Genomic DNA, 56,350 nt, shown 5'->3' with positions numbered 1-56,350 from the left:
AGCGCCTCCGTCGTGATGACGGCAGGCGGCACCTGGCTGTCGTTCCGCACCCCGGACGCCGTCCTCGCGTTCGCCGGTTTCGCCCTCCTCGGCCTCGCCATGGCGGCGCTGGGCGTGACGATCGAGTTCCGCGTCCCCGCCAACCCCGTCGGCCCGCTGCTGGCGTGGATCGGCGCGATCGTGGTCTTCCTGGCCACCCGCGACGTCTACTACCGCGCCTGGCTCGACGACCCGGACGCCGTGCCGCTCGACCCGCGCGTCATCGCGGTGCTGAACGAGAGCGGCTGGTGGTTGCTGGCCGCCGTAGCGTTGCTGTTGCTGCACTTCCCCAACGGCACGCTGCCCGGCCGCTGGAAGGTCCTGCCGCCCGCGATCGTCGTACTCGCGCTGGCCCAGCAGGCGCTGGGCACGATGCCGCAGGAGCCGTTCACCGAACCCGTGCAGGACGTGGCCAAGCCGTGGGGTGAGGTGTCGAACCTCGGCAACGTCCTCAGCTACGTCGTCACCATCGGGCTCGTCCTCGCGGTCATCGCGGCCGGTGTCTCGCTGGCAGCACGGTTCCGCCGGTCCACCGGGGTGGTCAGGGCGCAGCTCAAGTGGCTCGCGTTCGCCGGGCTGGCGGTGACGGCGTATCCGGTGGTGTGCCTGGCCGAGATCGTCGTGACCGGCCGCAGCGGCGTGGTGGCGACGGTGTTCGGCGTCGTCACGATCGTCGCGCTGTTCTGCTCGGTCGGCGTGGCGATGCTGCGGCACGACCTGTACGACGTCGACCGCGTGCTGGCGGACACCATCAGCTACACGATCGTCCTGCTGGTGCTGGTCGGCGCGTACGGGCTGGCGGCGTTGACGCTGGGGCTCGTCGCCGGACGGGACTCCCCCGTCGCCGCGGCCGGTGCCACCGCGGTCTGCGCCGTGCTGCTCACCCCGGCCCGCAGGCACCTGCAGAAAGCCGTGGACCGCAGGCTGTTCCCGCGCACCAGGGCGGCGATCCAGGCGATCGAGGACCTGCAACAGCGCGTGCACACCCAGGCGGCACAACCAGAAGAGCTCGAGACGACCCTCAAGGAAGCACTGCGCGACCCGACGGTCCGGGTGGGCCTGCTGCTCCCGAACACCACGGGCTTCGTGGACGCGCACGGGCGACCGGTGACCGACACCGGGCTCGTGCCGATCACCCTCGGCGGCACCCAGATCGGCGTCCTCGCGGCCGAGGACACGACCGCGCTCAAGGTCGTCGCCGAGAAGGCCGCGAACCTCGTCGAGGTCGCCCGGCTGCGCGGCGAACTGGCGGCCGCGCTCCGCGAGGTCGAGGCGAGCCGGGCCAGGATCGTGCAGGCAGGGGACGCCGAACGGCACCGCCTCGAACGCGACCTGCACGACGGCGCGCAGCAACGGCTGGTGTCGCTCGGCATGGCCATGCGGCTCGCCCAGCGGCAACTGCCGACCGGCGAGGTCGACGTGCACGCGCTGCTCGACCAGGGCGTCGCCGAGCTCGCCACCGCCATCGCCGAACTGCGGCAGATAGCGCACGGCCTGAGGCCCACCAGCCTCGACGACGGCCTGCACGCCGCATTGCAGGCCCTCACGCACAAGCTGCCCGTGCCGGTGGCGTTGGAGATCATGGCGGACCGACTGGCCGACGACGTGGCGATCACCGCCTACTTCGTCGCCGCCGAGGCGATCACCAACGCCGCCAAGCACGCCCAGGCGAGCACCATCACCGTCCGCGTCACGCAGGAGGCAGACGAGGTGAACGTGTACGTCAACGACGACGGCCGCGGCGGAGCCGATCCGCACCGGGGTTCCGGCCTCGCCGGACTGGCCGACCGGGTCGCGGCGATCGGCGGCAGGCTGAACCTCCGCAGCGGGCCCGGCGCCGGCACGACGATCCAGGCGGTGCTGCCGTGCGCATCGTGATCGGCGAGGACTCGGCGTTGTTCCGGGAAGGCCTCGCGAGCCTGCTGGCCGACGCGGGCCACGACGTCGTGGGCAAGGCGGCCGACGCCGACACCCTCGTCAGTGTCGTGGCAGCCGCGCAGCCGGATCTGGCCATTGTGGACGTGAGGATGCCGCCGGAGCTCAAGGACGACGGCGCGAAGGCCGCCAGGAAGATCCGCGCGGCACAGCCGGACGTGGCGATAGTCCTGCTGTCCCAGCACATCGAGACGAAGCACTCGGTGGACCTGGTCAGCCAGGGCGCGTTCGGCTACCTGCTCAAGGACCGCGTGCTCGACGTCGACGAGTTCCTGGAGTCGATCACGCGCGTGGCGGCCGGCGGGTCCGCCCTCGATCCCGAGGTGGTGGGCCGGCTGCTCGGACGGCCCACCACCGGGGCGCTCACCCCGCGCGAACGCGAGGTGCTCGGACTGATGGCCGAGGGGTGCACGAACGTGGCCGTCGCCAGACGGCTCTGGCTCACCGAACGCACGGTCGAGACCCACGTCGGCAGCATCATGGCCAAGCTGGGCCTGGCCGCGAACGTGGAGGAGCACCGCCGGGTGCTGGCCGTCCTGACCTACCTGGCCGAGTACGGCTGATGCCCCTCCACCTCGATCACAGCGCGCAGAGCAACGAGCAGGCCTTCGCGGACGACCAGTCGCTGTACACCCGCGTCGCGTTGACCGGGGTGTACTTCGCCTTCGCCTTGTTCGTCATGGGGAACAGGGCGAGCAACGCGTAGGTCGAGCAGTGGACCACTTTGGACTCACCGGGCTGCAACGTGAACGGCCCGGTCTGGCAGGACGGCTCCACGTCGTCGACCACGTACGCGTCGACGATCGGGATCGGCCCGTTGTTCGTCACGGTCACCCGCCAGTACGCGGTGGCGTTCAGCAGGCCCAGCACACCGACCGGTGCCTGCTTGAGCCACGGCCCGGCCCCGCCCGCCTTGCAGTGCGACGGCGTGTACGAACCGCAGATCTCCTTGTTCACCACCACGTTCGGCATACAAGCCGCACCCGGCGCGACCTGCCGCGTCACCGTGTTGGACGAGAACGAGCCCGTCCCGTCGGTGCCGCCCGCGGTGTTCGCGACGGACGTGACCGCGCAGTCCGCGGAGATCGTGGTGCGGAAGCACACCTGCGGCGCGTCGCCGGAGAACTCGACGGACAGCGACGGCTGGTTGCCGTTGCCGAAGTCCGACGCGTTGTTCAGCACCAGCGACGCGGTGACCGTCAACGGGGACACCGTGACACCGGTCAGATCGACCGTGCCATCAGGCGCGAATCCAGGCACAGCAACGGGATTGCCGCCACCGTCCGTCGCCCGCACGCTCGACGCGCCGAAGTTCACGTTCGCCGGCGTCACCCCGACCAGCCGTGCCTTCGTGTAGCTCGTCGCGTGTTGCTGCCCGTCGCAGTAGAACTGCGAGGGGTTGAGCGACACGGAAGCGCCACTGCGAACGCATGGCGACGCTCCCGTGTCAGGATCCATGGAGAACAGCACGCCCGCGTCACCCAGCCCGATCAGGCAACCGGTGGGCGCGTCGTAGGCGTAGCCGTAATCCCTCGTGTGGCCCCCGTTGACGCCGGGGTGGTAGATGCGCGACGGCACTCCGGCGCACGCGGTGCCGGTGCTCCAGTCGTGGCACAGGGTCGCGCCGATGTACGGGCCGTTCCAGATGCCGAAGTAGCTGCGCACCCGGTCACCGGTGCGGACGACCTCCGGCGTGAACACCCACGTGTTGCTCTCGAGGCCGGTGAAACCGTTGGCCAACGGCGACCCGTCGACGGCGAAGCACGTGGTCACGTTCGTGGCACCGGCCGTGCTCGCGCACGCGCCCGTCTCCTGGCCCGTCGTGCTGTAGGCGGTGAAAGCGTTGTAGGAGTAGTTACCCGTGGGAGCGAGCTGTTTCGGCGCCGGCCAGCCCGCGCACCTGTCCGCGGTGCCGGGGTCGAAGCACGCCATCATCGGCGTGCCGCTGCCGACGGCCAGCGAGGACGACGCGAACAGCTTGCCTCCGGCGACGGCGAGCGCGCCGAGGTAGTAGCCGCCGTGGTTGGTGAACGGCACGATCGGCGCGTAGGGCTGGCCACCGCACGCGGTCTGCGTCGAGGGCGTCCAGCACAGCACCTGGCCGGAGTTCGCGACGCCGTAGAGGTTCCCGCCGATCTGGACGAACCCGGCCATCTCGAACGTCTGCGCGGACCGGTTCATCAACGGCCAGTACCCGCAGTTGCCGGGCGCGGCGAGGTCGAGGCAGCCGACGCCGATCGAGGACGCCGTCACGGCCGAGTAGTAGACGCGGGCGGGGTTCACGGTGTCGCGGACGTACTGCGGGGTGAGCGGGCTCGTGATGTCCCCGGTGTTGCCGGAGCCGAACGGGCCGGGCGTCGTGTTGAGCGGCTTCGGCCACGGCCCGCCGGTGCACAGCGAGCTGGTCGAGACGTCGGTGCACACCAGCTTCGGGTTGGTGAGACCGAGGTGGTGGTAGACGTTCCAGGCCTGCAGGCGCCCTTCCGGCGTGCGGTGCAGGATCGGGATGAACCCGTCACCGCCGGTGGGACTCGCGCTGGCCTGTACCGGCGGGGTCAGCACGTTCGCGAGGGCCTTGCCGCCGTTGCGCACGTTCGGGTGCGTGGCGGTGATCGGGTTGCCCTCCGTGCCGGTCCAGCCCGGCGGGACCTGCAACGACCCGGCCAGCAGGGACTGGCCGGCGCCGATGGGGTCGGTGATGGTGGCCGCGCCGTTGGCGGCGTTGTCGTACGACACGACCCACGAGGCGTTGGCGCCGTGCGCGGCGGGATCGGACACGCCCTGCACGGACTTGGTGAGCGTGGAAACGGGTGGCTGGGCGGCCACGGGCACTGCGGCGGTCAGCGTGCCGCCGGCGAGCACGCAGGCAAGCAGCACTGCCGGCAAACGTCTTCGCACGAGCGGACTCCCTTCAGCGGCGGTTCGGGAACAGACCGCCGACGCTAGGGACCCGCTCGTGCGCCAAACACCCACTCACCCGCGTGCGTGGGATGTCTGCCCCATCAGACCAACGCGCGAGCGCGGAACATGTGAACCCGCAACGGATTCCAATTCATAGCCGAATGAAGTTTCACCTGAACGCCGCTGAAATGCCTATCCGAGAACCGAATGCGCGCGGTGCGGAGTCCACCTGAGATGGACGGCGCGGTCCGGCGGGTCGGCCCGCAGCAACGACAACCGCGGCCGGATGGCGTCCGTCCGTGCCGAGGGCGGCTTGCGGCTGCCCGCCCGGTACTGGACCGGCCACTCGGCCTGATAGCCCTGGTCGGCGGCCGCGTGCAACGTCCAGTGCGGGTCGTAGAGGTGCGTGCGGCCGATCGCGCACAGGTCCGCACGCCCCGCCAGCAGGATCGAGTTGACGTCGTCGTACGAGGCGATCGCCCCGACCGCGATCACGGCCGCGCCGGTGACCTCGTGCCTGATCCGGTCGGCGAACGGGGTCTGGTAGCTCCGCCCGTACGCGGGCCGCTCGGCCGCGGTGACCTGGCCGCTGGAGACGTCGATCGCCTGAGCGCCGTGCGCCACGAACGCGCGAGCGATCTCCACCGCGTCGTGCTCGGTGTTGCCGCCGTCGACCCAGTCGGTCGCGGAGATGCGCACGATCATCGGCCGCTCGGCGGGCCACACGGCGCGGACGGCGTCGAACACCTCCAACGGGTACCGCAGCCGGTTCTCCAGGGAGCCGCCGTACTCGTCCGTGCGCTGGTTCGCGACCAGGGAGAGGAACGACGACAGCAGGTAGCCGTGCGCGCAGTGCAGTTCGAGCAGGTCGAAGCCCGCCTCGGCACCGCGCCGAGCCGCCGCGACGAACTCGCCGGTGATCCGGTCCAGGTCGGCGCGGGTGACCTCGGCCGGCACGGCGGAGCTCGGGCCGTACGGCAGCGCGGACGGGCCGCAGACCTCCCAGTTGCCCTCGGGCAGCGGGTCGTCCATGCCCTCCCACATCAGCCGGGTCGAGCCCTTGCGGCCGGAGTGGCCGAGCTGCAGCCCGATCCGGGCCGTGCCGCGGTCATGGGCGAACGCCACGATCCGCGCCCACGAGTCGCGCTGCTCGTCGTTCCACAGGCCGGTGCAGCCCGGCGTGATCCTGCCCTCCGGCGACACGCAGACCATCTCGGTCATGACCAGACCGGCGCCGCCCATGGCCTTCGAGCCCAGGTGGACGAGGTGGAAGTCGCCGGGCACGCCGTCGTCCGCCGAGTACATGTCCATCGCCGAGACGATCACGCGGTTCTTCAGCTCCAACGGCCCGAGCCGGAACGGCTGGAACATCGCCGGGGCAACACTCGCCAGCCCCTGCGAGGCGGCGAACTCCGCGTCGACCCGGTCGGCGAACTCGGCGTCGCGGGTGCGGAGGTTGTCGTAGGTGATCCGGCGCGAGCGCGTGAGCAGGTTGAAGCAGAACCGCGTCGGCTCCTGCCCGGTGTACATGCCGATGTTCTCGAACCACTCCAGCGACGCCTGGGCGGCCCGCTGGGTGGACTCGACGACGGGTCGCCGTTCGGCCTCGTAGGCCGTGAGGGCGGTTTCGACATCGGCGTGTTCGTGCAGGCACGCGGCAAGGGCGAGCGAGTCCTCCATCGCGAGCTTGGTGCCGGATCCGATCGAGAAGTGCGCGGTGTGCGCGGCGTCGCCGACCAGCACCAGGTTGCCGTCGTGCCACCGGGCGTTCCGGACGGTCGTGAAGCTCAGCCACTTCGAGTTGTTCGCGTACACCTCGTGGCCGTCGAGCTCCTTCGCGAACAGCTCGCGGATCCGGTCGACGGCGCGTTCGTCGGAGGCGCCGGGCGGGAACTCCTCGCCGGTGTCGAAGCCGGCGCGCCGCCACACGTCCTCGTGCATCTCGACGATGAACGTGGACCCCGTGTCGGAGTAGGGATAGCCGTGGACCTGCACGGTCCCCCACGGCGTGTCCTTGATGTAGAACTGGAACGCCTCGAAGACGAGGTCCGTGCCGAGCCACATGTACTTGTTCCGCCTGCGGTCCACAGTGGAGCGGAAGACGTCCTGGAACGCCTGCCGCACCTGCGAGTTGACGCCGTCCGCGCCGACCACGAGGTCGTGCGAGGCGCGCAGCTCCTCGGCGGCGGGCGCGGGTGTGGAGAACCGCACGTCCACGCCGAGAGCGAGGCACCGTTGCTGGAGCAGGTGCAACAGCTCCTTGCGGCTCATCGCGGCGAACCCCTGCCCGCCCACGGTGTGCGTCTCGCCGCGGTAGTGGATGTCGATGTCCGTCCACCGCGCGAACCGGCGGGCCATGGCGTCGGCGAACTCCGGGTCGGCGTTCTCGATCCCGCCCAGCGTCTCGTCCGAAAACACCACGCCGAAGCCGAACGTCACGTCCGGCGCCTCGCGCTCCCAGACCGTGACGACGTGGGTGGGGTCGAGCTGCTTCATCAACGCGGCGAAGTAGAGCCCGCCGGGGCCGCCACCGACTACAGCGATCTTCATGCGGGCACCTCGTCCTCGACGATCTTGCGCAGGGCGAAGCGCTGGAGCTTGCCGCTCGCGTTGCGGGGCAACGAGGTCCGGAACCGCACCTCGCGCGGGTACTTGTACGGCGCGATGGTCCGCTTCACGTGGTCCTGGATCTCGCGCGCCTTCGCGTCGTCGGCCGTCACGCCCTCGCGCAGCACCACGAACGCGCACACGACCGAGCCGCGTTCGTCGTCGGGCTTGGCGATGACGGCCGACTCCAGCACGTCCGGGTGCGCGTCGATGGCCTCCTCGACCTCGGGGCCGCCGATGTTGTAGCCGGAGGAGACGATCATGTGGTCGCTGCGGGCGTGGTAGTGGAAGTAGCCGTCCTCGTCGCGGTGGAAGACGTCGCCGGTGACGTTCCAGCCGCCGACCACGTAGTCCTTCTGCCTCGGGTCGTCGAGATAGCGACAGCCGACCGGGCCGATCACGCCGAGCCGTCCCGGTTCACCCGGCCCGAGCTCCTCGCCGTCGAGACCGAGCACGGTCGCGCGGTAGCCGGGGACGGGTTTGCCGGTGGAGCCCGGCCGGATGTCGTCGCCGGCGGCGGAGATGAAGATGTGCAACAACTCCGTGGCGCCGATGCCGTCGATCACCTTCAGCCCCAACGAGTCGTGCAGCCGCTGCCAGGTCTCCCGCGGGATGTGCTCCCCCGCCGACACCGCGCTGCGCAGCCCGGCGAGCTTCTGCTCCAGGCCGTCGCGCAGGATCGCCTTGTACGCCGTGGGCGCCGTCGCGAGAACCGTGACTCCTTGCTGCTGCACGAAGTCCGCGACCTGGGCCGGTGTGGCGGCCTCGGTCAGCAACGCGCAGGCGCCGGCTCGGAGCGGGAAGACCAGGAGCATGCCGAGGCCAAACGTGAAGGCGAACGGCGCGGTGCAGGCGACGAGGTCGTTCTCGGTGAGCCGGAGGACGTGCCGGCCGAAGGTGTTGTCGATCGACAGGACGTCGCGGTGGAAGTGCACGGTGATCTTGGGCGCCCCGGTGCTGCCGGACGTCGGCGCGAGCAACGCCACGTCGTCCGCGGCGGTGTCCACCGCGACGAACTCCCCCGGCTTGGTCCGCGTGCGGGCCGCGAGGTCGTCGTAGGTGAGGACTTCGAGGTCGGGGAAAGCCTGGACGTCCTCGGCGAACCTGGGGTCGACGAGCGCGATGGACGGCCGGGTGCGTTCGATGATCGGGGCGAGTTCACGCGTCCTGAGCGCCGCCATGGTCGTCACCACCACACCGCCCGCCTTGAGCACGCCGAGCCACGCGGCCGCGGTCCACGGGTTGTTCGGCGAGCGGAGCAGGACCCGTTGTCCCGCAACCAGTCCGAGGTCCTCGGTCAGCACCTCCGCGACCTGGTTGGCGCGGGTCTGCAGTTCACCGTACGTCCAGACCTCGCCCGCCGGGGTGCGCAGCGCGGGACGGTCGGGGCCGAACGCCACCACCGGGACGTCGATCAGCTCGACGGCGGCGTTGAGGCGCTCGGGGTAGGTCAGCTCCGGCGTCGTGAACTCGATCGCCGGCCATAACGCCGAGGGTGGGAGGTGGTCGCGAGCGAACGTGTCCATGGGCGTGAAGTCCTTCCGCGGGCGGCGGGTCAGGAAGCGCGGATCATGCCCTCCTGGGCAACGGTGGCGAGGTGCTGCTGGTCGCGGGTGAAGAAGCGGCCGTAGCCGAGCCCGCGTCCCTGATCGGCGGCGACGGCCTCCTGCACGTAGAGCAGCCAGTCGTCGACGCGGCCCGCGCGGTGGAACCACATGGCGTGGTCGAGGCTCGCGGTGACGAGACCCGGCTGAGCCCACGGCAGGTCGAGCACCCGCAGCACCGGTTCGAGGATCGTGTAGTCGCAGACGTAGGCCAGCGCGGCGAGGTCGCGCTGGGCGTCGGTCAGTCCGTCGACGGGCCGCAGCGGGTCGAACGGCTTGATCCACACGGCCTGGTGCGGCACCTTCGCGCCCTCGACGGCGAGGTAGACCGGGCCGGGCACGTGCCGCATGTCGAAGCTGCGGCCACCGGCCCAGTAGGCCTTCGACTCGTCGGTCATCGTGCCGCCGGTGCGGCCGTCGAGGTAGTCCGCGGAGGCGGGAAGGTCTTCTGGCGACGGCAGGTCGTCGGTGAACTCCGCCTGGAACGTCCCGCCCGGTTCGCCCGCCGCGAAGTTCGCCAGGCAGACGTAGAGGGGCTTGCCGTTCTGGTAGCCGCGGACCTGGCGCGTGCTGTAGCCGCGGCCGTCGCGCAGCAGTTCGACCTCGTAGCGCACCTGGGCGCCGATGTCGGCCGGGCGCAGGAAGTAGCTGTGCATCGAGTGCAGCGTCTTGCCGTCGGTCACCGACCGCATGGCGGCGGCCGCAGCGGCAGCGACCAGGTCACCGCCGTACGCCTTGGGCCACGGGCAGGGCTGGGTGACGGCCGTGAACGCGAGGTCGAAGTGCTCGGCCTCGGCCTTCTCCAGCGTGACGGCCTCGGTGAAGATCGCGGAGGTCGTCATCGGGTCAGCCAGTCGCGCAGGTCCTCGTCCGGCACGTCGTCGAGGTTCACGACGATGTTCTCCGGCGTCCGCGTGGTCATCCACGTCAGCGGGTTGTTGCGGTCGAGGTTGCACTCGATGTGCGGCATGAACGGCGGCACGAACACCCAGTCGCCCTCCGCCATGTCGAGGTAGTCCTCGAACTTCTCGCCGAAGTAGATCCGCGCCCGCCCGGACAGCACGTACCCGCCGGTCTCGGCCTCGCCGTGGTGGTGCGTGACGGACCGGTAGCCGGGCTCGTTCGTGACCTTGCCGAACCACAGCTTCGTCGCCGGGGTGTGCTGGATGCTCACGCCCGAGACGCGGATCGCGCCACCGGAGTTCGCCGTGTCCGGGTTCTCGGCACCGCCGCGCGTCACGACCGGCGCGACCAGACCACTGGGCAGCCGGTACAGCGAGTTGTCGCCTTCGAGCTGGTACTTGCTCAAGTCGGGCTCCATATCTCGTATTCTTCACGACCGTCAGATAGTGTCAATACTCATGAAGCCTTTGGCAGTGAACCCGGCCAGCCTTCCGGCACCGAGCGGCTACTCCCACGGCACCCTGTCCGGCACGACGCTGCACCTCGGCGGCCAGACCGCGCTGGACGCGGACATGAAGATCGTTCCGGGCGGCATCGTCGAGCAGTTCCGCCAGGCGTTCGGCAACGTCCTGACGACGTTGCGCGCAGCGGGTGGTCTGCCGGAAGACCTGGTCAGCATCACGATCTACCTCACCGACATCCCCGACTACCAGGCGCACGGCAAGGAGATCGGCAAGGTGTGGCGCGAGCTCGCCGGACCCGTCTACCCGGCCATGGCGGGCATCGGCTGCACCGCGCTGTGGCAGCCGGAGGCGCTCATCGAGATCCTCGGCGTCGCGGTCATCCCGGAAGAGCGCCTGGTCAGGCCGAACTGAATCGATAGCGCTTTCATGATCGACGCAACGTGAACGCAATATCGGAGGTGCTCGGGTGAAGCTCGCGTCTGTGTCCGTCGGCGGTGTGCGCCGTGCGGGTGTCGTCGACGAGACGGAACGCACCGTCTCGTTGTTGTCCGTCACGGTCGACGACGTCGTGCGCGGGGCGCCGGTGGAAGCCGGCGAGGTCGTGTCGCTGGACGAGGTGCGGCTGGAGTCGCCGCTGAGCCGCTTCAACCGGGACGTGCTGTGCACCGGCTGGAACTACTGGGACCACTTCGAGGAGTCGGCCGGCAAGCGCGAGGGCCAGGACCCGGCGTCCCGCCCGGTGCGGCCGACGTTCTTCACGAAGGGCCCGGACACGGTGATCGGTCCGTCCGACCCGATCGCGTTCGACCCGTCGTTGTCCCAGAAGTGGGACTACGAGGCGGAGATCGCGATGGTCGTCGGCCGCGACGGCCGGTCGATCCCCGAGGAGAAGGCGCTCGACCACGTCTTCGGTTTCGTCGTCGCCAACGACGTCTCGCAGCGCGACCTGCAACGCGCGCACGGCGGCCAGTGGCTCAAGGGCAAGAGCCTCGACGCCACCATGCCGCTCGGCCCGTGGCTGACCACTCTCGACGAGATCGACGATCTCGCGGGAATGCGGGTGCAGTGCGAGGTCAACGGCGTGCTGCTGCAGGACGCAACGAGCGCGCAGATGGCGTTCACGTTCGCCCAGATCATCGCCGAGCTCAGCGAGGGCATGACGCTGCGCGCCGGGGACGTGATCCTGACCGGCACGCCCAGCGGGGTCGGCAACGCGCGTGAGCCGCAGATCTTCCTGAACGACGGCGACGTGGTCGTGACGCGGGTCAGCGGGCTCGGCGAGCTGCGCAACACCGTGACGCTGACCGACCTCGCGAGCCCGGACGTTAAGCTCGCGACCTGATCAAGGAGGAGTGCGCTGAACGTCGCGGACATGACCGTGGAAGCCGCGGCTCCCGCCGGACGCGACCGGCTGGGCCCGCTCATCATCACGATCTTCGGCCTCTACGCGCGCACGGAGCACAACTGGCTCTCCGTGGCGTCCGTCGTGCAGCTCATGGCCGACCTGGGCGTCGAGGGCCAGGCCGTGCGGTCGTCGATCTCGCGACTGAAGCGCCGGGGCGTCGTACGGGCCGAACGCCGCGACGGCGCCGCTGGGTACGTGCTGGCCGAACCGACGCTGAAGACGCTGGCCGAGGGCGACACCCGCATCTTCGAACGCCGCCGCGCCACCGCCGACGACGGCTGGCTGGTCGTGGTCTTCTCGGTGCCGGAGTCCGAACGCGACAAGCGGCACGCCCTGCGCACCAGCCTGACCCAGCTCGGCTTCGGCACCACCGCGCCCGGTGTGTGGGTGGCGCCCGGCAACCTCGCCACCGAGACCCGCCGCACGCTGGAGCGCCGGGGGTTGGCGGAGTACGTCGACATCTTCACCGGGCAGCACTTCGCGTTCGGCGACCTGCGCTCGAAGGTGCGCGCCTGGTGGGACCTCGACGAGCTCGCGGACCTCTACGCGGACTTCCTGCGCCGGCACCGCCCGTTCCTCGACGCCGGCGCCACCACGCCGGAGCAGGCGTTCCAGGCGTACGTACCGATGCTGACCGCGTGGCGCCGCCTGCCGTACAGCGACCCGGGCCTGCCCCTCTCGCTGCTGCCGCCCGGCTGGAACGGCGTGACGGCGGAGGCGTTGTTCGAGCAGCTCAACACGACCTTGAGCGCCCCGGCCCGCGAACACGCCCTGGCCGTGATCCACGGTCGTTAGCCCGCGTTGCTCTGCGGCTGCGGGCACTGGCCGCCGGGGGTCGTGAGCAGCTCGAAGTGCCACATCTCGTTGGCGTAGGCCTGGCACAGCCCGTAGTCGGAGCCGTGCTGGATGAGCCAGTCGTCGGCGTTCGTAGGCCCGATGTCGATGGCCTTGCCGGTGACGTGCGCCGACTTCTCCGGCGGGTGCACCCACCGTCGCGCCTCTTCCTCGCTGCGGTAGAGGTCGATCGCCTGGTCCAGCAGCCGCTGCTGGTACTCCCGGCTGCGCCAGCCCGACGTCACCCGGAACTCCACGCGGCTCTTCGCGGCCGCGGCGGCCTTGCGCACCGCCGCGAGCAGTTCGGGGTCGAGGTTGGCGATCGCGGCGTGCTGGTCGTCGTCGAGCGAGATGCTCTGCCCCTCGGGAATGCTGCCGTCCCCGGCCACCCGCCCGCTCGGTGCCTCACCCGCCGCCGAAACGCCTCCCGCGTCCCCGCTACCACCCGCGTGCGGGCCCGGCGCGCCTGCCGAACACCCGGCCACGAGAGCCACCACCACGATCCACAGTCCTTTACCGGCCACGACGTCGAGCCTGGCGAACCGATGTCCCCGGATGGCGCGCGGAACGTGCACAACGCGTCCTCGTTGTGTAACAGATATTCCCCATGAACTAGGTTCAAGGCCATGGAGATCTACGACATCCCGGTCCACACCCTCGCGGGCGAGCCCGGCGACCTGAGCGCGCTCAAGGGCAAGGTCGCGCTCGTCGTCAACGTCGCCTCCCGCTGCGGCCTCACCCCGCAGTACGCGGGCCTGGAGCGACTGCAGGCGAAGTACGGGGCCGAGGGCTTCTCCGTGGTCGGCTTCCCGTGCAACCAGTTCATGGGCCAGGAGCCGGGCACGTCCGAGGAGATCGCCACGTTCTGCTCCGCCACCTACGGGGTGTCGTTCCCGCTGTTCGAGAAGATCGAGGTCAACGGGCCTGGTCAGCACCCGGTCTACCAGGAGCTGACCAGGCACGCCGACGCCGACGGCACCGCCGGTGACGTGCAGTGGAACTTCGAGAAGTTCCTGGTCTCGCGGGACGGGGAGGTGCTCGCGCGCTTCCGTCCGCGCACCGAGCCTGAGGACGCCGCGATCACCGAGGCGATCGAGGCAGCCCTCCGCTAGGCGGTCACCGGGGCGTCGACCCGGCGCGGGACCGGGGACGTCCGGAACGCCAGGACCGCGGCCAGCAGGCTCAGCGCGCACACCGCCGTGATGTAGGCGCTGACGCCGGTCGTGGCGCCGGTCTCGTTCAGGATCGCCGTGGACACGAGCGGCGCCAGGCCACCGCCGAGCAGGGCCGCGAGCTGCAGCAGCAGCGACGAGCCCGAGTAGCGGACGTTGGCCGGGAAGGTGTCCGCGACGATCGCCCCCTGCACGCAGTGGGTGATCGGGATGATCAGGCCCATGCCGACCAGCGCGACGATGATGACGGCCGTGCTCTTCGTGTTGAGCAACGGGAAGAACGCGGCCGCCCACACCAGCAGCGCCACCGAGCCCCACAGGAACATGCCGCGCCGCCCGCGACGGTCCGCAATGGACGTCCACACCGGAATCGTGAACAGCCAGAGCGCCGCCGCGATCGTGACGGTGATCAGCAGGAACTGCCGGTTAAGCCCCAGTTGCGCGGTGCCGTACGAGAGGCTGAAGACCAGGAACAGGTAGGCCACCGCGGAGTTCGCGATGCTGAGCACCAGGGTCAGCACCAGCTTGCCCGCGCCGACCGACAGCGCCTCCTTCAACGGGAAGCGCACGATCTCACGGCGTTCGACCGCCTTCGCGAACGACGGGGTCTCGGTCACCCTCATCCGGATGACCAGGCCGACCACCACCAGCGCGGCGCTGAGCAGGAACGGGATGCGCCAGCCCCACGACGTGAAGGCCGCGGCGGGCATCACCGTGCTGGTGATCAGGAAGACGGTGTTGGCCAGCACCAGACCGGCCGGCGTGCCCATCTGCGGGAAGCCGGCGTACCTGTTGCGCTGGTCGGACGGCGCGTGTTCCAAAGCCATCAGGTTCGCGCCCGCGTTCTCACCGCCGAGGCCGATGCCCTGCACGACGCGCAACGCGACCAGCAGGATCGGCGCCCACACGCCGATCGTGGCGAAGCCGGGCAGCACGCCGATCAGCGTCGAGCCGATTCCCATCAGCACCAACGACACCACGAGTGTCATCTTGCGGCCGATGCGGTCGCCGTAGTGACCGAAGACCAGTCCGCCGAGCGGCCGGGCGATGAACCCGACGGCGAACGTGCTGAACGCGGCCAGCGTTCCGGCCGCGGGCGACAGCGACGGGAAGAACTGCTTGTTGAAGATCAGCGCGGAAGCCGTGCCGTACAAGAAGAAGTCGTACCACTCCAGCGTCGCGCCGGTGAGTGTCGCGAGCGCGACCTTCCGTTGCGACGTGGCGGCTCGTTCACTCATGGTGGCCTGCCCAGGTCGGGTTGACGGGGTGTGTTGGCCGAAAGCGTGACCTGGGTCGCACAGCCGCACAAATACCGATCAGCGCCCTCGCCATGCCCGCACGGCTATACCGGCAGCCAGATTCCGCATTTGCCGCGCATGGCTTGAGGCGGGACGGTGGGGTGGTGACAGTCCGAACCGGTCCCCTGCGCTACGCCACCGCCACCCGTTTCGCCACGCCCGTGCGGTCCCGCACGGAGAGGTCGTCCGGCCAGATCAGCCCGCAGCCGCGATCGAGACTCGAAGCCGTCATGGGACCGCCGCGCGACGACCGCCCGCAGGGCGAGGACTGCCTGAACCTGTCGATCTCGACACCCGCGTACGACCAGGGCCGGCGCCCGGTCCTGGTGTGGCTGCACGGCGGCGGGTTCAGCAGCGGAGCGGGCCTGCTCGACTGGTACGACGGCTCGGCGTTGTCCGAAGAGGGCGATGTGGTCGTGGTGAGCGTGAACTATCGTTTGGGCGCATTGGGTTTCCTCGTCGCGGACGACGTGAGCGACGGCAACCTCGGGCTGCTCGACCAGGTCGAGGCGTTGCGGTGGGTGCGGGACAACGTCGACCGGTTCGGCGGCGATCCGGAGCAGGTCACGGTGTTCGGGCAGTCGGCGGGCGCGATGTCCGTCCTCCTGCTGCTCGACCACCCCGAACGGCTGTTCCGGCGCGCGGTCCTGCAGAGCCTGCCGCACGGCGTCGACCCGTTGGCCCGCACCGAGGCCGCCGAGACCGGTGCCGAGTTCGCCGAACTGCTGCGCGGACTGCTGTTCTCCCCTTCCCCCACCGAGATCGTGCACGCCCAAACGGAGATCGCCCGCCGCCACCCGGGAGTGGCACCGGCTTTCCGGCCCGTCGTCACGCCCTGGGAGCCAAAGGACTTGACCGGTGTCGAGATCGTTCACGGGTGGAACGCCGACGAGATGACGGCGTTCGGTGGCGAACGCGACGGCGGCGTGTTCGCGGACGACGACTTCGCGCACCGGATGGAGGAACGCGGCGCACGGGTGTTCACCTACTACAACGCCTGGCGCCCGGCCGGTTCCGTCTACGGGGCGACGCACTGCGTCGAGTTGCCGCTGCTGCTGGGGTCCGCACGGGCGTGGGCGGGGTCGCCGATGCTCGGTGACATGCCTTGGGAGGACGTGGATCGGCTCGGCCGCGACCTGCGCGCCTCGTGGATCTCCTTTGCCAGGAACGGGATCCCCGGCCCGACGGACGGCCTCCCGGTCACCTGGCCGAGCGTGCCATAGGTCGGACCGGCAGTTTCCAGGTGAGCACTACCTAACTGACGGTCGCCTGGTGAACACTCTCGGAGTCGGACATACCGGGAGGCGGCGATTCACGTGGCAACGGGAGACGAACCGCCGCGGTTCCGGGTCCTCGGCACGTTCGAGGTGACGCGGGGCAACCGCCGCTGCACCCCGACGGCGTTGAAGCAACGCGCGTTGCTGGCACTGCTCGCCTTGCACGCCAACGAGTTCGTGCCGACGAGTCGCATCGTGGACCAGCTGTGGACCCGCGGCGCACCCCGTTCGGCAGTAGCCGCACTGCACGGCTACGTCACGTCCGTGCGGCGCGTTCTGGCTCCGGGCTGGAACTCGCGCACGTCGCATCCCATGCTCAACACCCGTCCCTCCGGCTACGTGCTCAGCCTGGAGCCGGACCAGCTGGACCTGACCAGGTTCCGCGAACTGGCACGGCAGGGGCAGCTCGCCATGGCCACCAACGACTGCCAGTTCGCGCGGGAGAAGTTCGCCGCCGCACTGGCGTTGTGGCGCGGCGCACCGCTCATGGACCTGCGCGAGACGGGCATCTTCGAGCACGACATCGCCCGCCTGGAGAAGGAGTACCTCGAACTGCTGCGCAACAGGTTCGACGTCATGCTCTGCAACGGCGACGGGCACCTGGCCGTGTTCGACCTGGAGGAGCTGTGCCGGACCTACCCGTTGTGGGAGCGATTCCACGAACAGCTGATGCTCGCACTGTGCCAGGCCGAACGCCGCGCGGACGCGCTGACGGCGTACGCGCGGGCGTACCGGCTGCTGACGAGTCAGGCCGGCATCGAACCGGGGCCGCGGCTGCGGGCCATGCACCAGGTGATCCTCAACGGCGAGGACCCGTTCGACCGGGAGCACCGGCACGAACGGGTGCTCACCGGTCTACAGCTGGCGCACACCGTTTCCCCGTAGCCTCCAGTCGAAGAGACGGCGGTAGAAGACGAGCGGCTCCGCCTCCTGGACCTCCGCCCGCGTCACCTCACCGATCAGGATCGTGTGGTCGCCGTGGTCCATCACGGCGGAAGTGGTGCAGCGCAGGTAGATCGGCGCCGCGCACAACCGGGGCACCGACCCGTCCCACGCCCACACGACGTCGGCGAACTTGTCGGCGCCGCGGCTCGCGAACGTCCGCGCGGTGCGTTCCTGCGCGTTGCCGAGCACGTGCACACCGAACTCCGCGCTGAGCGTCAACGGCTCGCAGCACCGCGACGCGTGATCGACCACCACGAGCACGGACGGCGGATCCACGCTGTACGAACAGATCGAGGACACCAGGAGCCCGCACGGCCGGCCGCCCTCCTGCCGCGTCGTGACGACGGCGAGGCCGGAGACCAGCCGGCTCATGGCGTCGGTGAACGCGGCCACCGGGAGTCCGGTGGCCACGTTCTCCGTTGCTGTCACGGCGTTTCCCCTAGCCGACCGACGCCGCGGCGCAGAGTTCCCTGCGCTCGCGGGCGTCCTCGTCGTCGGTCACCGCGAGCACCGCGTCGTAGTCGAGGATCGCGGCCGCGAGCTCGCCGGACTCCTCGTACGCGATCGCGCGGTTGTAGCGGACCTCGGGGTTGTCGTCGAGCGTCAGAGCCCGGCTCAGGTAGTCGATGGCGTCGGTCAGTTCGCCGGACGCCACCGCGATCGTGCCGCGGATGGCCCACGCCTCGGCGAGCTTGTCGTTGCGCTGCACCGCCTGCGCCAACGCCTCGGAGGCCGCCGCGTACTCGTCCCGCTCGACCAGCAGCTGGCCCTTGAGGCACAACAGGTGCGCGTTGGCCGGGGCGAGTTCGAGAGCGGCGGCGACGTCGCGCCACGCCCCGTCGAGGTCGCCCTGGGCCAGCAGGTACCCGGCGCGGTTGATGCGCGCGTCGACGTGCTTCGGGTCGAGCTCGATGACGTAACCGAAGTCCTCCATCGCGCCCTCGACGTCGCCGAGCGCCAGTCGTGCGTCACCGATGTTGTAGTAGGCCTCGGGGAACGGCGGCGAGAGCCTCAGCGCCTCGCGGTAGGCCTCGACCGCCTCCTCGTCGCGGCCGAGCCTGCGCAGCACGTTGCCGACGTTGAAGTGGTGCTCGGGGAAGTTCGGGTCGCGTTCGAGCACGTAGCTGTAGTCGGCGAGCGCGTCGTCGAGCCTGCCCATCGCGCCGTAGACCTGCGCCCGGTTGTAGCGCAGCACGAGCCGGTGCAGCACGTGCTCGTCCGGTTCGAGGTCGCGGTCGAGCCGGGCCATCCCCTCGTTGACCAGGTCGAGCGCGACCTGCGGCTTCTGCTCGCGGACCTCGACGAGCGCGAGGCCGTTGCGGGTGAAGACGGACTGGAAGGCTTCCTTCTTCGGGTCGGTCAGCTGGGACGCGATCGCGATGGCGAGGTTCATCCACGCCCGTGCGCGCACGTAGTCGCGTTCGGCCTCGGAGTAGTGCCGGGCGTGCAGCATGGCCGTGGAGTAGGCCAGCTCCAGGTGGATGCCCGCGTCCGTGGAGGCGGCGCGTCCCTCGACGTAGAGCGTCTCGGCCTCGGCGGCGCGGCCGACGGCGGCCAGCACGATGCCGGTCTGGAAGGTGAGGTGCCACCACAGGTCCGGGTCGGCCTCGCGGTCCGCCGCCGCCCGGCCGCGCAGGCCGTGGTCCGCGGCGGCCTGGTAGAGCCCGACCTTGTGGCAGTGGTCCAGGGCGACACGCAACGCCCGCGCGCCGATTCCGGCGGGATCACTGCCGTGCTCCAGGTGGAACGGGATCGCGCCGAGCCGCAACGAGAAGTCGTCGGACTCGGCGAGCGCCGCGGCACGAGCGTCGTGCAGGGCGGCACGGGCTTCGGCCGGCAGTTCCAGGTAGGCGGCACGCAGCCGCGGGTCGTCGTCGGTGCCGTCACTGTCCACATAGGCCTGCGCGAGGTCACCGGTCAGCGGCAGGTCCTGCCCGGGCTCGGCGTCCACGGCCTGGGCGTGCGCGGCGATCGTCTGCGCCAGCGACACGTCGATCTCACCGCGCGGGTCGACGAGCGGCTCGCGGCTCGTGCCGACGACGACGGTCAGGTCCGGGATGTCCCCGCGCCGCAGCAGGACCGCGATGAACTCCTGGTCGGACGCGTCGGCCTCGTGCGCGTTCTCGATCACGAGCGTGCGCGGCCCGCCGCCGAGGGCGGTGAGGTAGTCGCGCAGCAGCTCGGCCAGGCCGTTCGCGATGTTGCGGGTGTGCAGCCGCGAGTAGTAGCGGGTGCGCTCGCTGTCCTGCACGGCCCATTCGAGCGTGTGCCAGGCGCTCGGCACCCGTCCCGCGAGCTCCGGCGTGGTCGTCAGCAGCTCGATGTTGTGCCGCTCCGCGAGTTCCGGGCAGCGTTCCAGCAGGTCGTCGGCGATCTGGCGGAACAACGCGCCCGCAGCCGTGTACGGTCCGCGCAGCCGCCGGTGGGCGTCGAGGACCGCCCAGACCGGCGGCAGCTCCAGTGCGGCGAGGGCGTGAGCCCGGTCGCGCCGCCGGTCGGCGCGGATCCAGTAGCGGCTGTCCATGGTGCGTCCTTTCAGTGAATGACGTGGTGCAGACGACGGTCGCGGCGCGCCTTGACCCGTTCGCGGACCATGAGCCAGCCGAGGACCGCGCACTGCGCGAGCGCCACGGCGCCGAAGACGATCGAGTCGAGCAGCTGGGCCGTCGGCACGCCGTCACCCGTGAGCCGCCCGATGACGCCGGTGACGAACCGGTAGAGCACGGGGGCGCCGGCCAGCACGAACGTCGTGAGGCTCGCGGTGTACCCGACGACCACGAGCCACGAGTACCAGCGCCCGACCTTGCGGTCGACGGGGTGCAGCAGCTCCTCGTCCGTCTCCGGCCGCCCGAACAGCCGGCGCAGCCGATTGCGGAAGATCTGGATCGCGGCACCGTGGAGGTCGACGCACCCGAGCACCGTGCTGACGAGCACGTAGATGTCCGTGCGCAGGTACAGGAAGAACTGCCAGATCACCCGCAGCAGCGCGGCGAACGCGACGGCCAGCAGGAACCGCCCGAGACCGCTCAGCGATCCGTCCGGGTGCCGGGTCAGGTCGGCGGCGACGGTGCACGCGGCGATGCCGAGCACGTCCGCCAGCAGCCCGGCCACGATGGGCAGATAACGCTGCCTCCGCGGGACGGCGACGAGCCCGTCGAGCGAGGTCTCGAGCACGATGAAGTAGAGCCGCCGCCCTATTCGCAACCGCGATCGCACGCCCAGCCGCCGCCCCGCCAGCGCGTGGAACGACTCGTGCAGGAACAACAGCGGAATCGCGGCGAGGAACAATCCGACCTGAATGACCATGTAATAGTCGGAGAAGAAGATGTTGTGATAAGTCGGCCGCAGATCCGCGTTGAACACCATCGCGGACAGTCCCCAGAGCGTCAAAGCCGCGTAAACGACCCAGGCGAACGGCGAGAACAACGCCTTGCCGAGATCGCTGAAACGAACGGGTGCCTTCTCGACGGCCACCTCGCCGGTGCCGCGAATGAGGTCGAGCTCCTCCAGCCCCGCGAGGACGTCCTCGACGTCGACCTCTTCCCCGTATTCGCGTTCGAACCACGCCGCCGCCTCGCGCGGGGTGTCGCCGTCGACCAGCCGCCGCACGAGTGCGGCGCCCTCACCGGGGAAGATGCCGTACGAGTCGACGTCGGCGCGGCCGATCGTCACCTCGTCGCCGTCCTCCAGGAACACCAGCGGGTGCAATGGCACCGGCCGGTCCAGATCGAACTCGGTCACGACGTTCCTCCCCCTGCGACGAAGTCGGATGCGCTGGGCACGCGAGCCCAGCGCATCCGCGTCCCGCCTTAGGCCGGCTTGACGTTGTACTGCGAGCACGCGGCCGCCGTGAGGCGAACCGGGCCGACCTTGCGAATGGTGATTCGCTTCATCTTGGCCTTGGGCTTCTGCATGAGAACTCCTCCCTCCGGTGAACTTCGAACAACCTGGAGTCTGCCCGCGCACACCAAGAAAGCTCCAAGAAGACTCCAAAATCGTTTTGGCCCCGCACGGGCAACGAAAAGCGAATGGGCAGTATCGCCGCGAACGGCCGTGCGGAAGCCCCAACGCACCCCTGCGCGCGCACCGGCCCGCATCCCCTCAGGCGCGTAGGGTCGGATCATGAAAACCCCCCGGCTGCTCGACGGCAGGCTGAAGCTGCGCCACCTCGTGCTGCTGGACGCACTCCTCCGCCAGGGCACCGTCGTGGGCGCGGCCGCCGCCCTCCACGTCACCCAGCCCGTCGTCACCCGCGGCCTGCACGAACTGGAGGAGATCCTCGGGGTCACCCTGTTCGACCGCGGCCCGCGCGGCATCACGCCCACCGTCTACGGGTCGGCGTTCGGCGAGCACGCCAGGGCCGTGCTCGCCCAGCTCACCGAGGCTGGCCGGCACCTGGTGGAGCTGGCGGAGGCCGAACGCGGCACGGTCGTCGTCGGCACGCACCTGGCCGGCACCAACGTGTTGCTGCCCAGGGCCATCACCGCGATGAAGCGCAAGAGGCCCAACCTGACGGTGATCGTGCGGGAGGCCGCGCCGGAGCCGTTGCTCGTGGACCTGGCGGCCGGGCGCGTCGACATGATCGTCGGGCGGCTCACGGCCCCGTCGGACGAGCAGCTCGAACGGCGCAAGCTCTACGACGAGGCGGTGCACCTCGTCGTGCGGACCACGCATCCGCTGGCGGGCAGGGAGGTCGGGCCCGCCGACCTGGCGAAGCACCCGTGGATCATGCCCGGTGCGGAGACGGTGCTGCGGCGCGAGCTGGAGCAGTTCTTCGCCCGCCACGAGATCGCGCTGCCGGTCAACCGGGTGGAGACGACGTCGTTCCTGATCGTGCGGGAACTGCTGGTGGAGAACGACTTCATCGCCGCTCTCCCGAGCCTGATCACGGTCGACGACGAGCGCCTGACCCGGCTGCAGGTCCAGCTCGACCAGGTCGGGCACAGCGTGGGGCTGACGTTGCCGTCCCGCACGCTGAGCCCGTCCGCCGAGGCGTTCATCGAGTGCCTGACGGCGATCGCGTCCGAAATGGACGGACGCTAACCCAGGAACCGCAGGGCGTTGCCGCGCGAGATCAGCTCGCGCTGCGCGTCGTCGAGGAACGCGCTCTTCGTCACGACCCCGCCGACGGGCCGCTCCCCCAGCGGGTACGGGTAGTCGCTGCCGACCACGACCCGGTCGACGCCGACGGTCTCGACCAGCAGCCGCAACGCGCGTTCGTCGAACACCACGGAGTCGACGTAGAACCGGCCGAGGTAGTGCGACGGCGGGAACTCGGACGTGCCGATCACGTCGTGGCGCTGGTGCCACGCGTTCTCGGTGCGCCCCAGCCAGAACGCGAACGAACCACCGCCGTGCGCGAAGCAGATCCGCAGCCGCGAGTCGATCCGGTCGAACACCCCGCCGAGGATCAGCGCGAGCACGGACAGGTGCGTCTCGGCCGGCATGCCGGTCAGCCACTGCGCCATCCACCGGTCGTTGCGCGGCGTGCTCGCCATGTCCCACGGGTGCACGAACACCGGCACGTCCAGCGAGGCCGCGTGCTGGAGGAACGCGACCACGCCCTCGCTGTCGAGGTCGAGATCACCGACGTGGTTGCCGATCTCGACACCGCGATGACCGTTGGCCACACTGCGTTCCAGCTCGAGGCACGCCTCGTCCGGGTCCTGCAACGGCACCTGGCAGAACGGGATCAGCCGGTCCGGCGCGGGCGCCACGATCTCCAGCGCGAGGTCGTTGAAGATCCGCGCGACCTCGGCGGCCTCCCCCGCGGGCAGGCCGTAGGAGAAGAACGCCGGCGTGGGCGAGACGACCTGCGCGTCCACACCGTCGGCGTCCATGTCCGCGAGCCGCAGCGACGCGTCCCAGCAGTTCGACTGGACGCGCCGGAACTCACGGGCACCCATCATGATCATGGCGTCGGACGCCGACTCGACCCGCAGCCAAGGCGCGTCCGGACCGGGAAGCGCGGGCCAGGACTGCGGAACGTAGTGCGTGTGGACGTCGATGATGCCCATGGTCAGCCCTTGCCGGGGTGCAGCGCGCCGCAGTTCGAGCACGTGCGGGCGTCGGTGTCGGCGTAGAACTTCTCGAACACCGGCGGCAGGTCGGCCACGATGTCGCGCACCTGCAGCTCGATCTCGTGCAGCAGGGTCGAGCAGCTCAGGCAGTACCACTGGAACCGTTCGAGCTGTCCCTCCTCGCGGACGCGTTCGATCACGAGGCCGATCGAGTCGGGGTCGGGGCGCTGCGGCGAGTGCGGGGTGTTGCCGGGCAGCAGCCACGTCTCGCCCTCGCGGATGTGCACCGTCTCGGGGCCCTCCTTCGTCATGACGTTGACGTGCATGTCGCCCTTGATCTGGTAGAACCACTCCTCGTAGGGCTCGTGGTGGAAGTCGGTGCGGCTGTTGGGACCGCCGACGATCTGCACGATGAAGTCGTCGCCGAGAGACATCGTCTTGTTGGCGACCGGGGGCTTGAGCAGGTGCCGGTTCTCGTCGATCCAGGCCTGGAAGTTGATCACGGGCGGCAGAGTCATCGGTTCTCCTCAGGCAGGCGGGCAATCGCCTGGATCTCGATCAGCAGGTGCGGGTGGGGCAACTGGTGGACGGCGACGGTCGTGCGGGCGGGACCGTTCTCGTCGAAGAACGAGGCGTAGACCTCGTTGTAGCCGCCGAAGTCGTTCATGGAGACCAGGAACGTGGTCACCTGGGTGACGTCGGCGAGCGTGCAGCCGACCTCGGCGAGGATCGCGGCGATGTTCTCGATCACGGCCTTGGTCTGCGCGCGGATGTCGAGGTTCGTGGTGCCGAGCTCGTCGACCTCGACGCCCGCGAACGTGTTGTCGGGACGCCGGGAGCTCGTGCCGGAGACGAACACCAGGTCGCCTGCCACCTTCACGTGCGGGAACCGGCCGCGCGGGCGGGCGAGTCCGGTGATCGTGCGCGCTGTCATCGCGACCGTCCTTCGAACGAGACGGGGGCGAGCCCGTCGACCGAGCACTCGACGTAGCCGTCCGTCAGCGGCAGGGCGACGGTCGCCGCGCCGGCGAGGACGACGTATCCCGCCTTCAACGGAATCCCGCGCTTGCGAGCCACCTCCTCCAACGCCACCAACGCGTTCGCCGGGTCACCGAGGATCGCACTGGTGGAGCCCTCAACCGCGGACGTCCCGACGGTGAGCCGCACCGCCCGGTCGCTGACGTCGGTCATGGGCTGCCACGCGCCTATGACGTACCCGGCGGCGGAGGTGTTGTCGGCGATGACGTCGGTGTAGGTGAAGCGGAAGTTCTCGTAGCGCGAGTCGATGATCTCGATCGCGGCCGCGACGGCGTCCACGCACTCCAGGATCGGTGTGCTGCCGTCCACGTCGCGCGCCAGCCGGTAGGCGATCTCCGGTTCGGCCTTGGGGTGGATGAGGTTCGTGCTGGTGCGGCCGTCCATCGCGTCGGTGATCCTGCCGACGATCACCTCGGACACGCCCATCTGCCTCATCTTGGCCTCGCTGGTGAAACCGAGCTTCACGCCGGTGACGGTCTCGCCGTCGCGTTCCTTGAGAGCGATGAGCGCGTGCTGGGCGGCGTAGGCCTCGTCCACCGTGAGGTCTCCGAAGCTCGGGACCTCGGTCGCCGTCGTCTGTGCTTTGTGGAGGGTCTCGGCGATGTTCACAGCTGCACGCACACATTCGTGGGTTCGGTGTAGAAGTGCAGGGACGACTCGCCGCCCTCGCGGCCGATGCCGGACATGCCCATGCCGCCGAACGGGGACCGCAGGTCGCGCAGGAACCACGTGTTCACCCACGACATGCCGACGTTCATCGCCTGGGCGACGCGGTGGCCGCGGCGCAGGTCGTTCGTCCAGACCGACGCGGCCAGGCCGTAGTCGGTGTCGTTGGCGAGCGCGATGGCCTCGTCCTCGCCGTCGAACGGGATCAGCGCGGCGACCGGGCCGAAGACCTCCTCGCGCACCACGCGGTCGGCGTTGGTGAGCCCGGTCCACAGCGTCGGTTCGATCCACGAGCCGTTGCGCAGGTCCTCGGCCATGTCCGGGATGCCGCCGCCGGTGATCGCCTTCGCGCCGGACTCCTCGGCGAGCGCGAGGTAGTCGAGCACCTTGCGGCGATGCTGCTGCGAGATCAACGGACCGGTCGTCGTCGCCTCGTCGTTGGGATCGCCGAGCCGCAACGCCCGTGCGCGTTCCACGAGACCGTCCGCGACGTCGGCGAAGATCGACCGCTGCACGTAGACGCGTTCGGTGCAGAGGCAGACCTGGCCGGTGTTGGTGAAGATCGCCCGGCTCAGCCCGGTGAGCGCCTCGTCGAGGTCCACGTCGTCGAACACGATCGCCGCGTTCTTGCCGCCGAGCTCGAACGACACGGGCCGCACGCGCGGCGCGACGGACCGCATGACGCGGGTGCCGGTCGCGGTGGAGCCGGTGAACGTCACCCCGTCGATGCCGGCGTGGCCGACCAGGAGCTCACCGATGTCACCGTGACCGTGCACCACGTTGTACGCGCCGGCAGGCAGTCCCGCGTCCCTGAGCACCTCGGCGAGCAACGTCGCCGTGCCGGGCGTGAACTCGCTCGGCTTGACCACGACGCTGTTGCCGCACGCGAGCGCCGCCGACACCTTCCACGTAAGCAGCAGGAGTGGAAGGTTCCACGGCACGATGACCGCGACCACGCCGAGAGGCTTGCGCACGGCGTAGTTCAACGCCTGCCTGCCGTCGGCGAGGTCGGTGAGGAACGACTCCTGCCCGGCCGCCGACACGACGTCCGCGAACGTCCGGAAGTTGTGCACCGCGCGGGCCACGTCGAGGTCGCGGGCGAGCTGGACGGGCTTGCCGGTGTCCGCGACCTCGGCCGCGACGAACTCCTCGAACCGCGCCTCGATGCCGTCTGCCGCGCGCCGCAGCACCGCGGCCCGTTCCCGCACCGGCACCCGGTCCCAGCCCGACGTCGCCGCCGCCGCGACCGCCTGGTCGACCAGCAACGCGTCGGCGACCTGCACCATCGCGTGCGTCCTGCCGGTCGCCGGGTCGACGTCGCCGAACGCCGCGTCCCGCTCGGCGAAGGCGCCGCCGACGAAGTTGCGGATCATTTCCATGCCCACCACTGTGGCCAGGGCCCGCCATGCTCCGCCAATGCCGTTCTCGCGGCAGGTCATGCCTCTCGGGGCATAGCCCCAGATCAGACGAAGGTCTTCGCCAGCAGCGCGTGCACGTGCTCGGCGATCTCGTCGGCGGCCTCCTCGATCGCGAAGTGGCCGGTGTCGAGCAGGACGACCTCGGCCTCCGGCACGTCCCGGCGGTAGGCCTCGGCTCCGGCGGGGATGAAGAACGTGTCGTGCCGGCCCCAGACCGCGAGCACGGCGGGCTGCCGTTCGCGCAGCCACGCCTGCCAGGCCGGGTAGCGCTCCAGGTTGGTCTGGTAGTCCCACAGCAGGGACTTCATGTAGTCGGCGCGGCCGGGCAGGTCGAGCACGGCCTGGTCGGCGAGCGCCTGCTCCGGGTCGATGTGCTCGGGGTCCTTCGCGCCGGTGAGCCACTGGTGCCGCGTGCCGTCGATGCTCACGACCCAGTCGACCGACTCCTGGTCCACGGACCTGTCCTGCCACCAGCCGTTCAGCACCTGCATGTCCGGGCCGAGGCCGTCGGTGTAGGCGTTGCCGTTCTGCGTGATCACGGCCTTCACGCGCTGGTCGTGCTCTAGCGCCACGCGGAAGCCGACCGGCGAGCCGAAGTCGAACATGTAGACGGCGTAGTCGCCGATGCCGAGCTGGTCGATCACGCGGCCGGTGACGTCGGCCAGCCGGTCGAAGGTGGGGTCGCCGGGCAGCGGGTCGGACGAGCCGAAGCCCGGGTAGTCGATCGCGACGACGTGCCACGACGCGGCGAGGCGGTCGATCAGCCGCACGTAGGCGCGGGTGCTCGACGGATAGCCCGGCAGCAGGAGGACGGTCGGCCTGGCCGCGTCCCCCGCCTCGCGGACGAACACCTTCAGGCCGTCGATCTCGACGTGGCGGTGACGGATGGCGGGCATGTCGGTCTCCCTCGGTTCTGACTAATGGGTAAACCGACCGTATACACGTTAGGTCACGCGCCGCAAGGCCACCTGGCGGAAATCTGCTAACGTGTGAGATGTACTTCTAACCGTTAGGAGCGGGTGTGACGACACTGGCGGACTTCCAGGCGGCGGGGTTCCCGATGGGGGCCGAGCCGCTCGTCGCGCTCGACCTGGTGGACACGGAGGCGTTGTGCCTGGACCCGGTCAGGGACCTCCTGCCGGACGAGGAGGACAACGCGAAGTGGTGGGCGTTGCAGGCGGATCGCGTGCCGGCTGGGCCGCCGCCGTCGCTGGTCGCGACCCGGCGGCTGCGGGTCCTGCTGCGGAACCTGTTCGACGCGCACATGACGGGGACCGCGCCTGATCCGGCGTTGATCGCGGACCTCAACGCGGTCGCGGCGGCCGTGCCGACCAGCCCACGGCTCGACGGGTGGGGTGCCGACGCGCGCGCCGGGACCCGCTGGCACGACGACTACAACGGACACCCCGCGCTGGCCGCGATCGCGGGCGAGGCGATCCGGCTGCTGGCCGACCAGACACGGCTGGAGTCGCTGCGCGCGTGCGCCAACCCCGTCTGCTCGATGCTGTTCCTGGCCGAAAACCGGCGCCGGATGTGGTGCGCGGCCAACGTGTGCGGCAACCGCGCCCGCGTGGCCCGGCACTACGAGAAGACCCGCGCCTAGACCTTCGTGATCTGGTGCAGCAGCACCGCGAGCGGGCCGGGCATCGACAGGAACGGCGAGTGCGACGCCGGCAGGTGGTGCACGACCGACGCGCGCGCGGCCATCTCCTCCTGCAACGACGGCGGCATCGTCTTGTCGTTGTCGCACACCAGGTACGTGGACGGGATCGTGAGCCAGCCGGCCGCGCGCAGCCGGTCCGTGCCGGACCTGGCGCTCTGCGGCCGCAGCCGGGCGACGGCCCGTTCGGCCACCTGCGGGTCGACGTCGCCGTAGAACTGGGCCACCGCGTCGACCGGCGGCGGCACCAGGTCGGTGTCGAACGACGGCAGGCCCGCCACCTCGGCGATCGACGTCCCGGGCTCCACCATCCACGCCGCCAGGTAGACGAGGCGCGTCACGTGCGCCGCCCCGGCCGTCGCCTCCGTCACCGGGAAGCCGCCGTAGGAGTGCCCGACCACGGCGACCGGCCGGTCGATGGCGGTGATCGCGTGCCGGATGGCCTCGGCGTCCTCGTGCAGCCCGGCAGGCGTTCCGGCGCTCGGCAGGTCGACCGTCCGCGCGGTCCGGCCGAGCCGGTTGAGCTCGGCGACCAGCGACTCCCAGCACCACGGGCCGTGGTACGCGCCGTGCACCAGAAGGATGTCAGGTAAGAGCATCGGTTCTCCCGCCAAGAGGCCGGAATCCTCTCACGGGCATGCCTCACGCCGAAAAAGGCATTGGCAGATGTGGTCACGATGCGTGATTGTCATAGTTTATGACCATTGACTCGCTCTACCCACCGCTCATCAACGGCGAGTTCAAGGCGGTGACGGCCGAGACGTTCCCCGCCGTGAACGCCGCCACCGGCGAGCACCTGGCCGACCTCACCGCCTCCGGTCAGGCCGAGATCGACGCCGCCGTCGCCGCCGCGAAGGCCGCCTTCCCCGCGTGGGCCCGCACCCCCGCCGTCCAGCGCGCGCGGCTGCTGCTGAAGGTCGCGGACTGGCTGGAGGAGAACACCGACCGGCTCGTCCGGATCGACGCCCTCGACATCGGCCGCACGGTCTTCGAGCTCCCGCAGGACTACCGGCAGGCGATCGGCCAGTACCGGTTCTTCGCCGCGGCGATCATGACCCACGACGGCTGGACCAACTCCGTCCCCGGCGGCTGGGCGATCGCGAAGCGCGAACCGCTCGGCGTGGTCGGCCAGATCATCCCGTGGAACGTGCCGGCCATCATGGTCAGCTTCAAGCTCGCGCCCGCGCTGGCCGCCGGCAACACCGTGGTGCTCAAGCCGGACGAGAACGCCTCGCTGTCCACAATGGAGCTGGCGAAGCACCTGGCCGAGATCTTCCCGCCCGGCGTGGTCAACGTCGTCCCCGGCTTCGGCGAGACGGCGGGCGCCGCGTTGACCGCCCACCCGGACGTGGCGAAGCTCGCGTTCACCGGCTCGTCCGAGGTCGGCCGGATCATCGCGCACGCGGGCGCGTCCCGGCTCGTACCCGTGTCGCTCGAACTGGGCGGGAAGTCTCCAAACATCGTCTTCCCGGACATCGACGACATCGACGCCGTGGTCGACAACACGACGTTCGCCGCGACGTTCTGCAACGGCCAGTCGTGCCTCGCGGGCACCCGCCTGTTCGTGCACGACGACATCTACCCGGACTTCCTGGCGCGCCTGACCGCTGCGTTCCAGAACATCCGCGTCGGCTCCCCGCTCGACCCAGCCACCCGCCTCGGCTGTCTCGTTTCGCAGACGCAGGGCGAACGTGTCAGTTCGTACATCGAAGCGGGGCGCGCGGAGGCAAACCTCGTCACCGGCGGCGGCCGCGTCGACGTCCCCGGCAACGAGGCGGGCTGGTTCATCGAGCCGACGATCTTCGAGACGTCCAACGACACCCGCGTCGCCCAGGAGGAGATCTTCGGCCCGGTGCTGTCGATCCTCCGCTGGCACGACTTCGACACGATGATCGAGCAGGCCAACGACGTCGAGTACGGCCTGGCCTCCGGCGTCTACACCTCGAACCTGCGCAACGCCATGCGCACCGCCGACCGCCTGCAGGCCGGCAACGTCTGGGTCAACCAGTACGTGAACCTCGTCGACGGCTCCCCGTTCGGCGGCTACAAGAACAGCGGACTGGGCCGCGAGGTGTGCAAGGAGACACTTGACATGTACACGCAGCTCAAGAGCATCATGCTGGCGGAGCAGGTTCCTGCCCCGTTCTTCGTCTGAGGAGAGTCCAATGCGGACGTTGCGCCGGCTCGCGCTGGTCACGGCGGTCATCGGCCTGACGGCCGCCGCGTCCCCAGGAGTCGCCGGCGCGACACCGGGGTACGGGGTCAGCGCGGTCACGATCTTCGACCACACCGTCGGCGGAACCCAGTACGTGCTGCGCGAGATCACCATCGCCCCGGGCGGCTCCACCGGCTGGCACTACCACCCCGGCCCGGTGAAGGGCGTGGTCACCCAGGGCGTGCTGACCCACAACGAGTCCGACTGCTCGATCGACGGCATCTACCGGCCCGGTCAGTTCATCACCGAGCCCAACGGCACCGGGTACGTCCACATCGGACGGAACCTGACGACCGGCCCGGTGGTGCTGGAAGTGCTCTACCAGAACCCGGTGGGCGGCCCGCTGGCCGTGAGCACGCCGAACCCCGGCTGTTCCTTCGAGTGACGCGTCACCCGACCCAACGACGATAGGCGTCGGCGTCGACGTTGTTGCCGCAGATCACGGTGACGACGTGCCGCCCGGCGAAGCGGTCGCGGTCCTCCAGGACCGCGGCCACGCCTAGGGCCGCCGAAGGTTCGACGACCAGGCCGGCGTGCTCGAAGAGCAGGCGCATTCCCGCGATGATCGACGACTCGCTGACGAGCACGGCGTCGTCCGCCACGACGAGCAGGTCGTCCAGCACCTCCGCGATGGGGAACCGCCCGGCCACGCCGTCCGCGATGGTGTCGGCCGTCTCGGTCGTGACGACGCGCCGCTCGCGCCAGGACAGCGTCAACGCGGGCGCGCGCTCAGGCTGCACGCAGATCACCTCGACTCCGGGCCTGGCCGACTTGACGACGTGACCCACGCCCGTGGCCATCGCGCCGCCGCCCAGCGCGATCAGCACGGCGTCGAACTCGCCGTCCAGCTCGAGACCGATCGTCGCGGCGCCTTCGCACGTCTCGACGTCCAGACTGTCCTCCAGCAACCGGATGTCCCGTTCCGCCGCGATGCGCACCGCCCGTTGGCGGGCCAGCTCGAAGTCGCCGTCCACCAGCTCCAGCTCGGCCCCCAGCGCGCGGATCCGGTCCAGCTTGACCACGGGTGCCCGCGTCGAGGCCACCACCGTCACGTCGAGGCCACGCCGTCGTCCCGACCACGCGAGCGCCTGCCCCAGGTTGCCCGCGCTGGCGCACACCACGGCCCTGCGACCCTGCTCGACGAGACCGCTGGTGACGAGCTCGGTCCCCCGGCCCTTGAAGCTGCGCACCGGGTTCGCGGTCTCCAGCTTGACGCTCACGGCGCAGCCCAGCGCACGGCAGAGCGCCTCGCAGCGGAACAGCGGGGTGTCCAGGTACACCGGGTCGATCACCTGCCGGGCCGCGCGGATCCGGTCGAGGTCGAGGCGCATCACCGGCTCCTGTTCGCGTTGATCTCGTCGCGGTGCTCCAGCGCCCACTCGGCGAGCGCGATCACCAGCGGCATCAACGTCTTCCCGAGGTCGGTCAGCTCGTACTCGACCCGCGGCGGCACCTCGGCGTAGGCGGTGCGGCTGACGAGACCGTCCTCGACGAGGTGCTTCAGCGTCAGCGTGAGCATGCGTTGCGAGATGCCGGTGACGGTCTGCTCCAGCTCCTTGAAGCGCAACGGTCCCTCCCGCAGCGCGCCGACGACCAGCAGGCTCCACTTGTCGCCGATCCGGTCGAGGACCTGGCGGACCGCGCCCCCGTCGTCCATGGGCGGCGGGCAGCCGTCGGCACGCGTGAACCCGGTCACAGCCGGACCTCCTGTCCTGGACACATACACGGTTGTGCCTTTTGCAGCGACCTCAATGCAGACACAACATGAGGCTACGCACAAGGCGTAAGGATTGGAGTCTGCAATGAACATCGCACTGTGGGTGGCCCAGGTGCTGCTGGCCGTCGCCTACCTGGGCAGCGGCGTGATGAAGCTGGTCCGCTCGCGCGCGGAGATCATCGCGTCCGGCAGCGGGAACTGGGCGAAGGACTTCTCCGACTCGGCGGTGAAGGGCATCGGCGCCGTCGAGGTGCTCGGCGCGCTGGGATTGGTCCTGCCGTGGGCGACCGGCATCGCCCCGATCCTGACGCCGATCGCCGCCGCCGGGCTCGTCGTCGTCCAGCTCGTCGCGACGCGGGTGCACCTGAAGATCAACGAGACGAAGACGTTGCCCGTCAACGTGATTCTGCTGCTTCTGGCGGCTTTTGTCGCAATCGGCCGTTTCGCAGGCTGAACCCGTCGCGAAACGTCCCAACCAGACAATTCGCTTATAGTATGTAAAGTTTCCTATCATATTGACCAAGGGTCTAGACGTGTGCCACGCTCACCAAAATCGCCGCCCTCCAAGAGAAACCGGTCACACCGAGCGAGGGACACATGCGCAAAACCCTGCAAGCACTGGCTTTGACCGCTGTAGCGGCCACGAGTCTCCTCACCTCGCACTCGGCGATCGCCGCCCCCGTGGCGGCGAAAGCCGCGGCGTCCCCCTACGTTCCCGGCACCCTGCGCCCGTCCGCCGACCAGGCGACGCAGGACGCCGCGCTGATGAAGTACTGGAACTTCTGGAAGACGAACTTCCTGAGCACCAAGTGCGGTTCCGGTACTTATGCCGTGCTGTCCAAGGACGCCGACCACGCCTACGTCGCCGAGGGCGAGGGCTACGGCATGACGATCGCCGCGATGATGGGCGCCAAGGACCCCCAGGCGCGGGCGATCTTCGACGGCATCCTGAAGTTCGTGAAGGCCCACCCGTCGGTCAACAACAAGGACCTGCACGCGGCCGAGCAGGACGCGAACTGCAAGAGCGTCAACGGCAGCGACTCCGCGACCGACGGCGACCTGGAGATCGCGTACGGCCTGCTCGTCGCCGACAAGGTCTGGGGCTCCTCGGGTTCGGTGAACTACCTGGCCGAGGCCAAGCGGGTCATCAACGCCATCAAGGCGTCCGAGGTCAACTCCAGCTCGAAGTTCATGCTGCTGGGCGACTGGGGCAACGACGCCGAGTACAAGAACAGCTCGCGCTCGTCGGACTGGATGCCGGGCCACTTCCGGGCGTTCGCCAAGGCCACCGGTGACTCGACCTGGACCAGCGTCCGCACCACGCACGAGAACGCGATCACCAAGCTCCAGTCGCAGTTCTCGTCGACGACCGGCCTGCTGCCCGACTTCGTGGTGAACACGAACAGCAGCAGCATCAAGCCCGCGCCGGCGAACTTCCTCGAAGGCTCCTACGACGGCGCCTACAGCTGGAACGCCTGCCGCGACCCGTGGCGCCTCGGCGCCGACGCCATCACCGCGTCCGACAGCGCCGCGAAGGCCCAGGTCCGCAAGATGAACACCTGGATCCAGTCCAAGACCGGCGGCGACCCCGCCAAGATCGGCTCGGGCTACAAGCTGAACGGCACCGCCACCGAGTCAGGCGAGCACCCCTGCTTCACCGCGCCGTTCGCCGTGGCCGCCATGACCGACCCGGGCAGCCAGGCCTGGCTCGACAAGCTCTTCGCGCAGATCAACAAGTTCAGCCCGGACAAGAACGACTACTACGGCACCGGCATCACCCTCCAGGTGCTCATCATCCTGTCCGGCAACTTCGTCGCTCCTTAAGTCACCTCCGCCGCCCTGACCCACGGAGGTTTCCTTGCAGTACCGCAAAACCTGCGCGGTGGCGGTAACGCTGCTGGCGGCCACCCAGTGGACGCCGGCAGCGCAAGCCGCGACCGTCACCGTCACCACCGCGGCCCAACTCAAGACCGCACTGGCCAACGCCACCCCCGGCACGACCATCTCCCTGGCAGCGGGCACCTACCGAGGCTCGTTCGTCACCCAAAAGCCAGGCACGTCCTCCCAGCCGATCACCCTGACCGGCCCCACCACCGCGATCCTGATCAACGACGGCCCGTCCGGCGACCCACCGGACTGCCCCACACCGGCGCCAGGCTACGACTCGGGCTACGGCCTCTGGCTGTCCAACGCCCCATACTGGAACCTGACCGGCTTCACCGTCGCGGAGTCCAAGAAGGGCATCGTCGCCGACAACTCCCACCACACGGTCATAGACCGGGTGACCGTCCACCACGTCGACGAGGAGGGCGTGCACTTCCGCAAGTCCTCCGCGGACAGCATCATCCGCAACTCCAAGATCACCGACACCGGCCTGGTCCAAACCGGCTACGGCGAAGGCGTCTACATCGGCTCGGCCGAGTCCAACTGGGAGTGCCACGGCAACAGCAACGGCACCGACAAGAGCGACCGCGTCCAGGTCCTCGACAACACCATCGGCCCGAACGTCACCGCCGAACACATCGACATCAAGGAGGGCACCCAGAACGGAGTGATCCGAGGCAACACCTTCACCGGCCAAGGCATCTCAGGCCAGCACTCCGCCGACTCCTGGGTGGACGTGAAGGGCTCCGGCTACCTCCTGGAGAACAACACAGGCACCTTCCGCAAACCGGGCACCCTCGCCAACGGCTACGAGACCCACCAGATCACCGGCGGCCTCAGCGGCTGCGGCAACACCTGGAAGAACAACAGGTCGGACGTGGGCAACTCCGGCGAGTACGCCATCAAGATCACGACGCTGTCCCAGTGCACCAGCAAGCCCAACGTGGTCTACGCGTCCAACACGGTGACAGGCGCCAAGAAGGGCCTGACCAACGCCAAGGTGACGCCGTAGCCCCCGCCGAGCTACCCGACCTCAACGCAATGCCGAAGGCGAGGCGTCCTTCCTGGGCGCACCACGGCAACCGGTAGTGACGTGACGTACCTGCCCAAACGCGCCCACGCCGCAAAGAGATTGGGGCTTGACTTTGGGTGCGAGAAGCTAGCACCTCGCAAGGGCCCCGAAGTCAAGCCCCAATCTCTATCGACGCGCCAGCGGCGATGACGCAACCAACACTCGTCCAAGGTCTCTGCACCCCAACGCGCCCAAACAACAAAGGTGACCCGACCGGCCCACCCCACAGCCGCCATCCGACGGATTCCACAGAAACTCGGGTTTGACCAAGCCCCAAACCGGGCATTGGATCGCTCATGATGGCGTCGTACTGGGAAACCGCCCGAACCGGTTTCCTGGCGTTCGTAGGGGTAGGACTACTGGTCCTGGTCCCCCTGATCCTCCTGCACTACTTCCGCTTCCGCCGAGTAGAGCCCCGCCGAGCGTTCGTCCTCTACGGCCTGCTCCTCTACGGCCTGGTAGCCCTGGCGCTGATCTTCCTCCCCTTCCCCACAGACCCGGCCAACCTGTGCACCGGCGACCAGATGCTGTCCACCACCCCGTTCCAGTGGGTCACCGACATGAGCAACAACATGGCGGCCTACGGACGGCACGGCATAGCCGCCATGGTCCAATCCCAGGCCTTCCTCCAGCAGCTCTTCAACGTCGCGCTCTTCGTCCCCCTCGGCATAGTCCTGCGCAAGGCCTACAGCAAGGGCCCCCTGGCGGTGATCGCCATCGCCGCAGGCCTCTCCCTGGCCGTGGAAGTGGTCCAGTACACCGGCAACCTGGGCTTCTACCCGTGCCCGTACCGGATCGCCGACGTGGACGACCTGATCTCCAACACCTTCGGCGGCCTGCTGGGCTGGATGCTCGCCCCGGCCGCCTTCGTGGTCCCACGAGTCCCCTCGTCAGAGGAGTCCGAGGCGCCTCAGGGAACCGTGACCGTGCCGCGGAGGCTGCTGGGCCTGATCTCCGAACTGGTCCTGGTGATCGTGATCGCCAAGCTCGTACTGCACAGCAACCCGCTGTGGGCGGTCTGCGTCCTGGCGGCCTTCCGCATCGTCCTGCCGGCGGCAACCAACGGCATGACCATCGGCGGCATCCTCTTCAACTACCGCATCCGAGCGGAAACAGGCGCCCGCGCCAACCCTCTCCTCCTCATCCCACGCGAACTGCTCGGCTTCACCGGCTTCATGGCGTACGCGACGGTCGTGTCGCCGAAAATCAACATCGGCTGGTGGGACCTGGCGATCGTGGCGCTGTACGTGGGCGGCGCGTTCGTCGTACCGATCTTCCGCCGCGACCAGCGGGGGTGGCACGAACAGGTGGCGCACACCAGGGACGTGTTCACCCACGAGAAGGCCGGGTACCCGGACCGCCATGACGACGTACACGCACACAGCTGAGGCGGACATCCCGGCCGACACGCTGTTCGGTTTCCTGGCCGAGCCGCGCAACCTGCCGCGCTACTTCCCGCAGATGACCGCCGCCGAACCGGAAGGCGGCGAGCAGGTCCACGTGGAGGCCGAGGTGCACGGCCACCACGTGGAGGGCGAGGCGTGGGTGCGGCCCGACGCGGAACGCCGCACCCTGGAGTGGGGTGCCGAAGGTCCGGACGACTACCACGGCGAACTGCAGGTCGAGGAGGTCGCGCCGGGACGGTCGCGGATCACCGTGAGCCTCCACAGCGTCCGGGAGGCGCGGGGTGACGAGGTGCAACGCGGGCTGGAGCAGACGGTGGCGGTGCTGACCCAGACCGCCGCGGCGGACGACCGGGCGGACTAGAGCAGCTCCGCGAGCAGTGCGGCGGCCCGCGCCGCCCCGTCCTGCTCCACCTCCCGGTAGGAAACACGACGGCCCAGCTCTTCCGCGATGGCCGAGGCCAGCCCGTCCGCCACGTCCTCGTAGCTCATGTGCCGGCCGGCGCCGTACCGGTCGAGCCGGTGCCGCACGTGGAAGTTCTGCTCGAAGTGGTGCCGCAGCGGAACGTAGATGAACGGGCGGCGGGCCGCGGTCAGCTCCATGCACGTGGTCAGCCCGCCCTGGACCACCGCCACATCGCACGCGGCGAGCACCTGCGGCAGATCAGGAACGAACCCGCGGATCGAGACCGCCGGATGCACCGGCAACGCCGACGGATCGATCCGAGGCCCGGTGACGACGAGAAACCTCAACCCTGGCACGAGTCGAACCGCCTCGGGCACAACGGAGAGCACGAGCCTCAACAACGACTCCCCCACCCCCGAACCACCCACCGTCACCACGCACAGCTTCTCGCCCGCACGAACGCCGATCCGGCGGCGCACCGCAGCCGACGCGCGTTCGGACGGTGGGTCGAACCCCGTGACGTAGCCGGAGAAGTCGAAGTTCTGCTCCGTCCACTCGCGAATCGCCGGCAACCCCTCCCCGAACGGCAGCGTGACCACGTCGTCCGGGTTGCCGACGAACACCGACCGGTCCCGCACCCGGCGCAGCCGCGCCCGTTGCGAGATCATCTCGAGGTTGTAGTCGGCGGTGAGGCGCTGTTCCCGGGCGCCGCCGTCGGGCATGGGCAGCCAGCCGACGAAGTCCGTCAGCCACGCGAACGAGAACCGCTTCAGCCCGGGGTTCTCGTGCAGGAAGTAGTCGACGTCCCAGGCCTCGTCGCCGACGACGAGGTCGTACGGCTCGGCCTCCAGCAGGTCCTGGAACACCATGAAGTTGTTCACCAGCACCGCGTCCAGCCGCCGGAACGCCTCGAAGACGTGCAGGTCGTGCTCCCCGGAGTCCTCCTCGACGTGCGCCGACTCGTTCGCCAGCCACGCCGACGCCGGGTGGATCCGCTCCTGAGCGGGCCCGAGCACCTCGGTCACCGGGTGCTGGGCGAGCCAGTCGATCTCCAGCCGCGGCTCCAGCTTGCGCAGCTCGGTGGCGATGGCCAGGTCGCGCCGGGCGTGCCCGAGACCGATCGGCGAACTCAGGTAGAGCGCCCGCAACGGCCGGGTCCGGGACGTCCGCACGGTCCGGGCGACGGGGTGCACGCGGTCGACGAAGTCCTTGATCAGCAGGTTGATCCGGACCGGGTCGCGCGCGTGCACCCCGTGCCCGGCGCCGTCGATCAGCACGAGGTCGCCACCGGTCAGCTCGGCCAGGCGCGCGCCGATGGCGTGCGGACGGATCTGGTCGTCGGTCCCGTGGATCACCAGCACCGGGCACCGGAGCCGCCTGCACTCGTCCTCGATGGACCCCGAGGCCAACCGCCCGGCGGTCGTGTCGACGAGCGTGACCGGGTCGATCTCGTGCGCCCACCGCACCGCGTCCTCGATCTGCTTCGTCGAGTGGGGTTCGGCGAACATGCGCGCGAAGAACCACGAGGTGAAGTCGTCGTAGCCGCCGCCGAGCCAGCAGTGCCGGTTGTACGGCGTCGCGCCTTCCTCCGCCTCCCAGGCTTCCCGCTCCAGCTCCTGAACGCCGATGAGCGACCCGCTGGCCGGCCCGATCGCGACGATCCCGGTGACCCGCGAGGGATGGCGAGCCGCCGCGAGCACCGACCACGCGTCGCCACGGGACAACCCCACCAGCACGGCCCGCGCGGTGTCGGTGGCGTCCAGCACGGCGATCGCGTCCTCGGCGTACTCCGAATCCACATAGGACTCGAAGCCGACAGGCCGGCTGGACTCGCCGCTGCCGCGCCCGTCGAACGTCACCACCCGGAAGTGCCGCGCCAGGAAGGGAACCTGGGCCTTCCAGAACAGGGACGGCACGATCGACCAGGTGGGCATGAGCAGCAGCGTCGGCCTGCCTGGGTTGTCGTAGACCCGGAACGCGAGCCGCACCCCGGCGCGGTCGGCGAACCCGGTGCGGTCGGCCTCGCGCACCGGGCGCGGCTCGGCGTTCACGGGCGGACTTCGAGGACCTGGTTGAACGGCGTCTGCGCGACACCGGCGAACCGGGTGAACCCGCCGGCGACCGCGACGTCGCGCAGCCGTGCGGGCCCGGCCTGGGTGCCCAGCGCGAGACCGACGTCCTGCGACAGCGACGCGGGCGTGCACAGCAGCGTCGAGAAGCCGTAGTAGGTGCGGCCGACGGGGTTGAGGTTGTCCTCGACCCGGTCACCAGCCATCGGTTCGACGATCATCCACGTGCCGTCGGCCGCCACCGCGTCCCGCACGTGCTGCGCGGCGCCGACCGGGTCGCCCATGTCGTGCAGGCAGTCGAACATGGTCACCAGGTCGTAGCCGGTGCCGGTGAAGTCCTTGGCGGACGCCACCTCGAACGTGACGCGGTCGCTCACCCCGGCGGCCTCCGCCCGTTCGCGCGCGACCTGGATCGACTCCGGGTGGTAGTCCGACCCGACGAAGGTGGAGGCCGGGAACGCCTGTGCCATCAGGATCGTTGATGCCCCGTGGCCGCAGCCGACGTCCGCGACCCGTGCGCCGGCGCGGAGCTTGTCGACCACACCGTCCAGCGCGGGGAGCCAGCCGTCGATCAGGTTGGCCGAGTAGTTGGGCCGGAAGAACCGCTCGCAGCCGACGTGCACGTCGGTGTCGTGCTCGTGCCAGCCGACGCCGGACCCGCTGCGCGCCGCGTCCAGCACCCGTCCGGCGTCGTGGACGGTGCCGAGCGCGATCTGGAACATGCCGGGCAGGAACGCCGGGCTGTCCTCGACCGTCAACGCCACGGCGTGCTCGATCGGCAGCGCATACCTGCTGGTGGCGGGGTCGTAGGTGACGTACCCGCCCGCCGCCTGGGCGTTGAGCCACTCCCGCACGTACGGCTCGGCGGTGGCCGTCCGGTCGGCGAGCTCGGCGGCGCTGACCGGTTCCCCGTCGGCCATGGCGCGGTAGTAGCCGAGCTTGTCGCCCATCACCACGAGCGCGGCGTTGAGCGTGGCGCCCACCTCGTCGACGGCGCGGAACACGAACTGCATGAGCTTGTCGGTGTCGACCTCGGGTCTTGTCGTGGTCATCTCTTTCCCTCCCTGGTGAGGGTCCGGAACCTATGAGCGGCGGCGACGTGGCCGCATCAGGTGCCCCACCTAGGGTTTCGCCGACCTACACTCCCCCGTGTGCTGATGGGGCGCGACTCGGAACGGCACCGGATCGAGCGGCTCGTCGCGAGCGCCCGGATCGGCCGCGGAGGCGCGCTCGCCCTCACCGGCGAACCGGGCGTCGGCAAGACCACGCTGTTGCGCTTCGCCGCCTCGTGCGCCACCGGCATGACGGTGGTGCGGGCGGCGGGCAGCGTTCCCGAGCGCGAGATCCCGTTCGGCGGGTTGCACCAGGTGCTGAGACCGGCCCTGGACCGCCTGACCGAGATCCCCGCGCCGCAGGCCCAGGCGTTGTCCGTGGCGCTCGCCCTGTCGTCCGGTCCCGCGATCGACCGGTTCGCGGTGGGGGCCGCGACGCTGAGCCTGCTGTGCCGGTTCGCCGAGGACCGGCCGCTCGCGGTGCTGCTGGACGACCTGCACCTGGTGGACCGCGCCTCGGTGGACGCGCTGGCGTTCGCCGCCCGGCGCGTGGCCGCCGACCCGATCGTGCTGCTGGCCACGACCCGCGCCCCGGACCCACCGCTGCCCACCCTGGCGCTGACCGGCCTCGACCTCGCCACCGCGCGGGACCTGGTGACGAGCCGGTCCGGCCCGGTGTCCCCCGAGCACATCGCCCGCCTGCACCGCGCGACGGCGGGCAACCCGCTGGCGTTGATCGAACTGGCGGGTCGCCGGGTGGACACCTCGCCGGAGGCCCCGCTGCCGGTGTCGGCCGCGCTGGCGCACGAGTTCGCCGCGCAGGCCCGCTCGCTCGGCCCGGCCGGGCAGGCGGCGGTGCTGGTCGCGGCCGTGGCGGGCGCCGACCTGCGGGTGGTGGCCGGAGTGCTCGGCGCCGAGGTGGACGCGCTGGCCGAGGCGGAGAGCGCCGGACTGGTCACGATCGCCGACGGACGCGTGGAGTTCCGGCACCCGCTGATCCGCGCGGCCGTCTACGGGGACGCCGACCCGCAGCGGCGCCGGTCGATCCACCGGGCCGTGGCGGCGGTGGTCGGCGAAGGCTCCGACCGGCACGCCTGGCACCTGGCCGAGGCCGTGGTCGGACCGGACGCCGAGGTGGCCGGCCTGCTGGTCCAGGCGGCGGTGCGGGCGCACGACCGCAGCGCGCACGACGTGGCCTCGGCCGCCTACGAACGGGCCGCGCGGCTCAGCCCCGACCTCGACCGGCACGCGGCGCTGTGCGTGTCGGCGGCGGAGTCCGCGTGGCTCGCCGGTGAGACGAGACGGTCCGTCGCGTTGCTCGACCAGGCCGGCCCGGGCAGTGCGGTCGAGCTGCGGGCGGCGATCGCGGCCCGCACCGGTTCGCTGACCGAGGCCCGCGACCTCTGCCGCGTGGCCGCCGCGGCCGCCGGCACCCCGGACGCGGCCGTCGTCCTGCTCGCCGACGCCGTCAACGCCTGCTTCTACCTCGGCGACACCGCCACCGGCGTCGCCCTCGCCCACGACATCGAGGCCCGGCTCGCCCTGGTCACCACCCCGAGGGCGGCGGGTCTCGGTCAGATGGCCGCCGGGGTCGCCCGAATCCTCGCCAACCTCGGTGGCGCCGACCAGATCCGTGCCGCCGTCGAGCTCCTCACGTCCTCCGGTCTCCTGCGCGAGGACCGCAGCAGGCTGTCGTGGTTGATGATCGGCCCGATGTTCCTGCGCGACGCCGACTCGGGGACGGAGCTGCGCCGCACCGTCGCGAACGCCCGCACCGAGGCCGCCGTCGGCACCCTGCCCGCCCTGCTCTTCCACGTGGCGAGGGACGAGGCCACCACCGACCAGTGGGCGCGCGCCGAAGCCACCTACGACGAGGCGACGCACCTGGCCCGCGAGACCGGCCAGGAGACCGACCTCGCCATGTGCCTCGCGGGCAGGGCGTGGCTGCAGGCCAGGCTGGGCAACGAGAACCGCTGCCGGGACCTGGTCGCGGAGGCCCTGCCGCTCTGCCGGTCCCGCGACATCCACATCGGACGGGTCTGGTCGCTGTTCGCGTTGGGAGAGCTGGAACTCGGCCGCGGTGACCCGGCGAAAGCACTGGTGCACCTGGAAGAGCTCGCCGGCCTGCTCGCCGAGCTGAAGCTGACCGACCCCGACCTGTCCCCCGCTCCGGAGCTCACCGACGCCCTGGTCCGGCTGCACCGCCGCGACGAGGCGGTGCCCATCGCCGAGCGCTTCCGGGACGAGGCGGCGGCCAAGGGCCAGCCCTGGTCGATGGCGCGCGCCGAACGGACGTCAGGCGTGCTCGGTGAGGATTTCGAAACGCACTTCGAGGCGTCGTTGCGTTACCACGAAAGGACTTTGGACGAGTTCGAGACCGCCCGCACGCATCTCGCCTACGGTGCCCGCCTGCGCCGGGCCCGCCGCCGGGCCGACGCCCGCCCGCACCTGCACGCCGCGCTGGAGACGTTCGAGCGCCTCCGCGCGGCCAGATGGGCGGACCTGGCCGCGGTCGAACTGGGCGCCACCGGCGAGACGATCAAGCGCCGCGACGAGGAGGAAACCCTGACACCGCAGGAGTTGCAGGTGTCCTTGCTGCTCGCGGAGGGCAAGACCACCCGCGAGGTCGCCGCCGCGTTGTTCCTGAGCCCGAAGACCATCGAGTACCACCTGCGCAAGGTCTACACGAAGCTCGGCATCCGCTCACGCGCCGAACTGGCCGACCGGCTGCCCTGACGCCCAGGCGAACCCGTCGGGGTCGGTGAACTGCCCGGCACCGTGCATCTCGACGCGGTGCGAACCGGAACCTTCCGGCGCGACGCCCGCGTCCTTGGCCAGCGCGCGCCGCCGGTACAGGCCCAGCTTGATGCCGCCGGTCCCGGCGAACTGCACGTACATGCGGCCGAAGCTCTTCTCCACGACGAACCCGTGGTCCACGTAGCACTGCCTGCTCGCGGCGACGTCCGTGGCACCGATCAGCAGCACGACGTCCTCGACCGCGCCGGTGACCGGGGCGGTGTCCTTCTTGGCCGACGTCGCGACCTTCCAGATCGTGCCGTCGGGCGCCTGCACGACACCGCCGTAGCCCCAGATCGACTTGGCGGCGGGCTTGAGCACCGTCGCGCCGGCCTTGATCGCGCCGTTGATCAGGACGTTGACATCGCCGGGCTGCGCCACCGTGAGCGAGAGGGTGAAGCCGCGGAAACCGGTCGCCGGCTCCTGCGAGGCACGCAGGCGCAGCCGGGAGCCGAGCCCGAAAGCGTTGGCGTAGAAGCGTTCGGCGGCCGCGAGGTCGGCCACTTCGAGGGTGATCGCGTCGAATGAGGTCATGCCGGAAACGCTATTCGCCACCCCTCCCGCGGTGCTTCTCGATTCCTGACCGCTGTAGCGGGTGGCGTTCGGGCGACGTCGCCGCCGTGACCCAGGACACTGGACGATCACCCACCAAAGCGGGGTAGAGTCCACTTAAGCAAGCGGGGTGCAGTCCGGTTACCCCGAGAAGCTCAGAGGGACTCACATGACGCACATCGGAATCATCATCGGCAGCACCCGCCCCGGCCGGAACGGCGAGCAGGTCGCCCGGTGGGTGCTGGAGAACGCGGAACAGCGCGACGACGCGACGTTCGAACTGGTCGACCTCAAGGACTTCCCGCTGCCGCACCTCGACGAGCCGATGCCGCCGATGATGCAGCAGTACCAGCACGACCACACCAAGGCGTGGTCGGCGAAGATCGCTCAGTTCGACGGGTTCGTCATGGTCACGCCCGAGTACAACCACTCCACGTCCGGCGTGCTCAAGAACGCGATCGACTACCTGTTCGCCGAGTGGAACAACAAGGCCGTCGGCTTCGTGTCGTACGGCGGCGTCGGCGGCGCCAGGGCCGTCGAGCACCTCCGCCTCGTCGCGGGCGAGCTCAAGCTGGCGGACGTGCGCACGAGCGTGTCGCTGTCGATGTTCACCGAGTTCACGAACTTCACCGACTTCCACCCGTCGGACTTCCAGGTGGCCACGCTGTCGACGATGTTCGACGAGCTCGTGGCCTGGAGCACCGCCCTCGCCCCGCTGCGCGACCGTCAGCTGCAGCAGGCCTAGTGCTGCCGTTCGGCCGTCCCCGCGAGGAACGGGCCGACGCCGCCCGCAACCGGGCCCACCTGCTCGACGTCGCCCGTCAGATGGTCGCCGAACTGGGCGCCTGCACCGTCACGATGGACGGCCTCGCCGAGCGCGCGGGCCTGGGCAAGGGCACGGTGTTCCGCCGCTTCGGCACCCGCGCGGGCATCTTCCACGCCCTGTTCGACGAGGAGGAGAAGCGCTTCCAGCACCGGCTGATGACCGGGCCCGCACCTGTGGGGCCCGGCGCTCCGGCCGCGGACCGCCTCCTCGCGTACGGCCGGGCCCGGCTGGAGTTCCTGCTGGACCACACGGCACTGGCCCGCGCGTCGCTCGACCCCGCCAAGCCGGTCCCGGCCGGCGCGAGCCCGTCGCTGTTCCACGTCCGGATGCTCCTGGCCGAGGCCTGCCCGGACGTGAGCGGCACCCTCGCCGTGCAACTGGTGGCCGCGCTGGAGGGCCCGATCCTGCTCTACCTCCAGGACCCCGGCCAGACCCCGGACCCGTCCCGGCTCGTCGACGATCTCGTCGCGGGCTGGGAGCTCCTGGTCAGCCGCCTCACGGCACCAGCCGCGGCACCACCTTCACGTACACCACCATCCCGACCACCTCGACCATCGTCTGCGTGACCACGACGACGGCCGCGACGTCCCCCGGCAACGCCAGCGCGAGCGGCAGCACCACCAGCGAGTTGCGCGTGGCCCCGGTGAACACGATGGCCCGCCCGGCCGGTCCGTCCACTCGGAACACCCGCGCGACCGCCAGCCCTGCGAACGCCATCACCACCAGGAACACCACGTAGAACGGCACCGCCCGCGCCACCAGCCCGAGGTCGCCGAGCTTCGGCACCTGCGACGCCACCACCGTGAACAACGTAGCCGCCATCAACGGCACCATCGACGTGCTGACAGCGCCGATGACCCGCGCCGCGAACGTCTGCGTGAGCCACGCCAGCACCAGCGGCACCACGATCAGCACCACGAACGCCTCGACGAACGGCCCAGGCTCCACCACCGCCAGGTCCGCCCCGAGGAACACCCACAGGTACCCGGGCAACAACACCATCTGCGCCAGCAACAACAACGGCGTCGCCGCCAGCAATCGCCGGCTGTCACCACCAGCAAGCCCGCTGAACACGATCACGTAGTCCACACATGGCGTGAGCAGCACCAACAACACACCCACGCGCACGGCCTGATCGTCGGGCAGAAACGCGAAGAGCGCGCCCACCACCAACGGCACCACTACGAAGTTCACGACCAGCGCCGCCGCCAGGAACCGCCCGGACCGCAACGACCGCCCCAGTTCCGCCACTGGAACCTGCAGGAAAGTCACGTACAGCAGCACCGCCAGCACGGGGTTGATGGCGTGCTCCCACGCGGGCCCCGCGCCGGGGGCGAGCCACCCGGCCACCCCGCCCGCCGCGAGCGCGCCGAGGTAGACGGCGACCTGGTGACGTTCCATCCCCGCGACGAACCCCGGCAAAACACCCTCCCGATCAGCTGATCAGGACGATAACCCCGGCAACCGCACGGCCCGCCACTCGCACCGGCTCGCACAGCACCGCCGCACACCGTAGCCACCGCCCCGCGCCACCACACCGGCTCGCACAGCACCAGCGGCGCCCCACCGCAGCCACCGCCCGGCGCCACGACACCCGGCTCCCCGCCCGGCGGCGCTCCTCGCTCGGCGCCGCCACACCAGTTCCCCCGGCCGAGCAGCGCCACACCGCGGCCCCCGCCCAGCGCCACCACGCGCGGTTCCCCGCCCAAGTGCCATCACACAGACGCCCACCACCACCCCACTCGCGAGCCCCTGCCCGAAGCTCACCGCGGCCACCACCCCCGCGAGCCCGCCCACCTTCTTCTCAGCAGCACGAGCCGCCATCGCGCACCCCCAGCCCCTCGAACGGCAGCGGACACGCCGGCGTGTGCGAGCACGCGACCAGGTCGTCGCACCCGGCCGTGATGGCCGCCCGCAGCGTGTCCCTGATGACCTCCAGGTCCACGGTCTCTCCGCCGTCGGCAACGTGCACGCCGCCGGCGCCCACACCTCTTCGCTCATGCATCGACGGTAAACCCGTACCCGAGCCCCGGATGCAAGCTCAGGAGCGGAAGAAGTCCTTCAACGCGGCCGCTACCTCGCCGGGGCGTTCCTCCGGCAGGTAGTGGTCGCAGTCGAGCGCCTGACCGCGCACGTCCCGCGCGTAGGCCTTCCAGATGTTCAGAACATCGTAGTGACGGCCGACGAACCCGTGCTCGCCCCAGAGCGCGAGCACCGGCGCCTCCACGATCCCGCCCTCGCGGTCGTGTTCCAGGTCGACGCCGGCGGCGGCGCGGTAGTCGGAGCAGGACGCGGCGATCGCGGCCGGGTCGGAGAAGCACCGCACGTACTCCTCCATCGCCGCCGGGTCGAACGGGGTGCCGCCGTGATGCCGGCTCCGCATCCGCGCCTCGATCCAGAACCTCGGGTCGGCGCCGATCATGCGCTCGGGGATGCCGTTGGGCGCGGCCAGGAAGAACCAGTGGAAGTAGCCGAGGCCGAAGTCCTTGTCCGCGTGCTCGAAGGCGTGCCGGGTGGGCACGATGTCCAGCACCGCGAGCTTGGTGACCGCCTCGGGCGCGTCCAGGGCGAGCCGGTGGCCGACCCGTCCGCCGCGGTCGTGGCCCGCCACCCCGAACCGGTCGAAGCCGAGCTCCGCCATCACCGCCAGCTGGTCCGCGGCCATCGCGCGCTTCGAGTACTCGGCGTCGTCCGGGCCGGGCGCGGGCTTGTCGCTGTCGCCGTACCCCCGCAGGTCGGTGACCACCACGGTGAAGTCCTCGGCCAGCTTCGGCGCCACCCGATGCCAGATGACGTGGGTCTGCGGATAGCCGTGCAGGAGCAGCAACGGCGGCCCGTCCCCGACGATCCCCACTCGGATGTTCACACCATCCGAGTTGACGGTCCTGCGCTCGAACGGCAGCGGGACGCTCACGACACGCGGTCCAGCACGGCCTGGGTGAACTCCGCGGTCGAGGCGGTCCCGCCCAGGTCAGGAGTGCGGACGGGGGTCTGCGCCAGCACGTCGGCCATTGCCTGTTCGACGGTCGCGGCGGCTTCGGCGTTCCCGAGGTGGTCGAGCATCAGCGCGGCGGTCCAGATCGCGCCCAGCGGGTTCGCGACGCCCTTGCCCGCGATGTCGGGCGCGGAGCCGTGCACCGGTTCGAACATCGACGGGAAGTCGCGCTCGGGGTTGATGTTCGCGGACGGCGCGATGCCGATGCTGCCCGCGACGGCCGCGGTGAGGTCGCTGAGCACGTCCCCGAACAGGTTCGAGCCGACGATCACGTCGAACCTCGCCGGATCGAGCACCACCTTGGCGCACAGGGCGTCGATGTGCTCGGAAGTCCAGTCGATGTCCGGAAAGGACAGTGCGGTCTCCGCGACCACCTCGTCCCAGAACGGCATGGTGTGCACGATGCCGTTCGACTTGGTCGCCGAAGTCACGTGCCCGCGCCGCTCCCCGGCCAGCCGGAACGCGTACGCGGCGATCCTCTCGACGCCCGCCCGCGTGAAGACCGACTCCTGGACGGCCATCTCCTCCGGGAAACCGCGCCCGAACCGGCCACCGACCTCGCTGTACTCGCCCTCGACGTTCTCCCGCACCACGACCAGGTCCATCGCCGCCGCCCCGCGCACCGGGCTCTCGACCCCCGCGAACACCTTGACCGGCCGCAGGTTCACGTACTGCCGGAAGCTCCGCCGGATCGGGATCAGCAGGCCCCACAACGACACGTGGTCCGGCACCGACGGATCCCCGACGGCGCCGAGCAGCACCGCGTCGTGGTGCCGGATCTGCTCCAGCCCGTCGGCGGGCATCATCGCGCCCTCCGCGACGTACCGCGCGCACGACCAGTCGAACTCGTCGTAGGCGAACGAGATCCCGTGCCGCCGCCCGGCCGCGTCGAGCACCCGGCAGGCCGCGGGCGTCACCTCCTGGCCGATGCCGTCTCCCGGGATGAGCGCGATGCGGTGAGTGACCATGACTCCGATGACATCACCATCCGAGCGCCCGCGTCCAAGACGTGCGTCCACCCAGCGTTAGAGGCTCTGGCTATGAGCGACGTCGAGGAACGCGCTCGCGGCGGGGCTGAGCTCACCGGGGCCCGCGACGAGCGCGAGGTGCAGGTACCGGGCGGGTTCGAGGGCGAGCACGAGCGCCCCGGCCTGCCGGGCGAGCGGCGCCCACGACTCGGCCAGCACCGCCATCCCGACACCGCAGAGCACGAGCGGCAGGATCGCCTCCCGGTGTTCGGTCTCGACGACCTGGGTGATCTCCACGCCGCTCGCGGCGATCTCGTCCACGACCCGCCGCATGCCGGTGCCGGGCTGGCCGACGATCAGCCGAAGCCCCGCGAGGTCGGAGTGCCGCACCACGGTGTCCGGCGCGAACGGCCCGTCGTGCGGGCAGACCAGCACGAACCGTTGCCTGCCCAACGGCGTCACCCGCACCCGTGAGTCCTGCAGCGGCTCACTCGCGCCGAGCAGCCCGAGCTCCGTCCGTCCACTTCGGACCTCGTCGACGACGTCCTCCGCCGTGAACGCCGACCGCACCGAGATCGACAACCCGGGATGCTTCTCCGTGACGGCCTTGATGATCCGCGCCAGCGGCTCGACCGACTGCGACGGCATCGCGGCGATCTCGACCCGCCCCACCCGCAGGTCCGCGACCTCCGCGACGCTCGCCCTGGCCGTGGCGAGCACGCGGACGACCTGCCGGGCCGGTCCGATGAGCGCCTCGCCCGCGTCCGTCAGCACCAACCGGCGGCCCGCTCGCCGGAACAGGTCGATGCCGAGGTCGCGTTCGAGCGCCCGGATCGCCTGGGACAGCGACGGTTGCGCGACGTGCAGGGCGGCCGCGGCCTTGTTCACGCTGCCGTGGTCCACGACGGCGAGGAAGTAGCGCAGCTGCCGGACGTCCATCCCCGCAGGCTAATCGGCGAACGCGTCCGCCTGCGACCGGTAGAGCCGCGCGTAGTGCCCGCCCCGCCCCAGCAGCTCCTGGTGCGACCCGAGTTCCGCGACCCCGCCACCGGCCAGCACCACGATCAGGTCGGCGGACCTGACGGTCGAGAAGCGGTGCGTGACCAGGACCGTGATCATGCCGTGCGCGCCGTCGGTGGCCCTGGTCATGCTGTCGAACAGGGCATCCTCGGTGAACGCGTCGAGCGAGGCGGTCGGTTCGTCGAAGAACCGCACCAACGGGGTCGTGCGCGCCAGGCCGCGGGCGAGCGCGAGCCGTTGCCACTGGCCGGTGGAGAGATCCGTGCCGCCCCACGCCGTGCCGAGCTGGGCGTCCTGCGCCAGCACGTCGGCGCCCGCCCTGGTGATCGCGGCGCGGACGTGCGCGGGGTCGTCGAGGTGGGGCAGGTCGCCGACGCCGACCGCCTGCTGGACGGTGAGCTCGAAGCGGGCGAAGTCCTGGAACGCCGCCGCGAGCCTCTCCCGCCACGCGTGGACGTCCAGGTCGGCGAGGTCCACGCCGTCGACCGTGATCCTGCCCTCGGTGGGCTCGTACATCCTGGTCAGGAGCTTGACGAGGGTGGTCTTGCCCGCGCCGTTCTCGCCGACGACCGCCAGCGCGCGCCCCGCCGGGATGGTCAGCGAGACGTCGCGCAGCACCCACCTGTCCGTGCCGGGATAGCGGAACGACACGTTCTCCAGCCGGATGCCTTCGACGATCTCGTGCGGCGCGGGCAGGGTGCCGGACGCGGTGCGGGCGTGGTCCTGGAGCCAGAGGAAGCGGCGGACGGTGTGCAGGGTGCGGCCGAAGCCCGCGACGGCCTGGATCGGCCAGATGACCGCGGTCTGCACCTGCTGGCTGAGGTAGATCGCGAGCACCACGTCGCCGGGCGCGGAGTTGCCCTGAAGTGCTTGGTGCAGCACGAATCCGACGGCCGCGACCACGCCGATGACGTAGAGGACCTGCTGGGCGAGCGAGGCGAGCGCGACCTTTCGTTCGGCCTGTTCGAGCGGGCGGCGCTGGGCGGTCCAGAGCGTGCCGATGCGGCGTTCGAGGTCGTCGGCGAGCCCGAAGAGCCTCACCTCGACGGCGGCGTCCCGGTCCTGGGCGACGGTGCGCAGGTGGCGGGCGGTGCGGCCGGGCAACGCCGAGTCGTCCTCCGCCTGGGAGCGCCACCGCTGCTGGGCCTTCGTGATCAGCAGGGCGGGCAGCGCGAGCAGCACCAGCGCGAGCATCGCCGGGTGCGCGACGACCAGCAGCACCAGCACGGTCAGCCCGGCGCAGATCGCCTTGACCGTGACGGCGAGGGCGCTCATCGAGTTGCCGAGCTGGCCCTGCCGTTGCCGCAGGATTTCCAGATGGTCCTGGTATTCGGCGCGCTCGAAGTGGTCCAGCGTGGGCAGTTCGGCGCACAGCCGCGCGATCTCGGTGTCGAACGCGTGCGCGACCTTCTCCCCCAGCACCATCCGCCACTGGCTGGCGGACAGGTCGAGCTGCCAGCCCAGCCCGGCGCCGAGCACCAGCGCGGCGATGCCCGTGACGACCTGGCGGGTGTCGTGCTGGATCAGGCCGTTCGTGAGCATCGCGAGCCACAGGCCCGACAGCAGCACGAGGGTGTTGCCGAACGGCTCGGCGATCATCGCGAGGGTGAGCCGGCGGTCGGCCCGCCAGGCCGTCGCGACGAGCACGCGGATCTCACGCATGGCTGACCTCCGCGAACCTCTCGGCCTGCAACGAGTACATGGCGGCGTACTTTCCTTGCGCGGCCATGAGTTCGGCATGGGTGCCGTCCTCGGCGACGCGGCCGCCCGCGATCACGACGATGCGGTCGGCGTGCTTCACGGACGCGAGCCGGTGCGACACCAGGATCGTGGTGATCTCGCCGGCCAGTTCGCTGAACCGCGTGAAGAGTTCTTCCTCCGCGAGGACGTCGAGGTTGGCGCTGGGTTCGTCCATGATCAGGACTTCCGCGCCCGCGTCGACCGCGCGCAACGCCCTGGCCAGGGCGATCTTCTGCCACTGGCCGCCGGAGAGGTCGCGGCCGTTCGGGTGGGACGACGACAGGACGGTGTCCCAGCCGTGCGGGAGGTCGTCGAGCAGGCCCAGCCCGCCCGCGCGGTCGAGTGCGTTGTGAGCGCCTCCTCGGCCGAACGCGATGTTGTCCTCCAGCGAGAGCTCGAAGCGGGTGAAGCGTTGCACGATCGCGCTGACCTCGCCGGGCATCCTGATCTCGCCGCTGTCCGGGCGGTGGATGCCCGCCAGGAGGTTGACGAGCGTGCTCTTGCCCGCGCCGTTCTCGCCGACGACGGCGATCGACTGTCCTTTCGGGATTTCGAGGTCGATCCCTTTCAGGACAGGCTTTCCGGCATATCCGAAGTGGACGTTCGTGAGCTGGATGGCGTTCGCCGTGGTGCGCGGGCGCGGTGGGGCCGGGGTCAGTCGCCCGGCGATCGACCGGGCCAGGTCGGCGACCTTGCGGGCGCGGGCCAGCGGGATCTCGGCGCCGAAGACGTAGCCGAGGGCGCTCGTGGAGAGCACGGCCTGGGCGTAGACGACGATTTCCGCCGGTGTGGTGGTGGTCTGCGCGATCGCGGTGAGAACGATGAGGTGTGCGGTGAGCACGCCGCCGGTCGCGGCGAACACCGTGCGCATGCCGAGCCTGCGGCCCTGCCAGACGGCCTGGAGGGCGGTCAGGTACGAGTCCCGGTAGAGCGGGACGAGCCAGCCGGCCAGCCCGAACACGCGGATCTCCTTGGCCGCGGGGCTGTCCACGGCGAGGCCGCGGAGGTAGCGCGCACGGCGCATCTCGGTCTGGCCCTGCTGGGCGCCGAGGTTCATGCCGTGGTCGAGCCACTTCCGCACGCCGAAGCTCAGGCCGCGCCAGCCGAGGAACATGACGATCGGCGCCCACCAGGCGAACGTCGCCAGCACCACGGCGGCGCCGATGCCGGTGGCGCGTTGCCTGAGCAGCTCCTTGAGCGCGGTGGCGGTGCCGACGAAGCCGTCGACGCGTTCGAACTCGGCCAGCGCCCCGAGGTCCTTCGTCGTCTGCTCGCCGACCAGGTTCGCGACGTCGGTGCGCAGGGAGGCGTGCGCGACCGTGTCGTGGATGATCTTGGCGAACCTGCCGTCGAGCACGGCGGCTTCGTGGTCGAGGATCGCCGACAGGATCGTGCCGGTGAGGAGGGCGGCGCCGAACAGCGCGAGGCCGAGGGTGGCCTGTCCCAGGTTGCCGGGAAGGCCCGCGACGAGCACGCCCGAGGCCGCGATGGCGGCGGCCGGGGCGAGGCCCTGCAGGACCGCGAGCAGGCAGAAGAGGGCGAACCGCCACCCCCCTGCCTGCCACAGCAACGTCTTCACGCGGGCACCTCCTGCCGCACGAGCTCGTCGAGGTGCGCCACGACGGCGGTGGTCCACGCGGTCATGTCCGCCGGTTCGTGGCCGTTGCCCTGCTGTTCCAGGTGTTGGTTTGCCCCGTGACGTGCGACGAAGGCGCGCGACTGTTCGACCGGGACCCGGTCGTCGCCCGCGCTGTGCCCGATGATCAGGTGTGGTGCGGTGGACGGGCGGGTGATCGGGCTGCGCCGGGCCAGTTCGTCGGTGTCGTCGGCGAGTGGGCCGAGTTCGGTCGTGAGCCACTGGCGGTGCAGGCCTGTCGCGGACTCCAGGAGCTTCGCGATGTCCGTGACCGGGGCCCACACCGCGACGGCGTCCACGAGTGCCGGGGTGGCGGCGAGCAGGGCCAGGTAGGCGCCGTAGCTCTGGCCGTAGAGGCACAGCGGTCGGTCGTTGCGCAGGTCGCGGAGCCTTGCGGCGACGGCCTCGGCGTCGGCGCCGCCCCAGTCGCCCACGACCTGGTCGCGGAACTCGTCGCCGTAGCCGGAGCTGCCGGGGTAGTTCATGCCGATGACGGTCCAGCCCGCCTGCACGAATGCCGCGATCATCGGCTCGTGGATCTGCCGGAGCTGGCTGCGCGGGCCGCCGTGCAGGTGCAGGACCGTGCCGCCGTGGCCGTGTTCCGGTTCGTAGACCCACTCCGGGGACTGCTTGGAGTCGCGGTGCCGCCAGCGGACGGTGATCTCTTCGCGCGGCTGGCCTTCCAGCGCCTTCATTCGTCCACTGTGGATGTTCCAGCGGACGAGAGCGGGCGGCGCGGCGGGTGACTGGTGGTGGCCGAGCAGGTGGCGTTCGTCGGCGGTGAAGGCGAGGTCGGTGGCGATCCCGTGATCGGGCACGGGCGTTCCGATGATGTGACCATCTGAGTCGAGCACGCGGTAGACGTACCGGTGGTCGGCCCACGTCGTCGTGAGGAGCAGTCCGGACGGCGAGACGGCCACGGCCGAGCTTCCCTTTGCGTACCAACGGGTTCGTCCGGTGGCGAGGTCCAGGACGCCCGGCACGTCACCGGCGCCGGTCAACGAGATGATGGGACCATCTCCGGCGGCCGAGACCGCGTCGAGGTCGGTCCGGTCGCCGTGCTGGATCATCGTCACGCCCCGGTCGTGCGTGAAGACGAGGGTGTCGTGGTCCCACGCGGCCACCGATCGCACGCCTTCGCTGCCGTCGATGAGCCGGTAGCTGCCGTCGGCGGGCCAGTGGGTGCACAGCATCGGACGTCCATCGCGCACGACGGCGAGCAGGGCTTGCTCGCCGTCGTAGCGGAGGGTGCGGCCGACCACCGGATGCGTCGAGGTCAGCATCCGGCGGCCGGTGTCGAGGAGGCCGAGCTCGCCGCGGCGGCGCAGCGCGACCAGGTGCGGGGCGGCCCAGCCCGCGAGGTGCCAGTCGCCGGCCGCGATCCAGTGCGTCGCGGCCAGATCGGCGCTGCCATCCGGCGCCACCTCCAGGACGCCGAGCTCACCGGGCCTGGTCAGGACGAGCAGGTCGCGGCCGGGCGAGAGCGCCGTCATGCCACACCGGCCAGCAGCCCTCGCAGCGCCAGCAGGTCGTCGGCGACGAGGGCGTGCGCGGCACGTTCCCCGAGCAACGCCTCCGGCTGCTCGCCGAGGTTGTGCAGGACGGCGTCGACGACGTCGGGGGCGCCGCGCCGCATGCGGCTGATGCCGGCGAGGTACCAGCGGCCCGCCTCGGCCGTGGCGCCTGCGGCGAGGTGCCGGTCGGCGAGCCGGAAGCACACCGCCGACACGGCCTTCTCACTGGCCTGGCCGGTGTCCGCGGCGCGGTCGAACAGCTCCAGCAGCCGGGTGGCGACGGTCTCCGCCTCGGCCTGCTCCTCTGCCTCCAGCAGCACCCGCACGAGGTCGGAGGCGACGTACGTGGCGTTGGCGACGTCGTCGGCGATCCCCCAGGCCCGGCGGTAGAGCCCGACGGCCTCGGGCGTGCCGCGGCGCAGCTTCGCGAGGTTGGTGAGCAGCTGCACCTGCTGGTCGGCGACGGTGTCGTGGCCTTCCAGCAGCTCCAGCGCCGTGCGCATGGTCGTGACGGCCCCGGCGAGGTCGCGGTCGCGGTAGAGGGCGAGCGCGGCGCCGTTGAACGAGGCGGCGACCTGGGCCAGCGGCACGTCGAGCTCCCTGGCGTGCGCGAAGCAGCGCGCCGCCGAGGCCCGTTGCGCCGGGTCGGGGTCCTTGGCGAGCAGCTGGCCGAGGCTGTAGGCGAGCATGGCCCGCTGGTCCGGTGCGACCTCCCACTTCGAGGCCTGGCCGAGCACGATCTCGGCCAGTGGGCCGGAGACGCGGCGGCGGTCCGCGACGAGCGCGGCGAGGTAGGCGCCTGCGGCCGTGGCGTGCGGGATGGCGCCGGTCTTCAGCGCGCCGCGGTAGAGGTTGCCCGCGTACCGGCTGAGGGTTCGGCCTTGTCCCGCCGCCTCGGCGGCGGCTCCGGCCGTGAACGCCTTCAGCGCCAGCGCCGGATCGGTGATCAGCGCGGCGGTCGACAGGGGCACGCGCGAGGTCGTGGCCACCTCGGCCGCGAGCTCCGGCGTGATCGGCAAGTCGCGGGTGATCGGCGTGGCGTAGGTGCGCAGACCGTCCCTTGTGGACGTGACAGCTCGGATGATGTCATCATCCCAATCGTGGTTTCGGTGCCACTGCCGGAATTCCTTCTCCGGCACCGCTCCCCCGGCGAGCTTCAGCATGGCCAGGATCTCGTCGCCACCGGCCGGCAGCGTCGCGCGGATGTGCCGGAGCACGGTGATCGACTGCGCTTCCCCGCGTACCAGCCGCATCCGGCACTCCTGCAGGAACCGCACGTCGTCCCGCGTGGGTGCGGCGAACATCTCGACGACGACCGCGCGCTTGCCGCCCTCGGCCAGCCACGCGCGGACGGCCCCGACCTCCTTGCGCAGCCGCGCCTCACGTTCGTCGTGGCACCGCAGCAACGCCGTGGTCAGGTCGGCGTTCTCGTCGTCGTTCGTGAGCCACAGGGGCCGCCCCGCCGACAGGTAGTACCGCACCTGCCCGTGGCGTGCCCGCAGGTCCGCCAGCACGCCCGGAATCCACGCGGACTCGACCGACAGCACCGTGACGCTCATGACGTCACCCGGCTCGCCTTGAGCGTGGCGCGGTCCTGCACGAACCCGATCGACCGGTACAGCCGGCGGGCCGTGAAGTTGTCCGCCATGACGTTGAGGCGGCAGTCCGCGTACCCGGCCGCCGCGAGCGCGAGCATGCTGCGCACCAGCAACGTCTTGCCGAGCCCTGCCCCGCGCAGCGCCTGCTCGACCGCGAGGTGCCCGATCAGCGGCACACCCCGGTCCAGCGTGACAGCGATGGCCCCGCGAGCGGTCCCCTGCGCCGTGACGGAGAGGCTCGCCTCGTCGATCATGGGCCCGTACTGCCCGGACAGCACCTCGTCGAACACCCGCCGGTCGTGCGCGTCCCCGGCCACCTCACCGAGCGGCTCGATCCGGTGCCCCACCGGCAGAACGCGTTCGAATGTCGCGATCATCTCAACGTCGAGCCGGAGCCACATGGGCACGATCCGCCCGCAGTCCGACCCTCCGACGTCCCAGAACTCGGGGTGCACCACCACGATGTCGCTCATGCCGTGCCCGCGCAGGTACCCGAGCACGCTCACCAGATGCCCGACCGTCTCCGGATCGTCCCGCTGCGGCAGGCACTCCGTGACGTACGTGATCCCCTGCGCCGGCCGCACCACGCACTCGAACACCGTGACGCCACCCCTCCGGGCGATGACCTTGCGGTTGCCTCCCCAGTCCACCACCATCTCGTGGACCAGCACATCGGTGAGGTTCACGGCCGTTCCTCCAGT

General features: G+C 70.4%; 53 protein-coding genes (2 of these 53 only partly in view). 20 read left to right on the top strand and 33 right to left on the bottom strand.

Translation table 11 applies throughout. The features are described from left to right. On the top strand, positions 1 to 1,917 hold the 3' portion of the coding sequence (locus tag ACFWNN_RS08660; protein ID WP_382439268.1) for a sensor histidine kinase. The gene continues 36 nt to the left of window position 1, outside the view; 1,917 of the gene's 1,953 nt are visible here — the last part of the coding sequence; its start codon lies off the left edge, out of view; it ends in the stop codon at positions 1,915 to 1,917. Beyond that, entirely contained in the window at positions 1,905 to 2,537 is a 633-nt protein-coding gene (locus ACFWNN_RS08655; protein ID WP_382439267.1) for a response regulator transcription factor, read from the top strand. The genes ACFWNN_RS08660 and ACFWNN_RS08655 overlap by 13 nt, the downstream gene beginning before the upstream one ends. Positions 2,538 to 2,553: 16 nt before the next feature. On the opposite strand, the gene ACFWNN_RS08650 is transcribed toward ACFWNN_RS08655, so the two are convergent. From ACFWNN_RS08650 to ACFWNN_RS08630, 5 genes are all read right to left on the bottom strand, one after another. Then, positions 2,554 to 4,872, bottom strand: a complete 2,319-nt coding sequence (locus tag ACFWNN_RS08650) for a hypothetical protein (protein ID WP_382439266.1) — start codon at positions 4,870 to 4,872, stop codon at positions 2,554 to 2,556. A 195-nt stretch (positions 4,873 to 5,067) separates the two neighbouring features. Next, positions 5,068 to 7,425 (bottom strand): bifunctional salicylyl-CoA 5-hydroxylase/oxidoreductase, encoded by a 2,358-nt coding sequence (locus ACFWNN_RS08645; RefSeq protein WP_382439265.1) that lies wholly within the window; start codon positions 7,423 to 7,425, stop codon positions 5,068 to 5,070. Beyond that, entirely contained in the window at positions 7,422 to 9,008 is a 1,587-nt protein-coding gene (locus ACFWNN_RS08640; RefSeq protein WP_382439264.1) for an AMP-binding protein, read from the bottom strand. The genes ACFWNN_RS08645 and ACFWNN_RS08640 overlap by 4 nt, the downstream gene beginning before the upstream one ends. 29 nt (positions 9,009 to 9,037) lie before the next feature. Then, entirely contained in the window at positions 9,038 to 9,928 is an 891-nt protein-coding gene (locus ACFWNN_RS08635; protein ID WP_382439263.1) for an acyl-CoA thioesterase, read from the bottom strand. Further along, entirely contained in the window at positions 9,925 to 10,395 is a 471-nt protein-coding gene (locus ACFWNN_RS08630; RefSeq protein WP_382439262.1) for a cupin domain-containing protein, read from the bottom strand. The genes ACFWNN_RS08635 and ACFWNN_RS08630 overlap by 4 nt, the downstream gene beginning before the upstream one ends. Before the next feature lie 52 nt (positions 10,396 to 10,447). Here ACFWNN_RS08630 and ACFWNN_RS08625 point away from each other — a divergent pair, with 52 nt between their 5' ends. From ACFWNN_RS08625 to ACFWNN_RS08615, 3 genes are read left to right on the top strand one after another with little or no spacing between them, the layout of a single operon-like run. Continuing rightward, a complete protein-coding gene (locus ACFWNN_RS08625; RefSeq protein ID WP_382439261.1) occupies positions 10,448 to 10,864 on the top strand; it encodes a RidA family protein in 417 nt (138 codons plus the stop codon). Positions 10,865 to 10,919: 55 nt separating this feature from the next. Then, positions 10,920 to 11,795, top strand: coding sequence for a fumarylacetoacetate hydrolase family protein (locus ACFWNN_RS08620; protein ID WP_382439260.1), 876 nt, complete (start codon positions 10,920 to 10,922; stop codon positions 11,793 to 11,795). Between the two features lie 30 nt (positions 11,796 to 11,825). Further along, positions 11,826 to 12,653: a PaaX family transcriptional regulator C-terminal domain-containing protein gene (locus ACFWNN_RS08615; RefSeq protein WP_382439259.1), complete on the top strand. Its 828-nt coding sequence runs from the start codon at positions 11,826 to 11,828 to the stop codon at positions 12,651 to 12,653. On the opposite strand, the gene ACFWNN_RS08610 is transcribed toward ACFWNN_RS08615, so the two are convergent. Then, positions 12,650 to 13,267: a M15 family metallopeptidase gene (locus ACFWNN_RS08610; RefSeq protein ID WP_382439258.1), complete on the bottom strand. Its 618-nt coding sequence runs from the start codon at positions 13,265 to 13,267 to the stop codon at positions 12,650 to 12,652. The genes ACFWNN_RS08615 and ACFWNN_RS08610 overlap by 4 nt on opposite strands. A gap of 51 nt (positions 13,268 to 13,318) precedes the next feature. On the opposite strand from ACFWNN_RS08610, the gene ACFWNN_RS08605 reads away from it, so the two are divergent. Next, positions 13,319 to 13,804, top strand: coding sequence for a glutathione peroxidase (locus ACFWNN_RS08605; protein WP_382439257.1), 486 nt, complete (start codon positions 13,319 to 13,321; stop codon positions 13,802 to 13,804). Here ACFWNN_RS08605 and ACFWNN_RS08600 read toward each other — a convergent pair. Further along, positions 13,801 to 15,102, bottom strand: a complete 1,302-nt coding sequence (locus tag ACFWNN_RS08600; protein ID WP_382439256.1) for an MFS transporter — start codon at positions 15,100 to 15,102, stop codon at positions 13,801 to 13,803. The genes ACFWNN_RS08605 and ACFWNN_RS08600 overlap by 4 nt on opposite strands. Before the next feature lie 164 nt (positions 15,103 to 15,266). On the opposite strand from ACFWNN_RS08600, the gene ACFWNN_RS08595 reads away from it, so the two are divergent. Continuing rightward, complete coding sequence (locus ACFWNN_RS08595; protein WP_382439255.1) at positions 15,267 to 16,385, top strand: carboxylesterase family protein; 1,119 nt, start codon at positions 15,267 to 15,269, stop codon at positions 16,383 to 16,385. 93 nt (positions 16,386 to 16,478) lie between these two features. Continuing rightward, on the top strand, positions 16,479 to 17,324 hold the full coding sequence (locus tag ACFWNN_RS08590) for a BTAD domain-containing putative transcriptional regulator (protein ID WP_382439254.1): 846 nt from the start codon (positions 16,479 to 16,481) through the stop codon (positions 17,322 to 17,324). On the opposite strand, the gene ACFWNN_RS08585 is transcribed toward ACFWNN_RS08590, so the two are convergent. The 3 genes from ACFWNN_RS08585 to ACFWNN_RS08575 are packed head-to-tail and all read right to left on the bottom strand — an operon-like array spanning position 17,295 to position 21,125. Beyond that, a complete protein-coding gene (locus tag ACFWNN_RS08585; protein WP_382439253.1) occupies positions 17,295 to 17,813 on the bottom strand; it encodes a flavin reductase family protein in 519 nt (172 codons plus the stop codon). The genes ACFWNN_RS08590 and ACFWNN_RS08585 overlap by 30 nt on opposite strands. A 10-nt stretch (positions 17,814 to 17,823) precedes the next feature. Next, positions 17,824 to 19,908 (bottom strand): tetratricopeptide repeat protein, encoded by a 2,085-nt coding sequence (locus ACFWNN_RS08580; protein WP_382439252.1) that lies wholly within the window; start codon positions 19,906 to 19,908, stop codon positions 17,824 to 17,826. Positions 19,909 to 19,919: 11 nt separating this feature from the next. Beyond that, positions 19,920 to 21,125, bottom strand: coding sequence for a hypothetical protein (locus ACFWNN_RS08575; protein ID WP_382439251.1), 1,206 nt, complete (start codon positions 21,123 to 21,125; stop codon positions 19,920 to 19,922). Positions 21,126 to 21,506: 381 nt separating this feature from the next. Here ACFWNN_RS08575 and ACFWNN_RS08570 point away from each other — a divergent pair, with 381 nt between their 5' ends. Then, complete coding sequence (locus ACFWNN_RS08570) at positions 21,507 to 22,427, top strand: LysR substrate-binding domain-containing protein (RefSeq protein ID WP_382439250.1); 921 nt, start codon at positions 21,507 to 21,509, stop codon at positions 22,425 to 22,427. Here ACFWNN_RS08570 and ACFWNN_RS08565 read toward each other — a convergent pair. The 6 genes from ACFWNN_RS08565 to ACFWNN_RS08540 all read right to left on the bottom strand — a co-directional run bounded on the left by ACFWNN_RS08565 (position 22,424) and on the right by ACFWNN_RS08540 (position 27,422). Further along, positions 22,424 to 23,401, bottom strand: coding sequence for an amidohydrolase family protein (locus ACFWNN_RS08565; RefSeq protein ID WP_382439249.1), 978 nt, complete (start codon positions 23,399 to 23,401; stop codon positions 22,424 to 22,426). The two genes, ACFWNN_RS08570 and ACFWNN_RS08565, sit on opposite strands and share 4 nt — an antisense overlap. 2 nt (positions 23,402 to 23,403) lie before the next feature. Next, positions 23,404 to 23,922 (bottom strand): 3-hydroxyanthranilate 3,4-dioxygenase, encoded by a 519-nt coding sequence (locus tag ACFWNN_RS08560; RefSeq protein WP_382439248.1) that lies wholly within the window; start codon positions 23,920 to 23,922, stop codon positions 23,404 to 23,406. Then, positions 23,919 to 24,338: a RidA family protein gene (locus ACFWNN_RS08555; protein WP_382439247.1), complete on the bottom strand. Its 420-nt coding sequence runs from the start codon at positions 24,336 to 24,338 to the stop codon at positions 23,919 to 23,921. The genes ACFWNN_RS08560 and ACFWNN_RS08555 overlap by 4 nt, the downstream gene beginning before the upstream one ends. Beyond that, positions 24,335 to 25,063, bottom strand: coding sequence for a 2-keto-4-pentenoate hydratase (locus ACFWNN_RS08550; RefSeq protein ID WP_382439246.1), 729 nt, complete (start codon positions 25,061 to 25,063; stop codon positions 24,335 to 24,337). The genes ACFWNN_RS08555 and ACFWNN_RS08550 overlap by 4 nt, the downstream gene beginning before the upstream one ends. Then, positions 25,048 to 26,487, bottom strand: coding sequence for a 2-hydroxymuconic semialdehyde dehydrogenase (locus tag ACFWNN_RS08545; protein ID WP_382439245.1), 1,440 nt, complete (start codon positions 26,485 to 26,487; stop codon positions 25,048 to 25,050). Before ACFWNN_RS08545 ends, ACFWNN_RS08550 begins: the two co-directional genes overlap by 16 nt. An 83-nt stretch (positions 26,488 to 26,570) precedes the next feature. After that, entirely contained in the window at positions 26,571 to 27,422 is an 852-nt protein-coding gene (locus ACFWNN_RS08540; protein WP_382439244.1) for an alpha/beta fold hydrolase, read from the bottom strand. 125 nt (positions 27,423 to 27,547) lie between these two features. On the opposite strand from ACFWNN_RS08540, the gene ACFWNN_RS08535 reads away from it, so the two are divergent. After that, positions 27,548 to 28,129, top strand: a complete 582-nt coding sequence (locus ACFWNN_RS08535) for a CGNR zinc finger domain-containing protein (RefSeq protein WP_382439243.1) — start codon at positions 27,548 to 27,550, stop codon at positions 28,127 to 28,129. On the opposite strand, the gene ACFWNN_RS08530 is transcribed toward ACFWNN_RS08535, so the two are convergent. Further along, complete coding sequence (locus tag ACFWNN_RS08530; protein ID WP_382439242.1) at positions 28,126 to 28,785, bottom strand: alpha/beta fold hydrolase; 660 nt, start codon at positions 28,783 to 28,785, stop codon at positions 28,126 to 28,128. The genes ACFWNN_RS08535 and ACFWNN_RS08530 overlap by 4 nt on opposite strands. Positions 28,786 to 28,883: 98 nt before the next feature. Here ACFWNN_RS08530 and ACFWNN_RS08525 point away from each other — a divergent pair, with 98 nt between their 5' ends. Next, complete coding sequence (locus tag ACFWNN_RS08525; protein ID WP_382439241.1) at positions 28,884 to 30,341, top strand: aldehyde dehydrogenase family protein; 1,458 nt, start codon at positions 28,884 to 28,886, stop codon at positions 30,339 to 30,341. A gap of 10 nt (positions 30,342 to 30,351) precedes the next feature. Further along, positions 30,352 to 30,786, top strand: a complete 435-nt coding sequence (locus tag ACFWNN_RS08520) for a cupin domain-containing protein (RefSeq protein ID WP_382439240.1) — start codon at positions 30,352 to 30,354, stop codon at positions 30,784 to 30,786. 4 nt (positions 30,787 to 30,790) lie between these two features. Here ACFWNN_RS08520 and ACFWNN_RS08515 read toward each other — a convergent pair whose 3' ends face one another. Together ACFWNN_RS08515 and ACFWNN_RS08510 are read right to left on the bottom strand one after the other, a co-directional pair. After that, positions 30,791 to 31,732 (bottom strand): threonine/serine dehydratase, encoded by a 942-nt coding sequence (locus ACFWNN_RS08515; RefSeq protein ID WP_382439239.1) that lies wholly within the window; start codon positions 31,730 to 31,732, stop codon positions 30,791 to 30,793. After that, positions 31,732 to 32,097 (bottom strand): winged helix-turn-helix transcriptional regulator, encoded by a 366-nt coding sequence (locus tag ACFWNN_RS08510; protein WP_382439238.1) that lies wholly within the window; start codon positions 32,095 to 32,097, stop codon positions 31,732 to 31,734. Before ACFWNN_RS08510 ends, ACFWNN_RS08515 begins: the two co-directional genes overlap by 1 nt. A gap of 106 nt (positions 32,098 to 32,203) precedes the next feature. Here ACFWNN_RS08510 and ACFWNN_RS08505 point away from each other — a divergent pair, with 106 nt between their 5' ends. The 5 genes from ACFWNN_RS08505 to ACFWNN_RS08485 all read left to right on the top strand — a co-directional run bounded on the left by ACFWNN_RS08505 (position 32,204) and on the right by ACFWNN_RS08485 (position 36,841). Next, on the top strand, positions 32,204 to 32,572 hold the full coding sequence (locus ACFWNN_RS08505) for a DoxX family protein (protein ID WP_382439237.1): 369 nt from the start codon (positions 32,204 to 32,206) through the stop codon (positions 32,570 to 32,572). 143 nt (positions 32,573 to 32,715) lie between these two features. Beyond that, positions 32,716 to 33,942, top strand: a complete 1,227-nt coding sequence (locus ACFWNN_RS08500) for a glycosyl hydrolase family 8 (RefSeq protein ID WP_382439236.1) — start codon at positions 32,716 to 32,718, stop codon at positions 33,940 to 33,942. A gap of 34 nt (positions 33,943 to 33,976) precedes the next feature. Further along, the gene (locus ACFWNN_RS08495; RefSeq protein ID WP_382439235.1) at positions 33,977 to 35,014 is read left to right on the top strand and encodes a right-handed parallel beta-helix repeat-containing protein; all 1,038 of its coding nucleotides are present in this window, start codon (positions 33,977 to 33,979) and stop codon (positions 35,012 to 35,014) included. A gap of 356 nt (positions 35,015 to 35,370) precedes the next feature. Continuing rightward, positions 35,371 to 36,462 carry a VanZ family protein gene (locus tag ACFWNN_RS08490; protein ID WP_382439234.1) on the top strand — a complete coding sequence of 364 codons (1,092 nt, stop codon included), beginning with the start codon at positions 35,371 to 35,373 and terminating at the stop codon, positions 36,460 to 36,462. Next, a complete protein-coding gene (locus ACFWNN_RS08485; protein ID WP_382439233.1) occupies positions 36,437 to 36,841 on the top strand; it encodes an SRPBCC family protein in 405 nt (134 codons plus the stop codon). Before ACFWNN_RS08490 ends, ACFWNN_RS08485 begins: the two co-directional genes overlap by 26 nt. Here ACFWNN_RS08485 and ACFWNN_RS08480 read toward each other — a convergent pair. Both ACFWNN_RS08480 and ACFWNN_RS08475 read right to left on the bottom strand, forming a co-directional pair. After that, positions 36,838 to 38,934: an alpha/beta fold hydrolase gene (locus tag ACFWNN_RS08480; protein WP_382439232.1), complete on the bottom strand. Its 2,097-nt coding sequence runs from the start codon at positions 38,932 to 38,934 to the stop codon at positions 36,838 to 36,840. The two genes, ACFWNN_RS08485 and ACFWNN_RS08480, sit on opposite strands and share 4 nt — an antisense overlap. Then, on the bottom strand, positions 38,931 to 40,004 hold the full coding sequence (locus tag ACFWNN_RS08475; RefSeq protein WP_382439231.1) for a class I SAM-dependent methyltransferase: 1,074 nt from the start codon (positions 40,002 to 40,004) through the stop codon (positions 38,931 to 38,933). Before ACFWNN_RS08475 ends, ACFWNN_RS08480 begins: the two co-directional genes overlap by 4 nt. A 105-nt stretch (positions 40,005 to 40,109) precedes the next feature. Here ACFWNN_RS08475 and ACFWNN_RS08470 point away from each other — a divergent pair, with 105 nt between their 5' ends. Next, positions 40,110 to 42,740, top strand: a complete 2,631-nt coding sequence (locus tag ACFWNN_RS08470) for an AAA family ATPase (protein ID WP_382439491.1) — start codon at positions 40,110 to 40,112, stop codon at positions 42,738 to 42,740. On the opposite strand, the gene ACFWNN_RS08465 is transcribed toward ACFWNN_RS08470, so the two are convergent. Then, a complete protein-coding gene (locus ACFWNN_RS08465) occupies positions 42,708 to 43,334 on the bottom strand; it encodes a glyoxalase (RefSeq protein WP_382439230.1) in 627 nt (208 codons plus the stop codon). The two genes, ACFWNN_RS08470 and ACFWNN_RS08465, sit on opposite strands and share 33 nt — an antisense overlap. Positions 43,335 to 43,521: 187 nt before the next feature. Here ACFWNN_RS08465 and ACFWNN_RS08460 point away from each other — a divergent pair, with 187 nt between their 5' ends. Then, complete coding sequence (locus tag ACFWNN_RS08460) at positions 43,522 to 44,097, top strand: NADPH-dependent FMN reductase (RefSeq protein ID WP_382439229.1); 576 nt, start codon at positions 43,522 to 43,524, stop codon at positions 44,095 to 44,097. Next, entirely contained in the window at positions 44,097 to 44,744 is a 648-nt protein-coding gene (locus ACFWNN_RS08455) for a TetR/AcrR family transcriptional regulator (protein WP_382439228.1), read from the top strand. The genes ACFWNN_RS08460 and ACFWNN_RS08455 overlap by 1 nt, the downstream gene beginning before the upstream one ends. On the opposite strand, the gene ACFWNN_RS08450 is transcribed toward ACFWNN_RS08455, so the two are convergent. From ACFWNN_RS08450 to ACFWNN_RS08400, 11 genes are all read right to left on the bottom strand, one after another. Continuing rightward, a complete protein-coding gene (locus tag ACFWNN_RS08450) occupies positions 44,674 to 45,579 on the bottom strand; it encodes a bile acid:sodium symporter (RefSeq protein ID WP_382439227.1) in 906 nt (301 codons plus the stop codon). The genes ACFWNN_RS08455 and ACFWNN_RS08450 overlap by 71 nt on opposite strands. 403 nt (positions 45,580 to 45,982) lie before the next feature. After that, positions 45,983 to 46,183 (bottom strand): hypothetical protein, encoded by a 201-nt coding sequence (locus tag ACFWNN_RS08445; RefSeq protein WP_382439226.1) that lies wholly within the window; start codon positions 46,181 to 46,183, stop codon positions 45,983 to 45,985. Positions 46,184 to 46,219: 36 nt separating this feature from the next. Continuing rightward, on the bottom strand, positions 46,220 to 47,092 hold the full coding sequence (locus ACFWNN_RS08440; RefSeq protein WP_382439225.1) for an alpha/beta fold hydrolase: 873 nt from the start codon (positions 47,090 to 47,092) through the stop codon (positions 46,220 to 46,222). Then, a complete protein-coding gene (locus ACFWNN_RS08435) occupies positions 47,089 to 48,141 on the bottom strand; it encodes a tartrate dehydrogenase (RefSeq protein ID WP_382439224.1) in 1,053 nt (350 codons plus the stop codon). Before ACFWNN_RS08435 ends, ACFWNN_RS08440 begins: the two co-directional genes overlap by 4 nt. A gap of 57 nt (positions 48,142 to 48,198) precedes the next feature. Further along, a complete protein-coding gene (locus ACFWNN_RS08430; RefSeq protein ID WP_382439223.1) occupies positions 48,199 to 49,080 on the bottom strand; it encodes a LysR family transcriptional regulator in 882 nt (293 codons plus the stop codon). A 9-nt stretch (positions 49,081 to 49,089) separates the two neighbouring features. Continuing rightward, the gene (locus tag ACFWNN_RS08425) at positions 49,090 to 50,823 is read right to left on the bottom strand and encodes an ABC transporter ATP-binding protein (protein ID WP_382439222.1); all 1,734 of its coding nucleotides are present in this window, start codon (positions 50,821 to 50,823) and stop codon (positions 49,090 to 49,092) included. Next, positions 50,816 to 52,480: an ATP-binding cassette domain-containing protein gene (locus tag ACFWNN_RS08420; protein ID WP_382439221.1), complete on the bottom strand. Its 1,665-nt coding sequence runs from the start codon at positions 52,478 to 52,480 to the stop codon at positions 50,816 to 50,818. Before ACFWNN_RS08420 ends, ACFWNN_RS08425 begins: the two co-directional genes overlap by 8 nt. After that, positions 52,477 to 54,030 (bottom strand): alpha/beta fold hydrolase, encoded by a 1,554-nt coding sequence (locus ACFWNN_RS08415; protein WP_382439220.1) that lies wholly within the window; start codon positions 54,028 to 54,030, stop codon positions 52,477 to 52,479. Before ACFWNN_RS08415 ends, ACFWNN_RS08420 begins: the two co-directional genes overlap by 4 nt. Beyond that, complete coding sequence (locus ACFWNN_RS08410) at positions 54,027 to 55,610, bottom strand: hypothetical protein (protein ID WP_382439219.1); 1,584 nt, start codon at positions 55,608 to 55,610, stop codon at positions 54,027 to 54,029. The genes ACFWNN_RS08415 and ACFWNN_RS08410 overlap by 4 nt, the downstream gene beginning before the upstream one ends. Then, positions 55,607 to 56,335: a GNAT family N-acetyltransferase gene (locus ACFWNN_RS08405; RefSeq protein ID WP_382439218.1), complete on the bottom strand. Its 729-nt coding sequence runs from the start codon at positions 56,333 to 56,335 to the stop codon at positions 55,607 to 55,609. Before ACFWNN_RS08405 ends, ACFWNN_RS08410 begins: the two co-directional genes overlap by 4 nt. Further along, positions 56,332 to 56,350, bottom strand: partial view of a lanthionine synthetase LanC family protein gene (locus ACFWNN_RS08400; protein WP_382439217.1) — the end only. The gene runs 2,750 nt beyond the window's last position; the window shows 19 of its 2,769 coding nt (coding positions 2,751–2,769); its start codon lies beyond the right edge, outside the window — the gene reads right to left on this strand; it ends in the stop codon at positions 56,332 to 56,334. The genes ACFWNN_RS08405 and ACFWNN_RS08400 overlap by 4 nt, the downstream gene beginning before the upstream one ends.

Source organism: Lentzea sp. NPDC058450, from assembly GCF_042721395.1.
Taxonomy (GTDB): Bacteria; Actinomycetota; Actinomycetes; order Mycobacteriales; family Pseudonocardiaceae; genus Lentzea.
The sequence above is the reverse complement of the archived record's forward strand: the minus strand, read 5'-3'. Positions and strand labels throughout refer to the sequence as shown.

Coding starts and splice junctions, on each gene's coding strand:
- ACFWNN_RS08645 (WP_382439265.1), bottom strand. CDS start 7,425: ATGAAGATCGCTGTAGTCGGTGGCGGCCCCGGCGGGCTCTACTTCGCC.
- ACFWNN_RS08640 (WP_382439264.1), bottom strand. CDS start 9,008: ATGGACACGTTCGCTCGCGACCACCTCCCACCCTCGGCGTTATGGCCG.
- ACFWNN_RS08635 (WP_382439263.1), bottom strand. CDS start 9,928: ATGACGACCTCCGCGATCTTCACCGAGGCCGTCACGCTGGAGAAGGCC.
- ACFWNN_RS08625 (WP_382439261.1), top strand. CDS start 10,448: ATGAAGCCTTTGGCAGTGAACCCGGCCAGCCTTCCGGCACCGAGCGGC.
- ACFWNN_RS08615 (WP_382439259.1), top strand. CDS start 11,826: ATGACCGTGGAAGCCGCGGCTCCCGCCGGACGCGACCGGCTGGGCCCG.
- ACFWNN_RS08605 (WP_382439257.1), top strand. CDS start 13,319: ATGGAGATCTACGACATCCCGGTCCACACCCTCGCGGGCGAGCCCGGC.
- ACFWNN_RS08600 (WP_382439256.1), bottom strand. CDS start 15,102: ATGAGTGAACGAGCCGCCACGTCGCAACGGAAGGTCGCGCTCGCGACA.
- ACFWNN_RS08580 (WP_382439252.1), bottom strand. CDS start 19,908: ATGGACAGCCGCTACTGGATCCGCGCCGACCGGCGGCGCGACCGGGCT.
- ACFWNN_RS08570 (WP_382439250.1), top strand. CDS start 21,507: ATGAAAACCCCCCGGCTGCTCGACGGCAGGCTGAAGCTGCGCCACCTC.
- ACFWNN_RS08565 (WP_382439249.1), bottom strand. CDS start 23,401: ATGGGCATCATCGACGTCCACACGCACTACGTTCCGCAGTCCTGGCCC.
- ACFWNN_RS08560 (WP_382439248.1), bottom strand. CDS start 23,922: ATGACTCTGCCGCCCGTGATCAACTTCCAGGCCTGGATCGACGAGAAC.
- ACFWNN_RS08555 (WP_382439247.1), bottom strand. CDS start 24,338: ATGACAGCGCGCACGATCACCGGACTCGCCCGCCCGCGCGGCCGGTTC.
- ACFWNN_RS08545 (WP_382439245.1), bottom strand. CDS start 26,487: ATGGAAATGATCCGCAACTTCGTCGGCGGCGCCTTCGCCGAGCGGGAC.
- ACFWNN_RS08540 (WP_382439244.1), bottom strand. CDS start 27,422: ATGCCCGCCATCCGTCACCGCCACGTCGAGATCGACGGCCTGAAGGTG.
- ACFWNN_RS08530 (WP_382439242.1), bottom strand. CDS start 28,785: ATGCTCTTACCTGACATCCTTCTGGTGCACGGCGCGTACCACGGCCCG.
- ACFWNN_RS08525 (WP_382439241.1), top strand. CDS start 28,884: ATGACCATTGACTCGCTCTACCCACCGCTCATCAACGGCGAGTTCAAG.
- ACFWNN_RS08520 (WP_382439240.1), top strand. CDS start 30,352: ATGCGGACGTTGCGCCGGCTCGCGCTGGTCACGGCGGTCATCGGCCTG.
- ACFWNN_RS08515 (WP_382439239.1), bottom strand. CDS start 31,732: ATGCGCCTCGACCTCGACCGGATCCGCGCGGCCCGGCAGGTGATCGAC.
- ACFWNN_RS08505 (WP_382439237.1), top strand. CDS start 32,204: ATGAACATCGCACTGTGGGTGGCCCAGGTGCTGCTGGCCGTCGCCTAC.
- ACFWNN_RS08500 (WP_382439236.1), top strand. CDS start 32,716: ATGCGCAAAACCCTGCAAGCACTGGCTTTGACCGCTGTAGCGGCCACG.
- ACFWNN_RS08490 (WP_382439234.1), top strand. CDS start 35,371: ATGATGGCGTCGTACTGGGAAACCGCCCGAACCGGTTTCCTGGCGTTC.
- ACFWNN_RS08485 (WP_382439233.1), top strand. CDS start 36,437: ATGACGACGTACACGCACACAGCTGAGGCGGACATCCCGGCCGACACG.
- ACFWNN_RS08475 (WP_382439231.1), bottom strand. CDS start 40,004: ATGACCACGACAAGACCCGAGGTCGACACCGACAAGCTCATGCAGTTC.
- ACFWNN_RS08470 (WP_382439491.1), top strand. CDS start 40,110: ATGGGGCGCGACTCGGAACGGCACCGGATCGAGCGGCTCGTCGCGAGC.
- ACFWNN_RS08465 (WP_382439230.1), bottom strand. CDS start 43,334: ATGACCTCATTCGACGCGATCACCCTCGAAGTGGCCGACCTCGCGGCC.
- ACFWNN_RS08460 (WP_382439229.1), top strand. CDS start 43,522: ATGACGCACATCGGAATCATCATCGGCAGCACCCGCCCCGGCCGGAAC.
- ACFWNN_RS08450 (WP_382439227.1), bottom strand. CDS start 45,579: ATGGAACGTCACCAGGTCGCCGTCTACCTCGGCGCGCTCGCGGCGGGC.
- ACFWNN_RS08445 (WP_382439226.1), bottom strand. CDS start 46,183: ATGCATGAGCGAAGAGGTGTGGGCGCCGGCGGCGTGCACGTTGCCGAC.
- ACFWNN_RS08435 (WP_382439224.1), bottom strand. CDS start 48,141: ATGGTCACTCACCGCATCGCGCTCATCCCGGGAGACGGCATCGGCCAG.
- ACFWNN_RS08430 (WP_382439223.1), bottom strand. CDS start 49,080: ATGGACGTCCGGCAGCTGCGCTACTTCCTCGCCGTCGTGGACCACGGC.
- ACFWNN_RS08425 (WP_382439222.1), bottom strand. CDS start 50,823: ATGCGTGAGATCCGCGTGCTCGTCGCGACGGCCTGGCGGGCCGACCGC.
- ACFWNN_RS08415 (WP_382439220.1), bottom strand. CDS start 54,030: ATGACGGCGCTCTCGCCCGGCCGCGACCTGCTCGTCCTGACCAGGCCC.
- ACFWNN_RS08410 (WP_382439219.1), bottom strand. CDS start 55,610: ATGAGCGTCACGGTGCTGTCGGTCGAGTCCGCGTGGATTCCGGGCGTG.